Below are 57671 nucleotides of genomic sequence, written 5' to 3'. Positions count from 1 at the left end.
CACGCCCAGCACGGCAATGTGCCAGACGATGCCGTCGATCGCAATCTCGACCTCGTCGCCCACCCGCACGTCCTTCGCCGGCTTCACCGCCGCGCCGCCGATCTTCACGTGTCCCTTGTCGACCGCATCGGTCGCGAGCGAGCGCGTCTTGAAGAACCGGGCCGCCCACAGCCATTTGTCGATGCGCAGCTTCGCGCCCGGCTCCGTGGAAATTTTGTAGTTCATGTCGGCCTCCGCCGGGTCGCCCCAAGGAGGGCGTAGCAGGGAATTCGCCGGGCATCGGTCTGCGCCTGCGTAGCCGGCCGGCTTATCGCCCCGTCGGACGAACGTAGCGAGCGTGGGGATCGTTCCATCTCAGCCTACCGTTTCGGGCTGCGCGGCCTTGACCGGCCAGCCCTGCAGATTCTCCGCGACGATCTCGCCGAGCGCGCCGATCCACGCGGACGCGCCGTTCAGGCACGGAATCCGGTGGAAGGTCTTGCCGCCGCCGGCGAGGAATTCGTCGCGCACTTCCATGCCGATTTCCTCGATCGTCTCCAGGCAATCGGCCGTGAAGCCGGGACAGAACACGTCGGCCCGCCGCACGCCGGCCTCGCCGAACTCGCGCAGCGTCGGCGCGGTGTACGGCTGCAGCCATTCGGCCTTGCCGAAGCGCGACTGGAACGTGATGCGGCATTCGGTGCCCGACAGCCCGAGCGCGGCCATCAGCAACGCGCCCGTCTGCTGGCACTGCTCGTGATACGGGTCGCCGAGATCGAGCGTGCGCTTCGGCACGCCGTGGAAACTCAGCACGAGTTTGTCGCCGGCCGCGAAATCGGGCCGGCCGTGCTGCGCCCAGTACTGGCGCACCTGCTCGGCCAGCGCATGGATATAGGCCGGATGGTCGGCGTAGTGCCGCACCGTGCGCACTTCCGGCTGATTGCGCATGCGCGCGAGCGCGGCGAACGCGGCATCGAACGCGGTGGCCGTGGTCGACGCCGAGTATTGCGGATACATCGGCATCAGCAGCACGCGCTCGACGCCCGCGCGCTTGAACTGCGCGAGCGCGTGCGCAAGGTTCGGGCTGCCGTAGCGCATCGCGTAGTCGACCATCACGTGATAGCCGTTCGACACGAGCAGGTGCCGCACGCTGTCGGTCTGGCGCTCGGTGTACACGCGCAGCGGCGAACCCTCGGGCATCCAGACGGCCGCGTATTTCTTCGCGGACGCACGGCCGCGCAGTGGCAGGATCACCGTGCGCAGCAGCACCTGCCAGACGGCCTGCGGGATTTCGACGACCCGCGGATCGGACAGGAATTCGGCCAGGTAACGCCGCACCGCGCGCGGCGTGGGCGCGTCGGGCGTGCCGAGATTGATCAGCAGCACACCGACGCGATGGGCGGCCGCGATGCTCGAAGGCGGCTCAAGATCGAAACGCATGGGCAAGAACGTGCTCGGGGCACGGGACCGGACGGCCCTCAATTATAGCGGGCCGTCCCGCTCGGGTCGGCTGGCCGTTCGGCCGACTGGCGGCGCGCACGGTGCCTCGGCACGATGGCGGGACGGCGTCGGCCGCCGCGGTTACTGCTGGCTCAGCGTGAGCGACAGCAGCCGCGCGGTGATGTCGACGATCGGAATCACGCGGTTGTACGCCATCCGGGTCGGGCCGATCACGCCGAGCGTGCCGACGATCTGCCCGTTCACCTCGTACGGCGCGGTGACGACGCTCATTTCCTCGATCGGCACGAGCGTCGATTCGCCGCCGATGAAGATCTGCACGCCCTGGGCGTGGCTCGACACGTCGAGCAACTGCAGGAGGCCCGTCTTTTGGTCGAATACGTCGAACAGCTTGCGCAGCCGCGCCATGTCGGACGAAAGATCCGCCACTTCGAGCAGGTTGCGCTCGCCGGAAATCAGCACGGTGTCCTCGGTGTCGGGCACCTCGGTGCTGGCCGTCACGGCCGCGTGCATCAGCGTCGTCATGTCGCCGCGCAGCTGGTCGATCTCGTCGCGCAGGCGGCGGCGCACCTCGTCGAACGACAGGCCGGCGAAATGCGCATTGATGTAGTTGGACGCCTCGGTCAGCTGCGACGGCGAATAGTCGCGCGGCGTCGCGAGCATGCGGTTCTGCACGTCGCCCTCGGGCGTGACGATGATCAGCAGGATGCGCTTGTCGGACAGGCGCATGAACTCGATCTGCTTGAACACGTGGCTGCGGCGCGGCGTCAGCACGACGCCCGCGAACTGCGACAGGTTCGACAGCACGCTCGCGGCGGCGGCGACCACCCGCTGCTGCGGTTCGCCCGCCTGCAGCGTGTTCTGCACCTGGCGCGCGACGGCCTCGGCGTCGATCGGCGCCTCGACCGTCAGCATCGTATCGACGAACAGCCGGTAGCCGCGCGGCGTCGGCACCCGGCCGGCCGACGTGTGCGGGCTCGACACGAGGCCGAGCTCCTCCAGGTCGGACATCACGTTGCGGATCGTCGCCGGGCTCAGCTCGAGCCCGGAGTAACGGGACAACGTGCGCGATCCGACCGGCTGACCGTCGGCGATATACCGTTCGATCAGGGTTTTCAGGAGGGTTCGTGCGCGAGGATCTAGCATGGTGGAAAATTTTAGCGCAACCGCGCCACCGCGGCGAGTGGCGTCAACTACCGTTGCGCGGGCCAGCCCGATCCGGCCCCGTCGGCGTACAGCCGGTTCTTTTCGTCCACGAGCTATGGTGTAATGCCGGCATGAAAACCGGTAATCAGTTCAGTACTGTCGCGCTCGTCGGCCGGAGCAACACGCCCGGCATCGCCGAACCGCTCGCCACGCTGGCGGACAGCATCGCCAGGCTCGGCTTCGAGGTCGTCTTCGAAGGCGATACCGCGCGCGAAATCGGCATCGCCGGCTACCCGGCGCTCACCCCGGCCGAAATTGGGGCGCGAGCGGACGTGGCGATCGTGCTCGGCGGCGACGGCACGATGCTCGGCATCGGCCGCCAGCTCGCGCCATACCGGACTCCGCTGATCGGGATCAACCACGGCCGGCTCGGCTTCATCACCGACATCGCGGCATCCGACATGCACGCGCTCGTCCCCGTGCTGCTGGCCGGCAAGTTCGAGCGCGAGGAGCGCTCGCTGCTCGAGGCGCGGATCATGCGCGACGGCGAACCGATCTACCACGCGCTCGCGTTCAACGACGTCGTCGTGAACCGCAGCGGCTTCTCCGGGATGGTCGAGCTGCGCGCGTCGGTCGACGGCCGCTACATGTACAACCAGCGTTCGGACGGCCTGATCGTCGCGACGCCCACCGGCTCGACCGCGTATGCGCTGTCGTCGGCCGGCCCGATCCTCCATCCGCAGCTGGCGGGCATCGTGCTCGTGCCGATCGCGCCGCACGCGCTGTCGAACCGGCCGATCGTGCTGCCCGACGATTCGAAGATCGCGATCCAGATCGTCGGCGGCCGCGACGTCAACGTGAACTTCGACATGCAGTCGTTCACGTCGCTCGAGCTGAACGATACGATCGAGGTGCGCCGCTCGAAGCACACGGTGCCGTTCCTGCACCCGATCGGCTACAGCTACTTCACGACGCTGCGCAAGAAGCTGCACTGGAACGAACACGCATCGAACGAAGACGACAAGGCGTCCTGACGCCGCTGCCCCCGACACCATGCTCCGCCACCTCTCGATCCGCGACTTCGTCATCGTCGCCGCGCTCGATCTCGAATTCGACAGCGGCTTTTCCGTCTTTTCCGGCGAAACCGGCGCCGGCAAATCGATCCTGATCGACGCGCTCGCGCTCGCGCTCGGCGAACGTGCCGACGCGAGCGTCGTGCGCACCGGCTGCAGCCGCGCCGACATCACCGCCGAATTCACGCCGCACGACCGCGTCGCGCGCTGGCTGGACGAACACGCGTTCGACGCCGAGGACACCGTGATGCTGCGCCGCGTGATCGACGCGAACGGCCGCTCGCGGGCATTCATCAACGGCACCAGCGCGACGCTCGCGCAACTGCGCGAACTCGGCGAGATGCTCGTCGACATCCACGGCCAGCACGCGCACCAGTTGCTGATGCGGCCCGACGCGCAGCGCGAGCTGTTCGACACGCACGCGGGGCTCGTCGCCGATGCCGCGAACGTCGCGCGCGCGTGGCGCGTGTGGCGCGACGCGACGCAGGCGATCGACGCCGCGAAGGCGCACGAGCGCGAACTGCAGCTCGAACGCGAAAAGCTCGCGTGGCAGCTCGCCGAACTCGACAAGCTCGCGCCGCAAGCCGGCGAATGGGACGAAGTCAGCAACGAACACAAGCGCCTGTCGCATTCGGCGAACCTGATCGAAGGCGTGCGCGGCGCGCTCAACGCGCTGTCCGAATCCGACGACGCGATGCTCGCGCAGCTCGGCGCGATCGTGTCGAAACTGCGCAGCCTGGCCGACTACGACACCGCGCTCGGCGACGCGCTCGCGTCTCTGGAGCCGGCCGAGATCCAGTTGCAGGAAGCCGTCTATTCGCTGTCGCACTATGCGCAGCGCGTCGATCTCGATCCGGAGCGGCTCGCGCAGGTCGAAACGCGCCTCGACGCGCTGCACTCGACCGCCCGCAAGTTCCGGCTACCGCCCGACACGCTGCACGAAGAGCATGCGGCGCGCCGCGCGCAGCTCGCCGCGCTCGACGCGGCCGCCGATCTCGGCGCGCTCGAAGCCGCGCAGGCGAAGGCGCGGGAAGCCTATCTCGCCGACGCCAAACGCCTGTCGAAGGCGCGCGCGCAGGCTGCCAAGGCGCTCGGCACGGCCGTCACGGCCGGCATGCAGGAACTGTCGATGGCGGGCGGCAGCTTCGAAGTCGCGCTCGTGCCGCTCGCCGACGGCGGCCCGCACGGGCTCGAGCAGATCGAATTCCGCGTGGCCGGCCACCCGGGCGTGCCGCTGCGGCCGCTCGCGAAAGTCGCGTCGGGCGGCGAACTCGCACGGATCAGCCTCGCGCTCGCGGTGATCGCCAGCGCGGCGAGCCCGACGCCGACGCTGATCTTCGACGAAGTCGATACGGGGATCGGCGGCGGCGTCGCCGAAGTGGTCGGCCGCCTGCTGCACCAGCTCGGGCGCGACCGCCAGGTATTGTGCGTGACGCACCTGCCGCAGGTCGCCGCACGCGGCGACCATCATTTCCAGGTGGCGAAAGGCGCCGACGAGCGCGGCGGCACCGTGTCGTCGGTCATCCCGCTCGACAAGGCGAGCCGCGTCGAGGAAGTCGCGCGGATGCTCGGCGGGCTCGAAATCACGGCTACCACGCGCAAGCACGCGAGGGAAATGCTGGCGGCCTGACGCTGGCACCCAACGGCGGAATACAAAAAGACCGGCGCACGCGCCGGTCTTTTTTGCGAGAAGCGGCCGCCCGATCGCGCCCGCCCCCCGCCCGTCGATTCGAACACTCGCCTCAAACACCCCACTCAAACACCCGTTTCAACCGCCCCGAACACGCGCGCCCACAGCGCCGTCACGGCCGCCCGCTCGTCGGCCACCACGGCCGGATCGACGCGCGCCTTCTCCATCCCGTCGAGCCGCAGCTTGTGCTGCAGCTTCCGGTACGTGCGGTACGCCGCGCCGACGCGCTCGGCCTCGTCCTCGCCCATCAGCCCGAAGCGCGCGACCTCGCGCAGCAGCGCGATATTGCCGGTATTGCGGATCAGCTCGGCGTCGCTCGACGCATGCAGCAGCACCCAGTACTGGACGATGAACTCGATGTCGACCATTCCGCCGCGGTCGTGCTTCAGGTCAAACAGGTCGGTCTGGTTCGGATGGCCGGCGAACACCTTGCCGCGCATGTCGACGATCTCCTTCGCGAGTACGGCCCCGTCGCGCGGCGTCGTCAGCACCTGCTGGCGGATCGCCTCGAAATCCGCGCCGATCTGCGCGTCGCCCGCGCTGTAGCGGGCGCGCGTCAGCGCCTGGTGCTCCCACACCCACGCGGTGTTCGCCGCATCGCCCTCGCGCAGCTGATAGCGGCGGAACGCATCGAGATCGGTGACGAGCAGCCCAGCCTCGCCGTTCGGCCGCAGCCGCAGGTCGATGTCGAACAGCGCGCCCGCGCCGGTCGCGGTCGTGAGCCACGTGATCAGGCGCCGTGTAAACGTGGTGTAGACGTCCGCCGAACGCTCGTCCGGGTCGTCGTACAGGAAGATCAGGTCGAGATCCGACGCATAGCCGAGCTCCTTGCCGCCCAGCTTGCCGTATGCGATCACCGCGAACTTCGGCACGTCGCGATGGCGCTTCGCGAGTTGCGACCACACGACTTCGATCGTCACGTCGAGCACCGCGTCGGCCAGCTCGGACAACCGGTCGCTCACGTGCTCGACCGACAGTTGCCCGGCCAGGTCGATCAGCAGGATCCGGAACACCTCCGCGTGCTGCGCGTGGCGCAGCAGGTCCATCTGCTGCTCGGGGCCGTCGGCGGCCGCGAGCCGCGCGCGCAGCGCATCCTTGAACGCGGGCCAGTCGAACGGGCTCGCGATCGCCTCGTCGTCGAGCAATTCGTCGAGCAGTTGCGGGTGGCGGATCAGGTAGCCGCCGCCCCAGCGCGTCGCGCCGAGCACCGACAGCACGCGGTCGAGTGCGGCCGGATATTCGGTCAGCAGCGCGAGATAGACGCCGCGCCGGCTGACCGTCTCGAGCAGGTCGAACAGGCGCACGATCGTGTCGTCGCGGCGCGCGGCGTCGATCTTCGGCGCGGCGTCGAGCGCCCGCTGCGCGACGCTGTCGAAGCGCTGCCGGCTCTTTTCCGGCAACCCGGTGTAGCGTGACGATTGCCAGATCGCGCGCAGCCGCGCGAGCACCGCGGCCGGATCGGCGAAGCCCAGGCCGTCGAGGCGCGCGACCAGCGCGTCGTCCTCGCCGTCGTCGGCCAGCGCGCCGCTCCAGATCCACGCGGCTGCCGTGTCGTCGCCGGCCGCGCAGGGCCCGCCGTTCGCCTTGTCGGCGAAAATCTGGTCGAACTGCGCTTCGACGAACGTGCGGTGGCCGTCCAGCACCGTCATCAGCGCCGCGTAGTCGGCAAAACCGAGCGACGCGGCCAGCGCCGCGCGCTCGTCGGGCTCGACCGGCATCGCGTGCGTCTGCGCGTCGTTGCGGTACTGCAGCCGATGCTCGAGCGTGCGCAGGAAGTTATAAGCATCGGCCAGGCGCGCGCGCACGTCGTCGCCGATCAGCCCGCGCGCCTGCGCATGCCGCAGCACCGCGAGCGTCGGCCGCACGCGGAATCCCGCATCCTGGCCACCGCGGATCAACTGGAACACCTGTGCGCTGAACTCGATCTCGCGAATCCCGCCGCGCCCGAGCTTGATGTCGTCGGCCTTGTCGGGCCGCATCGACGCGCGCCGCGCGGCTTCGTGCCGGATCTGCTGATGCAGCGAACGGATCGCGCCGATCACGCCGAAATCGAGATAGCGACGGTAGACGAACGGCTTGACGATCGATTCGAGCTGCGCCGCGAGCCGCTGCGCCGCGTCGCTGTCGCCTTCCGACACGAGCCGCCCCTTGATCCACGCATAGCGCTCCCACTCGCGCCCCTGCACGTAGAAATATTCCTCGAGCATGCCGATGCTGCAGACGAGCGGCCCCGAATCGCCGTTCGGACGCAGCCGCATGTCGACGCGAAACACGTAGCCGTCGGCCGTGACCTCGGACAGCACGCCGATCAGGCGCCGGCCGAGCCGTGTGAAGTACTCCTGGGTGGACAGCGGCGAACGCGTGCCGCCGGTGGTCTCGCCGTCGTCCTCGTACACGAAGATCAGGTCGATGTCCGACGACACGTTCAGCTCGCGGCCGCCGAGCTTGCCCATCCCGACCACGCCGAGCACGACGCGCTGGCCGTCGGCGCCGCGCGGCTCGCCGTACAGCGCCTCCAGCTCGGCCGACAGCAGCGCGAGCGAGCGCTGCACGGCCACTTCGGCGAGATCGGTCATCGCGCCCGTGACCTCGGCGACATCCGCCAGCCCGCGCAGGTCGCGCTCCGCGACCGCGCCGAACGCCTCGGCGCGCAACTGCCGCAGCGCGCGCTTCAGTTGCTCGTCGCCCGGCGCGGCGGTGCCGGCCGGCGTCGCGAGCAGCGCGGTGAGGCGCGCGTCGAGCTGCGCGCGGCCGAGCGGCGCGGCCGCCCACGCGGCGATCTGCTCGGCCAGCGCGGGCCGCGCGGCCGCCGCGCGGGCAAGGTAGCGGGAATAGGACGTGCTGATCAGGGCGGAAGCGTCGGTCATCGAGAAGCGGGCCTGGCGAAAAGGCCGGCGGCAGCGGGCCGGCGCATGCGCGCCCCGCTGCCGCCGGCCCCATGGACTCGGCGCGGCGTCGCCGGACGCGCGTGCGCCCGTCGCGACACCGCGCGCCGGAAAGCCCGTGCCGTGCTGCCTCCAACGGCCGCCGGCACGAACCCGTGTGATACATTTCAACGTCAGTCTGCAAAACTACCATATCGCCGCCCGTCCGCCGCATGTCCGACCGTCAGGAATCCGCCGTAGCTGCGCCCGAAGCGGGACCTCCGAAGCACGATCATCCGGTCCTGCGTCGCGTGTTCAGGGTGACGCTGGCAGTCGGGATCGGCACCTACTTCGTCGCGGCCGGCGCCTTCCTCGGGCTGCGCTACGTGCTGCTGCCCCGCATCGACGAATTCCGCCCGCGCATCGAGCGCGCGGTGTCCGACAAGCTCCATGCGCAGCTTTCGATCGGCAAGCTTTCCCCGAACTGGTCCGGCATGCAGCCGGGCGTCGAACTCACGAACCTGACGATCCGCGGCCGCGACGGCAAGGTCGCGCTGTCGGTGCCCCATGCGACGGCCGCGCTGTCGTGGATGTCGCTGCTGCGGCTGTCGCCCGCGCTGTCGAGCCTGATCGTCGACCAGCCCGACCTCGTCGTCGCGCGGGCGGCCGACGGCTCGCTGAGCGTGGCAGGGGTCGGCGTCGCGACCACCCACGGCGGCAACGACACGTTCGGCACCTGGCTGCTGAAGCAGGAGGCGATCGTGCTGCGCGGCGGCACGCTGCGCTGGCGCGACGCGCAGCACGACGCGCCGGAGCTCGTGCTGGCGGGCATCCGGCTCGCGGTGCTCAACGACGGCCGCGTGCACAAGGCCGCGCTGCAGGCGCCCGCGAACGGCACGCTGCTGCTCGGCCCGCTCGATTTCCGCGCGCGCTTCAAGCACAAGCCGCTCGCGCCGATCGGCAAGCCGGCGAACTGGACCGGCGACGCGTACCTGTCGACCGGCCCCGTCGACCTGCAGACGCTCACGCGCTATCTCGACGTGCCGCTCACGATCCACGCGGGCCGGATCGACAACGCGATCTGGGCGACCTTCGGCGACGGCCATCTGCGCTCGGCGGGCGGCGACCTGCAAGGCGCCGACGTCGCGCTGCGCGTGCGCCCGACGCAGCCGCGGCTCGACGTGCCGACGGTCGGCTTCGGCTGGGACGTGGTGCTCGATGCGGGTCACGACTACACGCTGCACCTGACGCGCTTCAATGCGGAGCTCGGCCAGCCGCCGCTGCCGGACGGCACGCCGCTCGCCCGCTCGCTCGCGCTGTCGACGCTGACGGCGCGCTACCGCGTGCCGACCGCGAACCAGGGGCAACTGCTCAGCGTGGTCGGCGACCGCGTCGATCTCGGCATCCTCAGCGAATTCATCCGCGGGCTGCCGCTGCCGGCGCGCCTGCGCAACGAGCTGATCAAGATCGACCCGCGCGGGATGGTGTCGAACTATCACATCGAGGTCGAGCGCGCGAAACCCGCGCACGCCGATCTCGCCGACGAGGAGCGGCGCATGGGTGCCGCGCCGATCGTCCGCTACCGCTTCCTCGGCGATCTGCAAGGCATCAGCTTCGCCGCGCAGGAGCCGCCGCCCGGGCTCTCGCCGCGCGGCCACCCGCGCGCCGGCTGGCCGGGCGTCGAGAACCTGTGGGGCCGCGTCGATGCGAACGAGACGGGCGGCGCCGCGCATTTCGACACGGTCCACGCGGCCGTCACCGTGCCCGGCGAATTCGACGAGCCGCGCCTGACGTTCGACCGGCTGCGCGGCAACGCCAAATGGACGATCACGCCCGCGCCGGGCGACAAGCACGCGCGCGTCGACGTGTCGCTGCCCGACCTGTTCGTGTCGAACCCCGACGCCGAAATCGCGGTGTCGGGCTCGTACACGAACCCCGGCCACGGCCGCGGCTCGCTCGACCTGCGTGCCGATTTCGCGCGCGCATCGGTCGCGCGCATTCCGCGCTACCTGCCGACCGGGATGTCCGAGCACCTGCGCGACTATCTCGGCCACGCACTGCAGGACGGCAACGTGACCAAGGGCGCGTCGATCGTCGCGCGCGGCCCGCTCGAGAAATTCCCGTTCGAACACGAGCCGGACGCCGGCGTGTTCCACATCGTCGCGCCGTTCACCGGCGGCCGCTTCGAGCCGACGCCGTACCCGCCGCGCAAGCTCGCGAACGGCACGCCGAGCGTCTGGCCGGCGCTCGACGGGATCGACGGCGTGTTCGAGCTCGCGCAGAACAAGCTGCGCTTCGACATCGCGCGCGCGCGTTACAAGCGCGTCACGCTGACGAAGGTCGCGGGCCGCATCGACGATCTCGGCAATCCGTCGCACTCGCCGCTGATCATCGACGGCCATGCGCAAGGCCCGCTCGCCGACCTGATCGACTATGCGGACAACAGCTCGCTCGGCACGATGAGCAACCATATCGGCCAGCGGATCGACGCGCAGGGCCCCGCGTCGCTCGCGCTCAAGATCACGATTCCGCAGCACGTCCCCCATCCGCACACGCACGTCGAAGGTGCGCTCGCGTTCGGCGGCAACACGCTGTCGACCCGCGGCGTGCCGCCGCTGTCGGCCCTGCGCGGCAGCGTCCGCTTCACCGAGGCCGGCGCATCGCTGCACGACCTGTCGGGGCGCTTCCTCGGCGGCCCGGTGCACGCGAACGGCACCTTCCGGTCGCACGGCCCGTACGCGGTGGACGTCGACGGCCGGCTCGCGCTCGACGCCGCGCGCGGCCTGAACCTGCACGGCGCGGCCGCCGCGCTGCTCGAACACGTGGTCGGCGACGCGCCGTACAAGATCGCGGTGCGCGGCGCGCCGGGCCGCCTGCCCGACGTCAGCGCGCAATCCGACCTGACGGGCGTGGCGCTGAACTTCCCGGCGCCGTTCGCGAAACCGGCCGGCACGCCGATGCCGTTCCGCTTCACGCTGCAGCCGGCGCCGCAGGCGGACGGCAAACGCCTCGAACACGCCGACCTGACGCTCGGCCCCGTGACCGCGACCTACCTGCTCGACGCGACGCGCGGCCAGCCGCTGCGCGCGGTACGCGGCGCGATGGGCATCCACCGGATGCCCGACATGCCGCAGGACGGCGTGAGCGCGGCCGTCGACGTCAACGAGCTGGACGCCGACGCGTGGCTGGCCCTCGCCCACACGCTGAAGCCCGACACGCCGCGCGCGCCGGAACCGCCGGCGGCACCGCGCGTCGATTTCGCGAGCTTCGCGCCGAAGCGCTTCGCGTTCCATTTCGGCACGCTGAAACTGCTCAAGCGCAACTGGGAAAACGTGATCGTCGGCGCGTCGCACGTCGACGACCTGTGGCAGGCGAACATCGCGTCGAACCAGGTGTCGGGCTACCTGTCGTGGGCGCCGGGCGGCGGCCACAACGGCGCGGGCGTGCTCAACGCGCGACTCGCGAAGCTCGTCGTGCCGCAGAGTGCGCAGCACGACCTCGTCGGCCGCGCGATGAACCTGCCGACGCCGACCGACCGCCCGATACCGTCGATCGACCTGATCGTCGACCAGGTCGTCGCGCGCGATCACGACATCGGCCGGCTCGTCGTCAACGCGCGCAACATCGACGAGGACGGCACGCCCGTGTGGCAGCTCGACAAGCTGGAGCTGTCGAACCCGGCCGCGAAGCTGACGGCTACCGGCAACTGGCGCACGTCGCGCCGCGCGCTCGCCCGCGGCGCCGACGAAATCGATGCGCCGCGCCGCACCGTGTTCGACTTCAAGCTCGACATCGACAACGCGGGCGCGCTGCTCGACCGCGTCGGCCTGCCGCGCACGCTCGCGGACGGTCACGGCTCGGTCACCGGCAAGGTCGGCTGGCGCGGCGGCCCGACCGCGCTCGACTTTCCGTCGCTCGGCGGCCAGGTCGCGGTCGACCTCGAGCACGGGAAGATCCTGAAGGTCGACCCGGGCGCGGCCAAACTGCTCGGCGTGCTGAGCCTGCAGAGCCTCGCGCGCTTCCTGACGCTGAACTTCCGCGACGTGGTCGGCAAGGGGCTGCCGTTCGACAAGATCGCCGGTACCGGCCGGATTTCGAACGGGATCGCGCGCACCGACGACTTCTCGATGATGACGGGCCCCGCGAACGTCACCGTGCGCGGCGCGGTCGATCTCGGCGCCGAGACGCAGGATCTGCATGCGCACGTCGCGCCGAAGATCAGCGCGGGCGCGGCCGCGATCGGGGCCGCCGTCATCAATCCGCTGCTCGGCATCGGCGTGCTGGCCGCGAACTACGCGCTGTCCGAGACGCTGTCGCACGCGTTCGCGCTCGACTACGCGATCACCGGCTCGTGGGCGCACCCGCACATCGAGCGGGTGCGGAGCGATCAGGGTAAGATGAATCACGGTCCGGCCGATGCATCGAGCCATTGAGCGCGCATCGACCCGCAGGGGCCCGGGCCGCACCCCATTTATGACGCAACCGATTCCGCGATGACCGACCACGCCCGTTCCGCCACGCCCTTCCAGGTCGCCGCGCTGCAGATGGTGAGCGCGCCGGACGTCACGCGCAATCTCGCCGAAGCGCGCCGCCTGATCGCGGAAGCCGCCGGCGAAGGCGCGCAACTCGTGCTGCTGCCCGAATATTTCTGCTTCATGGGGCACCGCGACACCGACAAGCTCGCGCTCGCCGAACCGTACCGGGACGGCCCGATCCAGCAATTCCTCGCCGACGCCGCGCGCCGCCACGGCATCTGGGTGATCGGCGGCACGCTGCCGCTGAAGGCGCCGGAACCCGACCGCGTGCTGAACACGACGCTCGTGTTCGATCCGTCCGGCAACGAGGCCGCGCGCTACGACAAGATCCACCTGTTCAACTTCGAGAAAGGCGACGAATCGTTCGACGAGGCGCGCACGATCCGCGCGGGCGACACGGTCGTCGCGTTCGACGCCCCGTTCGGGCAGGTCGGCCTGTCGGTCTGTTACGATCTCCGCTTTCCGGAGCTGTATCGCCGCATGGGCAACTGCGCGCTGATGGTCGTGCCGTCGGCGTTTACGTATACGACGGGCCGCGCGCACTGGGAAACGCTGCTGCGCGCGCGGGCCGTCGAGAACCAGTGCTACGTGCTCGCGGCCGCGCAGGGCGGCAAGCACGAGAACGGCCGGCGCACGTGGGGCCACAGCATGCTGATCGACCCGTGGGGCGAGATCGTCGCGGTGCGCGACGAGGGCGCGAGCGTCGTGCTCGGCGCGATCGATCCGCAACGCATCGCCGACGTACGCCAGAGCCTGCCCGCGTGGCGGCACCGCGTGCTGAGCTGAATCCGCCGCACCGCTTGAAACGCCGCGCGGCCCACCCATCTGCCCGGCAGCACCCGACAACTTTTTGAGAACCCCGATATCCGCATGAACATCATCGAACCCGGCATCCGCAACCTCGCGCTGGCGAAGGACATCCTGCTCACGCCGTACGGCCTCGACGAAAGCCTGCTCACGCGCACGATCGCCGACATCTTCACGCATCGCGTCGACTACGCGGACCTGTACTTCCAGGCGACCCGCAGCGAAGCGTGGAGCCTCGAGGAAGGCATCGTCAAATCGGGCAGCTTCAGCATCGACCAAGGCGTCGGCGTGCGCGCGGTCGCGGGCGACCGCACCGCGTTCGCGTACTCGGACGACCTGTCGCCCGAAGCGATCGCGCAAGCCGCCGCTGCGACCAAGGCGATCGCGGCGGCCGGCGGCGGCCGCCAGAAAATCAAGGCCGCGTCGTCGCTGACGGGCATCTCGGGCCGCGACCTGTACCTGCCGTCCGATCCGCTCGCGTCGCTCGACGCGACGGCCAAGGTCAAGCTGCTCGAGCGTATCGAGCAGATGGCGCGCGGCCGCGACCCGCGCGTCACGCAGGTGATGGCGGGCCTCGCCGGCGAATACGACGTCGTGCTGGTCGCGCGCAGCGACGGCGCGCTCGCGGCCGACATTCGCCCGCTCGTGCGCGTATCGGTCACGGTGATCGCCGAACAGAACGGCCGCCGCGAGATCGGCTCCGGCGGCGGCGGCGGCCGCTTCGACTACGGCTACTTCACCGATGACATCCTGTCGCGCTACGTCGACGACGCCGTGCACGCGGCGCTCGTGAACCTCGACGCGCGCCCCGCGCCGGCCGGCGCGATGACGGTCGTGCTCGGGCCGGGCTGGCCCGGCGTGCTGCTGCACGAGGCGATCGGCCACGGGCTCGAGGGCGACTTCAACCGCAAGGGCTCGTCCGCGTTCGCGGGCCGGATCGGCGAGCAGGTCGCCGCGAAGGGCGTGACCGTCGTCGACGACGGCACGCTGCCGAACCGCCGCGGCTCGCTGAACATCGACGACGAAGGCAATCCGACGCAGTGCACGACGCTGATCGAGGACGGCATCCTGAAGGGCTACATCCAGGACACGCTGAACGCGCGCCTGATGAAGATGCCGGTCACCGGCAACGCGCGGCGCGAGTCGTACGCGGCGCTGCCGATGCCGCGCATGACGAACACGTACATGCTGAACGGCGACAAGGATCCGCAGGAAATCATCGCGTCGGTGAAGAACGGCCTGTACGCGGTGAACTTCGGCGGCGGCCAAGTCGACATCACGAACGGCAAGTTCGTGTTCTCGGCGTCCGAGGCGTACATGATCGAGAACGGCAAGGTCACCTACCCGGTGAAGGGCGCGACGCTGATCGGCAGCGGCCCGGAATCGCTGAAGTACGTGAGCATGATCGGCAACGACATGTCGCTCGACACGGGCGTCGGCGTATGCGGCAAGGAAGGCCAGAGCGTGCCGGTCGGCGTCGGCCAGCCGACCCTGCGGATCGACAAGATGACGGTCGGCGGTACGGCATAACCGCATCGCGGCGCAGACAATCCGCGCATTTTGACGAAAACGCGCGGATTGTCCGCATTTTTGAACGACCCCGGTTGCCAGCGGCGCAGGGACCGGGTATAAATTCCGAATCAATTTTTTTGACGAGCCGAATTTCCGTCATGTCCGCCAAGTTTTACTTTTACTTTTTTTGGTATCTCAGACCGCTGGCGGATCGAGAGGGTTGATGGCGCGTAAAGCGCAACCGAAATTCCCGAAAAAACCGCCGGCGAACCCGGCGGTTTTTTTTCGCCCTTCGCCAGCCGGTCGCCACCGCAGCGGTCCCGCGGCCCCGACCGAAACCACTGAATTGCCCGAATTGATGAATCTGCCGCACGCGCACTGACCGAACGGCGCCCCGGAAAATGAGGAGAAACAGCATGCCCCCGCACAACACCGACGACGTCCGTATTCGCGAACTCAAGGAACTGACGCCGCCCGCCCACCTGATCCGCGAATTCGCGTGCTCCGAAGCCGCGTCCGAGCTGATCTACCACTCGCGCCAGTCGATGCACCGCATCCTGCACGGGATGGACGACCGGCTGATCGTCGTGATCGGGCCGTGCTCGATCCACGACACGAAGGCGGCGATCGAATACGCGGGCCGGCTCGTGAAGGAACGCGAGCGCTTCAACGGCGAGCTGGAAATCGTGATGCGCGTGTACTTCGAGAAGCCGCGCACGACGGTCGGCTGGAAGGGGCTCATCAACGATCCGCACCTCGACAACAGCTTCAAGATCAACGAAGGGCTGCGCACCGCGCGCGAGCTGCTGCTGCAAATCAACGAAATGGGGTTGCCGGCCGCGACCGAATACCTGGACATGATCAGCCCACAGTACATCGCCGACCTGATCTCGTGGGGCGCGATCGGCGCGCGCACGACCGAGTCGCAGGTGCACCGCGAGCTGGCATCGGGGCTGTCGTGCCCGGTCGGCTTCAAGAACGGCACCGACGGCAACGTGAAGATCGCCGTCGACGCGATCAAGGCCGCGTCGCAGCCGCACCATTTCCTGTCGGTGACGAAGGGCGGCCATTCGGCGATCGTGTCGACGGCCGGCAACGAGGACTGCCACGTGATCCTGCGCGGCGGCAAGACGCCGAACTACGACGCGGACAGCGTGAACGCGGCCTGCGCGGACATCGGCAAGGCCGGCCTCGCCGCGCGCCTGATGATCGACGCGAGCCACGCGAACAGCTCGAAGAAGCACGAGAACCAGATCCCGGTGTGCGCGGACATCGGCCGCCAGATCGCAGCCGGCGACGAGCGCATCGTCGGCGTGATGATCGAGTCGCACCTCGTCGAGGGCCGCCAGGACCTGAAGGAAGGTTGCGCGCTGACCTACGGCCAGAGCATCACCGATGCGTGCATCGCGTGGGACGACAGCGTGAAGGTGCTCGAAGGCCTCGCGGAATCGGTGAAGGCGCGCCGCGTCGCGCGCGGCAGCGGCAACTGAAGGACGCCGACAGGCTGACCGTATGGCCCCGCCTGTCGGCGAATTGGCCGTGCGGCCAGCGTGCGGTCGGCGGGTTGCTCTGCTAGACTAGCTAACATCATCTAGCTAATGAGGGGATCGGCCATGTCGACCGTCAACATGCACGATGCCAAGTCGCGGCTTTCCAGCCTCGTGGAAGCGCTTGAATCGGGGCGCGAAGCCGAAGTCGTGATCGCCCGCAATGGTCATCCGGTCGCCCGGCTCGTTCCGTACACCGCGCCGAAGCGGATCGGCGCAGCCCGTCAGTTGCTTGCCGGATTGAACATTCCGACAAGCGTCGACGCATTCAATGCCGGCGATGAATCGATCGCCGCCGACTTCGATGCCAGCTCGGACCAGGGGCTTGCGCCGTGAAATTGCTGCTCGATACGCACATCGCGCTGTGGGCGGCTGAAGGCGCGCCGCACCTTTCGGCAAAAGCGGCCGCATTGATCGAACATCCCCAGAACACGCTGTACGTCAGTGCCGCGTCGATTTGGGAAATCGCGATCAAATACCGCAAAGGCAATCTGCCCGTCCATCCGAGAGACGCACGTTCGGCATTTCGGCTTGCGGGTTTTGCAGAGTTGCCGATCAGCAGCGATCACGCCGAGGCAGTCGCGGCGTTGCCGGATTTCCCGGACCATGCCGATCCGTTCGACCGCATGATGGTCGCGCAGGCGCTGCACGAAGGCATGCCGCTCGTCAGTGCCGATCCGAAGGTGTGGCGCTACCATGCAACGCTGATGTTGCGCGCCTGAAGTCGCCCGCACGGCGCCGCAAGTAAAAAGCCCGGCTCGCGCCGGGCTTTGTCATTTCGTCGTTGCCTCGGCCGCAACCGGCCGTCAGATCCTTACTCGAGCGCGCCCGACCCAAAGATCTCGGTGTTCACGCGTTCAGGCGCGACGCCGAGCGCGACGAGCGCATCGCGCTGCGCCTTCATGAACGCGATCGGCCCGCAGATGTAGTAGTCGGCGTCCGGCACCAGCGCGTACTGCTGCACGCGCTCCGGCGTGAGGCGCCCTTCGAGGTCGTGATCGATGCCGGCACGATCGTTCGGGCCGACCACCTCGTACAGCACCGTACGCTTCACGTTCGCGTGCTCGCGGGCCGTGTCGTTCAGCCAGTCGCGGAACGCGTGCACCGCGCCCGAACGGCATGCATGGACGAACCGCACGTCGCGCGGGCTGCCTTCGGCGATCAGCGTCGACGCCATCGACATCATCGGCGTGATGCCGACGCCGCCCGAGATCAGCACGACCGGCGTATCCACGCCGCCCTTCAGCGAGAAATCGCCCATCGGCGCGGTCACCTCGACGATCGCCCCCTCTTCCACGCCATCGTGCATCAGCGTCGACACCTTGCCGGCCGGGATCGCGTCGGCCTTGCCGGCCTCGCGCTTCACCGAGATGCGCAGCCATTTGCCGTGCGGCGCGTCGGACAGGCTGTACTGGCGCGGCTGGTCGACGCCGAGATCGCCGACGAAGCGCTTCACCGTGATGTACTGGCCGGGCTCGAAGGTCGGCGCGTCGCCGCCGTCGGCGGGCGTCAGGTAGAACGACGTGATTTCGTCGCTTTCGCGCACCTTGCGCGCGACCTTGAACGGGCGGAAGCCGCTCCATGCGGCGCCTGCGTAAAGATCGGCCTCGGCGCCGATCAGGATTTGCGCGAGCTGGCCGTACGCGACGCGCCACGCTTCGAGCGTATCCGCATCGACTGCATCGCCGAGCACCTCGACGATCGACGCGAGCAGGTTCTCGCCAACGATCGGGTAATGCTCGGGGCGAATGTTCAGGCTCGCGTGCTTGTGGGAGATGCGCGACACCGCGCCGCCCAGCGCGCCGAGGTTGTCGATGTTCGCCGCATACGCATAGACGGCCTTCGCGAGCGTCTCCGGCTGGCTGCCGGTCTTCTGGTGCGTCTGGTTGAACAGGTTCTTCAGTTCCGGATGACGCGCGAACATGCGCTGATAGAAATGCTTCGTGATCGTCGCGCCGTGCTCGGCGAGGACGGGGGCGGTGGCCTTCACACGGGCCATCTGGTCAGCGGTGATGTGGGTCATGTTCGTTCTCCGTTAAACATGCGCATACGATACATGTTTAAAAACACGCGCCCCTCGGGCAAATTGTCGCAGTGCGCAAAAAGCGGGATGGCGCGTTAGCGGACGCGCTCGCGCTCCCACAGCACGTCGGCGCCGCCGCTGGCGCGGTTCAGCACGCGTGCCAGCACGAACAGCAGGTCGGACAGCCGGTTCACGTAACGCCGCGGCGCATCATTCAGCGTATCGGTGCGGCCGAGCGCGACGATCGCGCGCTCCGCGCGGCGGCACACGGTCCGGCAGACGTGTGCGAGCGACGCCGCACGCGAGCCGGCCGGCAGGATGAATTCCTTCAGCGGCGGCAGCGTCGCGTTGTAATCGGCGAGCCACTGGTCGAGGCGCGCGAGATGCGTATCGTCGAGCACCGCGTGGCCGGGGATGCACAGCTCGCCGCCGAGATCGAACAGGTCGTGCTGGATCGTGACGAGCGCGGTGCGCACGTCGTCCGGCAGCGGCTCGGCCAGCAGCACGCCGAGATTCGAGTTCAGTTCGTCGACGTCGCCGATCGCGGCGATCCGCGCGTCGTCCTTGCCGATGCGTCGTCCGTCGCCGAGCCCGGTGGTGCCGTCGTCGCCCGTGCGCGTCGCGATCTTGCTCAAGCGGTTGCCCATGCGAATGTCCTCTCGTGCGCGGCCGCGACGCGGCCCGGTTGGCTGGAACGCGATTATCGCAGCCCGCGGCGGGAGGCGCAGCAGGCGTTACAGCGTAGAATGGGCCGACAGTATGACAAGCAGTCAGGAGACATTCGTGAACCACCCTGCCCCGCCGGCCGCCACGCGCCGCCCGCTGCCCCCCGCCATGCTCGATGCGCTGCTCGCCGCCTTCGGCGAGCGCGTGTCGACCGCCGACGCGGTCCGCGCCCATCACGGCCGCGACGAATCCCCGTTCGATCCGCAACTGCCCGACGCCGTCGTGTTCGCGCGCAGCACCGACGACGTGCGCGAAGTCGTGTCGCTGTGCTCGCTCTATAGCGTGCCGCTGATCCCGTACGGCGCCGGCTCGTCGCTCGAAGGCCACCTGCTCGCGGTGCGCGGCGGCGTGTCGCTCGACCTGTCGGAAATGAACCGCGTGCTGTCGATCAACGCCGAAGACCTGACCGTGACGGTCGAGCCGGGCATCACGCGCAAGGCGCTCAACGAAGCGCTGCGCGACACCGGCCTGTTCTTCCCGATCGACCCGGGCGCCGACGCCAGCATCGGCGGGATGACCGCGACCCGCGCATCCGGCACCAACGCGGTGCGCTACGGCACGATGCGCGAGAACGTGCTCGGCCTCACCGCGGTGCTCGCGGACGGCCGCGTGGTCAAAACCGGTTCGCGCGCACGCAAGTCGTCGGCCGGCTACGACCTCACGCGGCTGTTCGTTGGGTCCGAAGGCACGCTCGGCGTGATCACCGAGATCACGCTGCGCCTGCACCCGCTGCCCGAAGCCGTGTCGGCCGCGATCTGCACGTTCCCGACGATGGGCGACGCGGTCCGCACGGTGATCGAGACGATCCAGATCGGCGTGCCGATCGCGCGCGTCGAATTCGTCGACGCGCTGGCCGTGCGCTCGATCAACCGTCACTCGAACCTGACGCTGGCCGAAGCGCCGACGCTGTTCTTCGAATTCCACGGCACCGACGCCGGCGTGAAGGAACAGGCCGAACTCGTGCAGGCGCTCGCCGGCCAGAACGCCGGCCAGGGCTTCGAATGGGCGACGCGCCCCGAGGATCGCACGCGGCTCTGGTCCGCGCGCCACAATGCGTACTTCGCAATGCTGCAGTTGAAACCCGGCTGCCGCGCGGTGACGACCGACGTATGCGTGCCGATCTCGCAGCTCGCCGCGTGCGTGGAGGAAACCGAGATCGACCTGCGCGCGTCGTCGCTGCCCTGCCCGATCGTCGGCCACGTCGGCGACGGCAATTTCCACGTCGCGATCCTGATCGATCCCGACAAGCCCGAGGAGCTCGCCGAAGCCGAACGCATCAATGACCGGATCGTCGAGCGCGCGCTGCGGCTGGGCGGCACCTGCACGGGCGAGCACGGCGTCGGGCTGCACAAGATGCGCTTCCTGCCGAAGGAGCACGGCGACAACGCGATCGACACGATGCGCGCGATCAAGCTCGCGCTCGATCCGCGCAACCTGATGAATCCGGGCAAGATTTTCACGTGCTGACCCGGCGGCGCGACATCGCGCCCCAGTTGGAGACCTCATGAACGCTCCCGTCGAACTGTCGAGCGCCGCACGCGCGCAGCGCCAGCGCGAAGTCGTGCAGGCGCTGATGGCCGTGCTGCCGACGCACTGCCTGCTGTACCGCGACGAGGACACGGCGCCGTACGAATGCGACGGCCTGTCCGCCTACCGCCGGCTGCCGCTCGCGGTCGCGTTGCCCGAGACGGAATCGCAGGTGCAGCGGATCGTGCAGATCTGCCGCCGCATGGAAGTGCCGATCGTGCCGCGCGGCGCCGGTACGAGCCTGTCGGGCGGCGCGCTGCCGATCGCGCTCGGCGTCGTGCTGTCGCTCGCGCGCTTCACGCGCATCGTCGAAGTCGACCCGTACGCCCGCACCGCGACCGTGCAGCCCGGCGTGCGCAACCTCGCGATCTCGGAAGCGGCCGCGCCGTACGGCCTGTATTACGCGCCCGATCCGTCGTCGCAGATCGCGTGCACGATCGGCGGCAACGTCGCGGAAAATTCCGGCGGCGTCCACTGCCTGAAATACGGGCTGACCGTGCACAACGTGATGCGCGTGCGCGCGGTGACGATCGACGGCGAGGTCGTCGAATTCGGCTCGCTCGCGCTCGACATGCCGGGCCTCGACCTGCTCGCCGTGATGATCGGCAGCGAAGGGATGTTCGCGATCGTCACCGAGGTCACGGTGCGGCTGATCCCGAAGCCGCAGACCGCGCAGCTCGTGATGGCGAGCTTCGACGACGTCGTCAAGGGCGGCGAGGCGGTAGCGGCGATCATCGCGTCGGGCATCATCCCGGCCGGGCTCGAGATGATGGACAAGCCGGCCACGCAAGCCGTCGAGGCGTTCACGCACGCGGGCTACGACCTCGACGCGAAGGCGATCCTGCTGTGCGAATCGGACGGCACGCCGGAAGAAGTCGCCGAGGAGATCGTGCGGATGACCGCCGTGCTGCGCGAACACGGCGCGACGCACATCCAGGTGTCGCGCAACGAACACGAGCGGCTGCGCTACTGGTCGGGCCGCAAGAACGCGTTCCCGGCCGCCGGCCGCATTTCCGCCGACTATTACTGCATGGACGGCACCGTGCCGCGCCGCGCGATCGGCCCGCTGCTCGCGCGCATCGAGCAACTCGAAACGCGCTACGGGCTGCGCTGCATCAACGTGTTCCATGCGGGCGACGGCAACATGCATCCGCTGATCCTGTACAACGCGAACGATCCGGACGAGCTGCACCGCGCCGAGCAGTTCGGCGCGGAAATCCTCGAATGCTGCGTGGAATTCGGCGGCAGCGTGACGGGCGAGCACGGCGTCGGCATCGAAAAACTCAATTCGATGTGCGTGCAGTTCTCGCCGCAGGAGCGCGATGCGTTCTTCGCGGTCAAGCGCGCATTCGATCCGGCCGGGCTGCTGAACCCGGACAAGGGCATCCCGACCCGCGCGCGCTGCGCCGAATACGGTCGCCAGCACGTGCGCGGCGGGCTGCTGCCGCACCCCGACCTGCCGCGTTTCTGAACGGCGCACGGGTCGCGGCTCCGCACCGGCGGCCGCGGTGCGGGGCTCTGCCGCGCCCGCGCGGCGCGGTCGCGCGCCGGCGCCGGCATGCCGCACGCGAGACGGGGCTTAGGGATAGTCGCGATGTGGAATCGCGCCACCCCGGTACAATCGACCGAACAACAAGTCGAGGCAGCAACAGAACATGGAAGAGGACGACATCGTCGCCGGATGGGCCGAGCGCGTTCGCGCGGCCAGTGCCGACGGCCGGCCGCTGCGGATTCGCGGCGGCGGCACCAAGGACTGGTACGGCCAGGCGCTCGACGGCGAAATACTCGACACGCGCGCGTTTCACGGCATCGTGTCGTACGACCCGGCCGAGCTCGTCGTCACGGTCCGCGCGGGCACGCCGCTCGCGCAGCTGGAAACCGTCCTCGCCGAGTGCGGCCAGATGCTGCCGTTCGAGCCGCCGCATTTCGGCCGCGCGGCCACCGTCGGCGGCTGCGTCGCGGCCGGCCTCGCGGGCCCGCGCCGCGCCACTTGCGGCGCACCGCGCGATTTCGTGCTCGGCGTCACGCTGATGAACGGCCGCGGCGACATGCTGCGCTTCGGCGGGCAGGTCGTGAAGAACGTCGCCGGCTACGACGTGTCGCGACTGATGGCCGGCGCGCTCGGCACGCTCGGGCTGATGCTCGACCTGTCGATCAAGGTGCTGCCGATGCCCGTCGCCGAAGTCACGCTCAAATTCGAGATGACCGCGACCGACGCGGTGCGCAAGCTCAACGAGTGGGGCGGCCATCCGCTGCCGGTCAGCGCGAGCGCGTGGCGCAACGGCACGCTCGTGCTGCGCCTGTCGGGCGCGGAAGCCGCCGTCAAATCCGCGAAAACGCTGCTCGGCGGCGAAGTCGTCGACGCGGTCGAGGCCGAGCGCTTCTGGGCCGGCCTGCGCGAGCACACCGACCCGTTCTTCAACGGCATCCCGCCCGGCTACGCGCTGTGGCGCCTGTCGCTGCCGTCGATCACCGAACCGATGCACCTGCCCGGCACCCAGTTGATGGAATGGGGCGGCGCGCAGCGCTGGTGGATCACCGACGCCGACGCGCAGACCGTGCGCATGAGCGCGAAGCAGGCCGGCGGCCATGCGACGCTGTTCCGCGCGGGCGATACCTACGACCGCAGCGCGGGCGTGTTCACGCCGCTACCCGCGCCGATGATGAAGATCCACCGCGGGCTGAAAAGCGCGTTCGATCCCGCGCGCATCTTCAATCGCGGCCGGCTGTACCCTGATCTCTGAGGGATCGATGCAAACGAATCTCGCCGATTTCATCCGCAACACGCCCGACGGCGACGAGGCCGACGCGATCCTGCGCAAGTGCGTGCACTGCGGGTTCTGCACCGCGACCTGCCCGACCTATCAACTGCTCGGCGACGAACTCGACGGCCCGCGCGGCCGCATCTACCTGATCAAGCAGATGGTCGAAGGCGCGGCCGTCACGCGCAGCACGCAACAGCACCTCGACCGCTGCCTCACGTGCCGCAGCTGCGAGACGACCTGCCCGTCCGGCGTCCAGTACGGCCGGCTCGTCGAGATCGGCCGCAAGCACGTCGAGGCGCAGGTGGAGCGCCCCGCGCAGCAGCGGCTGATGCGCCGCGTACTCGCGAGCGTCGTGCCGAACGCCGCGCTGTTCTCGCCGGTGATGCGGCTCGGCCAGCACGTGCGGCCGCTGCTGCCGAAGCGGCTGCGCGACAAGGTGCCGCCGCGCACGCGGCTGCTCGAATGGCCGCATCGCACGCATACGCGCAAGATGCTGATGCTCGGCGGCTGCGTGCAGCCGTCGATGCTGCCGAACATCAACATCGCGACCGCGCGCGTGCTCGACGCGCTCGGCATCGAGACGGTCGTCGCGCCCGACGCGGGCTGCTGCGGCGCGATCCGTCTGCACCTGAACTATCACGACGAAGCGCTCGACGACGCACGCCGCAACATCGACGCGTGGTGGCCGCACGTCGAACAGGGCGTCGAGACGATCGTGATGAACGCGTCGGGCTGCGGCGCGACGGTGCTCGAATACGCGCACCTGCTGCGCGACGATCCGGCCTACGCGGAGAAGGCGCAGCGCATCGTGTCGCTGACGCGCGACATCTCGGACGTGCTGCTCGCGTTCGAGGCCGAACTCGCGACGATCGCGCGGCGCCGCGCGATCCATACGGTCGCGTACCACCCGCCGTGCACGCTGCAGCACGGCCAGCAGTCGCGCGGCAAGGTCGAGCGCCTGCTGGAGACGCTCGGCATCGACGTTCGGCTGCCGGCCGACAGCCACCTGTGCTGCGGCTCGGCCGGCACCTACTCGCTGACGCAGCCGTCGCTGTCGTACCGGTTGCGCAAGCAGAAGCTGCTGAAGCTGCAGGCGCTCGAACCGCAGATGATCGTGTCCGGCAACATCGGCTGCATCGCGCACCTGCAAAGCGGCACGCAGGTGCCGGTCGCCCACTGGATCCAGCTCGTCGAGCATTTGCTGTATGGCTAGGGCGTGTTCACGCGTGACGGGTGCACACGCGGCGTCCGTATAATGAGCGGATCGATGCGCCGCGTGTCGCGGCGCATCGGCTTCATGTCCGCTTCCGTGCCGCCTCCGTGCCTGCTTTCGTGCCCGCCATGTCCGATCTCGCCGCCCGCCTCGACTCCGTTCACCGCCGCATCGCCGACGCCGCCCGCGCGGCCGGCCGCGATCCCGCCACCGTCTCGCTGCTCGCCGTGTCGAAGACGTTTCCGGCCGACGACGTGCGCGCCGCGCATGCGGCCGGGCAGCGTGCGTTCGGCGAAAACTACGTGCAGGAGTCGATCGACAAGATCGACGCGCTCGCCGACTTGCGCGCGAGCCTCGAATGGCATTTCATCGGGCCGCTGCAATCGAACAAGACGCGCGCCGTCGCCGAGCGCTTCGACTGGGTCCATTCGGTCGACCGGCTGAAGATCGCGCAGCGCCTGTCGGAACAGCGCCCCGCGCATCTGCCGCCGCTGAACGTGTGCGTGCAGGTGAACATCAGCGGCGAGGCGTCGAAGAGCGGCGTCGCGCCGGCCGACGTGGCCGAGGTCGCGCGTGCGGTCGCCACGCTGCCGTCGCTGCGGCTGCGCGGCCTGATGGCGATTCCCGAACCGGCCGGCGACACCGACGCGCAACGCGCGCCGCATCGCGCGCTGCGCGCGTTGTTCGACGCGTTGCGCGCCGACGGCCTGCCGCTCGACACGCTGTCGATGGGCATGTCCGCCGATCTCGACGCCGCGGTGCTCGAAGGCGCGACGATCGTGCGCGTCGGCACCGCGATCTTCGGCGCGCGCGATTACGCGCACTGAGCGCCGCGCTCTTTTCCGCCTTTCCGTCCACTCACTCGCTCATTCCCGACATCATGAAAATCGCATTCATCGGCGGCGGCAACATGGCCGCGGCCCTGATCGGCGGCCTGATCAAGCGCGGCGTCGCCGCGGACGGCCTGTACGCCATCGACGTCAACGAGGACGTCCGCGCGCACGCCGCGCAGCAGTTCGGCATCCGTACCGGCGCGGCCGTCGACGCGACGCTCGCCGACTACGACGCGATCGTGCTCGCGGTGAAGCCGCAGGTGCTGCACGACGTCGCGCAGGCGCTCGCGCCGCACCTGAAGTCGCAGCTCGTGATCAGCATCGCGGCCGGCATCCGCGGCGCGGATCTCGCCCGCTGGCTCGGTGGCTACGCGCGCGTCGTGCGCACGATGCCGAACACGCCCGCGCTGGTCGGCATGGGCGTGACGGGCCTGGCCGCGCTGCCGGGTGTCGACGCGGCCGGCCGCGAACTCGCGTCGAACGTGCTCGGCGCGGTCGGCGAGATCGTGTGGTTCGACGACGAAGCGCGGCTCGACGCGGTCACCGCGATTTCGGGCAGCGGCCCTGCGTACGTGTTCTATTTCATCGAAGCGCTGCAGGAAGCCGCGCGCCGTCTCGGCATGAACGACGAGCAGGGCCGCGCGCTCGCGGTCGCGACGTTCACGGGCGCCGCGCAACTCGCCGCGCAATCGGGCGAACCGGCGAGCGTGCTGCGCGAACGCGTGACGTCGAAGGGCGGCACGACCGCCGCCGCGCTCGCGGCGTTCGACGCGCAGGGCGTGAAGGAAGCGATCGTGCGCGGCGCACTCGCGGCCGAAGCGCGGACGAAGGAAATGGGCGACGAGCTCGGCCGCGCGTAAGCGCGACAGCGGCGCCGGTTTGGCCGGCGCCGGACGTAAAAAAAGCGACCGTCGGGTCGCTTTTTCGTTGGCGCCGCGCGAAAAGACGCGCGCAGTGTCGGTCAGTTGCCGGCCAGCAGGTAATGCACGGCGATGCCGGCGAACAGCACGCCCCCGAGCCAGTTGTTGTGGCGGAACGCCGCGAAGCACGGCATCCGTTCGCGATCCTTGATCAGCGTGTAGTGATACAGCGCGCAACCGACCGCCGCCGCCCAGCCCGCCCAGTACGCGAGGCCGAAGCCGAGTGTCACGCCGATCCACACGTAGATGCCGAGCGTCGCCGCGTAGCACGCCATCACGGCCGCGACGTCGAAACGGCCGAACGTCAGCGCGGACGTGCGGATGCCGATCTTGATGTCGTCGTCGCGATCGACCATCGCATATTCGGTGTCGTACGCGACCGACCAGAAGATGTTCGCGACCAGCATCACCCACGCCAGCACCGGCACCGTGTCCTGCACGGCCGCGAACGCCATCGGGATGCCGAAGCCGAACGCGATGCCGAGATATGCCTGAGGAATCGCGAAGAAGCGCTTCATGAACGGATAGGAGCCGGCGACGAACAGCGCGACGACCGACAATTCCTTCGTCAGCGTATTGAGCGGCAGGATCAGCAGGAACGCGATGAACGACAGCCCGACCGCGATCGCGACGGCTTCCCATGCGCGGATCTTGCCCGACGTCAGCGGCCGGTCGGCCGTGCGCTTCACGTGGCGATCGAAATCGCGGTCGGCGTAGTCGTTCATCGCGCAGCCGGCCGAGCGCATCAGCAGCGTGCCGAGCGTGAAGATCACGAGCAGCGGCCAGCGCGGGTGGCCGTCCGACGCGATCCACAGTGCGTTGAGCGTCGGCCACAGCAGCAGCAGGCTGCCGATCGGCTTGTCCATCCGGACGAGCCGCAGATACAGGGGAAAGCGGGCAAGCATGGCGAAGCACCGGGAAGAGAATCCCGGCATTTTAGAGCCGACCGGTGCTCCGCGTCATGTCGGCGCGACCCGCGGCCGGCGGTCGCGGCGGGCCGGCTGGCCGCCGCGGCCCGCTGCGCGCGGCCGTGCCGCTGTGCGCATCATTCAGGGGCCAGATTCCAGGCCGCCCCGGATCGGGCCAGCCTGCCGCCCCGGCCGCGCGCGGCTTACGCGAGCAGCGACCGCAGCATCCATGCGGTCTTTTCATGCGTCTGCAGGCGCTGGGTCAGCAGATCGGCGGTCGGCTCGTCGCTCGCCGCGTCGGCGATCGGGAAGATGTCGCGCGCGGTGCGCACGACCGCCTCGTGCCCTTCGACGAGCTGGCGAATCATGTCCTCGGCGGCCGGCACGCCCTTGGCTTCCGGCACCGACGACAGTTTCGCGAATTCGCCGAACGTGCCGGGCGCGACGACGCCCAGCGTGCGAATGCGCTCGGCGACGGAATCGACCGCGAGCCACAGTTCGTTGTACTGCTCCTCGAACATCAGGTGCAGCGTGTTGAACATCGGTCCGGTCACGTTCCAGTGGAAATTGTGGGTCTTCAGGTACAGCGAAAACGTATCGGCGAGCAGGCGCGACAGGCCGTCCGCGATGTTCTTGCGGTCCTTGTCGCTGATACCGATGTTGATCTGCGTGGCGTTGCCTTTCTTGGCCATCTTCGGGACTCCTCATTCGAAATGTTGAACCGGCGAAAATGCGTCGAGCAATCCGCATGCCGTGTCGCGCGGCATGCGTTCGCGACTCGCCATTCTAGCGTCGCGAATCGGGCGTCGCACTACGCGAGCGCACGCAGCGCCTGCGCGGCCAGCTCCGCCGCCCCGCCGACGACGATCGCGAAGCCGACGACGTAGCGCGCCAGCTCCGCCGGCGAGCGCAGAATGGGCGACGCGGCCGCGCGCACGTTGAGCATCATTTGCGTCATGGTCGTCACTCCTTCGACAAGACATCGTTCAGAGAAGAAACGGCCGGTCGCTGGACCGGCCGTTTCACGTTACTGCATCACTGCGTGACTGCGTGACTGCATCAGCACGCGGCCGGGTTCATGCGAGGTCGAAGCGGTCGAGGTTCATCACCTTGTTCCAGGCCGCCACGAAATCCCGCGCGAACTTCTCCTTCGCATCCGCGCTGCCGTACACCTCGGCCAGCGCGCGCAACTGCGAGTGCGAACCGAAGATCAGGTCGACGCGCGTGCCCGTCCACTTGACCGCGCCCGTCGCACGGTCGCGCCCTTCGAACACGTCGTTCGCGGCCGACACCGGCTTCCATTCCGTGCCCATGTCGAGCAGGTTCACGAAGAAGTCGTTCGTCAGCGTTTCCGGACGATCGGTGAACACGCCATGCTTCGCATCGCCGGCATTCGCGCCGAGCACGCGCAGGCCGCCGACGAGCACCGTCATCTCCGGCGCGCTCAGCGTCAGCAACTGGGCCTTGTCGACCAGCAGCGCCTCGGCCGGCGTCTTGTACGCGTGCTTCAGGTAGTTGCGGAACCCGTCCGCCACCGGCTCGAGCACGGCCATCGCTTCGACGTCGGTCTCTTCCTGCGACGCATCCGTGCGGCCCGGCGCGAACGGCACCGTGATCGCGATACCCGCGTGCTTCGCCGCCTGCTCGACGCCGGCCGCACCGGCCAGCACGATCAGGTCGGCCAGCGACACCTTCTTGCCGCCCGTCTGCGCGTCGTTGAACGCCTTCTGCACGCCTTCGAGCGTTTCGAGCACCGCCGCGAGCGCCGCCGGCTGGTTCACTTCCCAGTCCTTCTGCGGCGCGAGGCGGATGCGCGCACCGTTCGCGCCGCCGCGCTTGTCCGAGCCGCGGAACGTCGCCGCCGACGCCCATGCGGTCGACACGAGCTGCGACACCGACAGGCCCGTGGCCAGCACCTTCGCCTTCAGCGCGGCGACGTCGGCGGCGTCGATCAGCGGGTGATCGACGGCCGGGACCGGGTCCTGCCACAGCAGGTGTTCCGCCGGCACGTCCGGGCCGAGGTAACGGGAACGCGGGCCCATGTCGCGGTGCGTGAGCTTGAACCACGCGCGAGCGAACGCGTCGGCGAATTCGGCCGGGTTCTCGTAAAAGCGGCGCGAGATCTTTTCGTAGGCCGGGTCGAAACGCAGCGACAGGTCGGTCGTCAGCATCGTCGGACGATGCTTCTTCGACGCGTCGTACGCATCGGGAATCACTTCGCCGGCATCCTTCGCGACCCACTGGTGCGCGCCGGCCGGGCTCTTCGTGAGCTCCCACTCGTAGCTGAACAGGTGCTTGAAGAAGTCGTTGCTCCACTGCGTCGGCGTCGACGTCCACGTGACTTCGAGGCCGCTCGTGATCGTGTCCTTGCCCTTGCCCGTGCCGAACGTGCTCTTCCAGCCGAGGCCCTGCTGCTCGATGCCCGCGGCTTCCGGCTCGGGGCCGACGTTCGACGCCGGGCCGGCGCCGTGCGTCTTGCCGAACGTGTGGCCGCCCGCGATCAGCGCGACCGTTTCCTCGTCGTTCATCGCCATCCGCGCGAACGTCTCGCGGATGTCGTGCGCGGCGGCGACCGGGTCCGGGTTGCCGTCCGGGCCTTCCGGGTTCACGTAGATCAGGCCCATCTGCACCGCGGCGAGCGGGCTTTCGAGCTCGCGCTTGCCCGTGTAGCGGCTGTTCGGGCCGCCGCTCAGTTCCAGCCAGATCTTTTCCGAACCCCAGTAGACGTCGTCCGGTTCCCACGTGTCGGCGCGGCCGCCCGCATAGCCGAACGTCTTGAAGCCCATCGATTCGAGCGCGACGTTGCCGGTCAGGATCAGCAGGTCGGCCCACGAGATGTTGCGGCCGTACTTCTGCTTGATCGGCCACAACAGGCGGCGCGCCTTGTCGAGGCTCACATTGTCCGGCCAGCTGTTGAGCGGCGCGAAACGCTGCTGCCCGCCGCCCGCGCCGCCGCGGCCGTCGGCCGTGCGGTACGTGCCGGCGCTATGCCATGCCATGCGCACGAACAGGCCGCCGTAGTGGCCGAAGTCGGCCGGCCACCAATCCTGCGACGTCGTCATCAGCGCGTGCAGGTCCTGCTTCACCGCGGCGAGATCGAGCTTCTTGAATGCTTCCGCGTAGTCGAAATCCGGGTCCATCGGATCGGATAGCGCCGAATGCCGATGCAGGACGTTGAGGTTCAGCTGATTCGGCCACCAGTCCTTGTTCGTCGTGCCGCTGCCTGCGGTGTGGTTGAACGGGCACTTCGTTTCGTTCGACATGCTTTTTCTCCTTGTCTTGCTCGTAGGCCCCCACGTGCCGGGCGCGGTTCGTGGAGCATTGCGGGGGGATGAAACGGAACAGGCGGTTCCTCCTGTCGTACTACGGGATGTCGCGCGCGGCCTGCGACACGCGTTCCCGTTGCCACACACCGCAGGCGGAGCGCTCGGGCAAGCGGCTGCCGGCACGCGTCGTGCCGGCGACGCGGCCGGCTTGTCGGGTATCGGACATGCGATGCTCCGTCATCGGCTCGACGGCGGGTGAATCGGGGGAACACAGGACCGCGTGCGGCGGCACTCATCCGCCATACACACGGTCCGCCAGGTATGCGAACGCAATCGGGCGCAGGCTGCGAACCGCCGCCCTGGCGCGATGTACGACCGTGTCGCGCGACGGGGTGTTCCGCTGCGCGTGCTGCAATACCGACCGCATCATGACATCCTCCTTTGACGCTTGCATTCAACCTGCATCCCGCACGTCGGTGCGACGCCGATCCATGTAGAGGATTCTATCTATATCTATCAATTATTTGAATTTGATAAATTTCATCTATGCGATAGGGAAAAATAAACGGGGTCGCACGACCCCGTTCATCACGCTGCCACACACGCCTGCGCCAGCGCGTCAGTTCATCGTGGCCGGCATGTCGAGCTTGGCGACACCCGGCAACTCGCACGCGGCGATCGCGTCGCTGATCGCGTCGATCGCGGGCATCCGCGTGAAGCTCTTGCGCCACACGAGCACCACGCGGCGGTCGGGCACCGGTTCGTTGAACGGCACGTACGACAACAGCTCGGCGTCGGGCCCGTTCGCGCGCGGGCCGACCTCGGCGACCGACATCCGCGGCAGCACGGTGATGCCGACGCCGCTCGCGACCATGTGGCGAATGGTTTCGAGCGACGAGCCCTCGAAGGTCTTCTGGATGCCGTCGGCCGTCTGCGAGAAGCGCATCAGTTCCGGGCACACGCCGAGCACGTGATCGCGGAAGCAGTGGCCGTTGCCGAGCAGCAGCATGGTTTCCTGCTTCAGGTCCTCGGCGTCGATTTCGTCGCGCTTCTCCCACGGATGGCCGGCCGGCAGCGCGACGACGAACGGCTCGTCGTACAGCGGCCGCACCATCAGGCCGGTTTCGGGGAACGGCAGCGCCATGATCGCGGCGTCGATCTCGCCCTGCTTCAGCAGTTCGAGCAGCTTCAGCGTGTAGTTCTCCTGCAGCATCAGCGGCATCTGCGGAACACGCTGGATCATCTGCTTGACGAGCGTCGGCAGCAGGTACGGCCCGATCGTGTAGATCACGCCGAGGCGGAACGGGCCGACGAGCGGGTCCTTGCCCTGCTTCGCGATCTCCTTGATCGCGAAGGTCTGCTCGAGCACGCGCTGCGCCTGGGTGACGATCTGGTCGCCGATCGGCGTCACGCTCACTTCGCTCGCGCCGCGCTCGAAAATCTGCACGTTGAGCTCGTCTTCGAGCTTCTTGATCGCCACCGACAGCGTCGGCTGGCTCACGAAGCACGCTTCGGCCGCGCGGCCGAAATGCCGCTCGCGCGCGACCGCGACGATGTACTTCAATTCAGTCAGGGTCATTGTGGGTCAATCAGGGATATACAAGCGATAGGTTTAATTTATACACCCGTTGGCCCCGGTTCGCCAAGTTTCTCTGCATCGCGATGCGTCGAGTGGCGGCTTTCGTGGCGGCCTTCGATCCGGCCCCCAGGCCGGTCGATCAGGCTTTCAGGTACTGCTCGCGCGCGCCGAGCCAGCGCGCGAGATGCTGGGTGACGACCTCCGGATACGCGGCAATCAGCCGCGCGGCGGCCTCGCGGGCCGGATCGATCAGCCAGCCGTCGGTCTCGAGGTTCGCGAAGCGCAGCATCGCCGCGCCCGACTGGCGCGCGCCGAGGAATTCGCCGGGGCCGCGGATTTCGAGGTCGCGCCGCGCGATCTCGAAGCCATCGGTCGTCTCGCGCATCGTCTTCAACCGCTCGCGGCCCGCGATCGACAGCGGCCCGGTGTACAGCAGCACGCACACCGACGCCGCGGTGCCGCGCCCGACGCGGCCGCGCAACTGATGCAGCTGCGCGAGGCCGAAACGCTCCGCGTGCTCGATGACCATCAGCGACGCGTTCGGCACGTCGACGCCGACCTCGATCACGGTCGTCGCGACCAGCAGCTGCACTTCGTTGCGCGTGAACGCGTCCATCACGGCCGCCTTGTCGGCCGGCGACAGCCGGCCATGCACGAGGCCGACCTTCAACTCGGGCAGCGCCGCGGCCAGCGTCTCGTAGGTTTCGACGGCCGTCTGCAGCTGCAGCGTCTCGCTCTCCTCGATCAGCGGGCACACCCAGTACACCTGGCGCCCGGTCAGCGCGGCCTCGCGCACGCGGGCGATCACCTCGTCGCGCCGCGCGTCGCCCACCAGCCGCGTCAGCACCGGCGTGCGGCCCGGTGGCAGCTCGTCGATCGTCGACACCTCGAGATCCGCGTAGTACGTCATCGCGAGCGTGCGCGGAATCGGCGTGGCCGACATCATCAGCTGGTGCGGCTGGAAGTCGCGCGCGCCGTTGGCCGCATTCGCGGCCTTCGCGCGCAGCGCGAGACGCTGCTCGACGCCGAAGCGGTGCTGCTCGTCGACGATCACGAGGCCGAGCCGCGCGAATTCGACCGTGTCCTGGATGATCGCGTGCGTGCCGATCACGAGCTGCGCGGTGCCGAGCGCGGCCGCCTCGATCGCCGCGCGTTTCTCCTTCGCCTTCAGGCTGCCCGCGAGCCACGCCACCGTGACGCCGAGCGGCTCGAGCCATGCGCGCAGCTTGCGCGCGTGCTGTTCCGCGAGGATTTCGGTCGGGGCCATCAGCGCGGCCTGGTAGCCGGCGTCGATCGCCTGCGTGGCGGCCAGCGCCGCGACGACCGTCTTGCCGCTGCCGACGTCGCCCTGCAGCAGCCGCTGCATCGGGTGCGCGAGCGTGAGGTCGTGCGCGATCTCGTCGACGACACGCGCCTGCGCGCCCGTCAGCGTGAACGGCAGCGCCGCGTAAAAGCGCGTGGTCAGTGCGTCGGTATCGGTCGCGGTGCGGCGCGGCATCGCGGGCGCGGCGCGCGTGCGGCGCTCCTCGTGCGCCCGCTTCAGCGACAGCTGCTGCGCGAGCAGCTCCTCGAACTTGATGCGCGTCCACGCAGGATGCGAGCCGTCCATCAGCGCGGCTTCGTCGGAATCGACGCGCGGGTGGTGCAGGATGCGCACGGCCTGCTCGAGCGACGGCACGTCGAGCGGCTTCAGGTAATCGCGCTGGATCTCGGGCGGCAGCAGTTCGGGCAGCGGCGTGCGTTCGACCGCGTTCTCGATCGCCTTGCGCAGATACGCCTGCGACACGCCGGCCGTGCTCGGATAGACGGGCGTGAGCACCTGCGGCAGCGGTGCGTCGGCTTCGACGACGCGCACGGCCGGATGCACCATCTCCATCCCGAAGAAGCCGCCGCGCACGTCGCCGCGCACGCGCAGCCGCTGGCCGACGGCCATTTGCTTGACCTGCGACCCGTAGAAATTCAGGAAACGCAGCACGAGCTGCTCGCCGTCGTCGTCCTGGATCTTCACGACGAGCTGGCGACGTGGACGGAATGTGACCTCGTTGTCGAACACGACGCCCTCGGTCTGCGCGATGCCGCCCGGCAGCAGTTCGCCGATCGGCGTGAGCGTGGTTTCGTCCTCATAGCGCATCGGCAGATGCAGCACGAGATCGATCGAGCGCGTGAGACCGAGCTTCGCGAGCTTGTCGGCGGTTTTCACAGGTTTCTCGGCGGCCGGCTTCTTCTTGCGCTTCGTGCCGGATGCGACGGGCGCGCCTGCTTCGTCGCCGCCCGCGCCCGGTTCGACGTCGGGCGCGGCGGCCGCGGGCTGCGCGAGCCGGCCGTCGGCGCCGCGCTTCGGGCCGGCGCGGCGCGCGCCGGCGCCCGATGCGGGCGGCGCGGGCGTGGCGGCATCGTCCGCGTCGAACGGATCGGCGGAATCGGCAACGGCAGCGGGGGAACGGCGTGGTGACACAGGCATCGGATCGTCTGGGTGCTTCGCAAGGCAAGTACAATAGCGGCTTTCACGTCGTCCGAACGAACGACGCCGGCCAGGCCGCGCATCCCGTCATCATAGCGGCTCGCGCGCCCCAATTACGCGTTTCCGCCCTGCCGGCGACGCCCGCCGGCCGCTTCGAACCAGCCCGCATGTTCACGCTTTCCGATTTCGATTTCAATCTGCCGCCCGAGCTGATTGCACAAACCGCGCTGCCCGATCGCACCGCGAGCCGCCTGCTCGAGGTGGATCGCACCGTCGAGCCCGCCCGCCTCGTCGACCGCCATTTTGCCGAGCTGCCGGCGTGCATCGCGCCCGGCGACCTGCTCGTGTTCAACGATACCAAGGTGCTGAAGGCGCGTTTCTTCGGCCAGAAGGCCAGCGGCGGCAAGATCGAGGTGCTGATCGAGCGCGTGACCGGCACGCATACGGCGCTCGCGCAGATCCGCGCGAGCAAGTCGCCGGGCGCCGGCACGACGCTGCGTCTGGCCGATGCGTTCGACGTGACGGTCGGCGAACGCGTCGAACCGTTCTTCACGCTGCATTTCCCCGCGCCGTGCCTCGAGCTGATCGAACAGTACGGCCGCCTGCCGCTGCCGCCGTATATCGAGCACGATCCCGACGCGACCGACGAAACGCGCTACCAGACCGTCTACGCGAGCAATCCGGGCGCGGTCGCAGCGCCTACGGCCGGGCTGCATTTCGACCAACCGCTGCTGGAGAAGCTCGACGCGATGGGCGTCGAGCGCGCGACGCTCACGCTGCACGTCGGCGCCGGCACGTTCCAGCCGGTGCGCGTCGACAACATCGCCGAGCACAAGATGCACAGCGAGTGGTACGACCTGCCGCAGTCGCTCGTCGACAGGATCGCCGCGACCCGCGCACGCGGCGGCAACGTGATCGCGGTCGGCACGACGTCGATGCGCGCGCTCGAAGCCGCGGCGCGCAGTGCCGACGAAGCGGGCCGCGCGCTCGCGGCGACGCAGGCCGAGACCGACATCTTCATCACGCCCGGCTACCGTTTCCGCGTGGTCGACCGGCTCGTCACGAATTTCCACCTGCCGAAATCGACGCTGCTGATGCTGGTGTCCGCGTTCGCGGGCGTCGAGACGATCCGCGCCGCGTACCGGCACGCGATCGCCGAACGCTACCGGTTCTTCAGCTACGGCGATGCGATGCTGCTCACGCGGCGCGACACGCCGGAGGCGTCGGGCGCGTAAGCGCGGCGGGCGCGAACACGCACCGGCCTGCGATTGTGCAGCAGCCGTTGCGCGCCGCGCGGTCGCGCCCAGCGCCGTTGCCCCGTTTTCCCGCCGTACGCGCTACGATGCGCGCACCCGCTTTTCCCCGCCGCCGGTTGCCCGGCGGCGTTTCCAACATGCGCCGAACTGTTCTTCGGTGGCAAGGAGAATGACGCGATGACCGAAGGTTCATCCCACGATACGCACGCCCCCGTGCAGGACCGCCCCGCCAACGGGCTCGAATTCGAACTGCTGACGACCGACGGCCACGCGCGCCGCGGCCGCGTGAAGCTCAACCACGGCACGGTCGAGACGCCCATCTTCATGCCGGTCGGCACGTACGGCACCGTGAAGGCGATCCAGCCGCGCGAGCTGCACGAGATCAAGGCCCAGATCATCCTCGGCAACACGTTCCACCTGTGGCTGCGCCCGGGCCTCGACACGATCGACGCGCACGGCGGCCTGCACGGCTTCATGGGCTGGAACAAGCCGATCCTGACCGACTCGGGCGGCTTCCAGGTGTTCTCGCTCGGCGACCTGCGCAAGATCACCGAGGACGGCGTCACGTTCGCGTCGCCGATCAACGGCGACAAGCTGTTCCTGTCGCCGGAAGTGTCGATGCAGATCCAGAAAGTGCTGAACTCGGACATCGTGATGCAGTTCGACGAATGCACGCCGTACGCGACCAACGGCGTGCCGACCACGCACCAGGAAGCGGCCGACTCGATGCGCATGTCGCTGCGCTGGGCAAAGCGCTCGCTCGACGAATTCGACCGGCTCGGCAACCCGAACGCGCTGTTCGGGATCGTCCAGGGCGGGATGTTCGAGGACCTGCGCGACGAATCGCTCGCGGGCCTCGCCGAACTCGGCTTCCACGGCCTCGCGATCGGCGGGCTGTCGGTGGGCGAGCCGAAGGAAGACATGATGCGCGTGCTGCGCCACGTCGGCCCGAAGCTGCCGGCCAACAAGCCGCACTACCTGATGGGCGTCGGCACGCCGGAGGACCTGGTCGAGGGGGTCGCGAACGGCATCGACATGTTCGACTGCGTGATGCCGACCCGCAACGCGCGCAACGGCTGGCTCTTCACGCGCTTCGGCGACGTGAAGATCCGCAACGCAACGCACAAGAATTCGCTGAAGCCGCTCGATTCGACCTGCTCGTGCTACACCTGCCAGAATTTCTCGCGCGGCTACCTGCATCACCTGCACCGGGTCGGCGAGATCCTCGGCGCACAGCTGAACACGATCCACAACCTGCACTACTACCTGCAGCTGATGAGCGAGATCCGCGACGCGATCGAAACGCATACGTTCGACGCATTCCGGCAGCGCTTCGCGGAGGATCGGGCCAGAGGGGTCGACTGACGGGCCGGCGGCCGGGCCGCCCCATAGGACACGACCTAAAAGAAAGCCATATCCAATGGGACACGCACCAAAAAACCCGATCCAACCGCCGGACGGGACCGCCAAACATTACAATTGCCTTTCCAAACAAGTCGCAACGGTATCGGATCATGCTTTAACAGCTTGATCCGCAAGCGCATTTGCTGCGCCGTTTGCGCATGGGGCCGGTGGTAGAATAACCGGCTTATTTTTCGATCTTCCCCTACGGAGAGACCAACGTGCCGTTCATTTCCAATGCCTTCGCGCAAGGTGCCGGTGGCGCCGAATCGAGCCTGATGAGCTTCCTGCCGCTCATCCTGATGTTCGCGGTGCTGTACTTCATCATGATTCGTCCGCAGATGAAGCGCCAGAAGGAACACCGCAACATGCTCGCGGCCATGGCGAAGGGCGACGAAGTCGTCACGAGCGGCGGCCTCGTCGGCAAGGTGACGAAGGTCACCGAAGGCTACATCGGCGTCGAAATCGCCGAAGGCACCGAAATCACCGTGCAGAAGGCTGCCGTCACGACCATTCTGCCGAAGGGCACGATCAAGTCGCTGTAAGGCTTACACCGAGCGTCCGGCTCCCCGCGCCGTGCCCGCCTGAGAGAGCGGGCCGCCGCGGCGCCGGACGCGACGCTTTCACGCCAACCACCCGTTCGGCCCCCTCATGAATCGTTACCCACTCTGGAAATATGTCGTGATGGTCGTGGCGCTCGCCATCGGCCTTCTGTACACATTGCCCAACTTCTTCGGCGAAGCGCCGGCGGTGCAGGTGTCGAGCGGCAAGGCCACGGTCAAGCTCGACTCGACCACGCTGACCCAGGTCGAATCGGCGCTCGCGTCCGCGCAGATCAAGCCGGACGACATCACCTTCGAGAACACGGCGACCGGCGCGAACATCCGCGTGCGCCTGAAGGACACCGATACGCAGCTGCGCGTCAAGGACCTGCTGCAGAAATCGCTGAACACCGACCCGAACGATCCGCAGTACGTCGTCGCACTGAACCTGCAGAGCGCGTCGCCGCGCTGGCTGACCGCGCTGCACGCGCTGCCGATGTATCTCGGCCTCGACCTGCGCGGCGGTGTGCACTTCCTGCTCCAGGTCGACATGACGGGCGCGCTCACGAAGAAGCTCGACTCCGACGCGTCCGACGCGCGCACGCTGCTGCGCGACAAGAACATCCGCGACGGCGGCGTGAGCCGCGTCGAGCAGTCCGTGGTCGTCAACTTCAGCGACGCGCAGACGGCGGAAGACGCCCGCAAGGTGCTCGCCGCGTCGATCACCGAGCTGCAATGGGCGACCCAGCCCGGCGGCGGCGGCACGCAAGTCGTCGGCACGTTCACGCCGGCCGTGCAGAAGGCCGTCGAGGACGCCGCGCTCAAGCAGAACCTGACGACGCTCCACAACCGCGTGAACGAGCTCGGCGTGTCCGAGCCGATCCTGCAGCAGCAAGGCAGCGACCGCATCGTCGTCGAACTGCCGGGCGTGCAGGACACCGCGAAGGCGAAGGACATCATCGGCCGCACCGCGACGCTCGAGGCGCGCCTCGCCGACCCGATCAACACGCACCCGAACCCGAACGACCCCGTGCCGCCGGGCGAGGAGCTGTTCACGCAAGGCAACCAGGCGCCCGTGCTGCTGAAGAAGGACGTGATCTTCACCGGCGACCGCATCATCGACGCATCGGCCGGCTTCGACGAACACCAGCGTCCGTCGGTCAACATCCGCCTCGATTCCGCGGGGGGCCGCGCGGTGCGCACGGTGTCGCGCGAGAACATCGGCAAGCCGATGGCGATGGTGCTGTTCGAGAAGGGCAAGGGCGAAGTGCTGACGGTCGCGACGATCCAGTCCGAACTCGGCGACCGCTTCCAGATCACGGGCCAGCCGACGCCGCAGGCCGCGGCCGACCTCGCGCTGCTGCTGCGCGCCGGTTCGCTCGCCGCGCCGATGGACATCATCGAGGAACGCACGATCGGCCCGAGCCTCGGCGCGGACAACATCAAGATGGGCATCCACTCGGTGATCTGGGGCTTCTGCGCGATCGCCGTGTTCATGATCGCGTACTACATGCTGTTCGGCGTGGTGTCGGTGATCGGCCTGTCGGTGAACCTGCTGCTGCTCGTCGCCGTGCTGTCGCTGATGCAGGCGACGCTGACGCTGCCCGGTATCGCGGCCATCGCGCTCGCGCTCGGTATGGCGATCGACTCGAACGTGCTGATCAACGAGCGCGTGCGTGAGGAACTGCGCGCCGGCCAGCCGCCGCAGCTCGCGATCCAGGCCGGCTACGCGCATGCATGGGCGACGATTCTCGACTCGAACGTCACGACGCTGATCGCCGGCCTCGCGCTGCTCGCGTTCGGCTCGGGCCCGGTTCGCGCATTCGCGATCGTGCACTGCCTCGGCATCCTGACGTCGATGTTCTCCGCAGTGTTCTTCTCGCGCGGGATCGTCAACCTCTGGTACGGCGGCCGCAAGAAGCTGAAGTCGCTCGCGATCGGCCAGGTGTGGAAGCCGGAAGGCGCGGCGGCTGCCGCGTCGTTCACCGACGCGGACGAATCGACCGACACCGCGCGCGCCGCGAAGCTCGCCGCCCCGGCGAAGGGCAATGCGCCGCGCGCCGGCAAGCCGCAGTTGCGCAACCGCGCGCAGCAACGCGTGTCGCCGAAGAAACCGGGCTCGACCCAATAAGGCCCCGGAGACGAAGCCATGGAATTTTTCCGCATCCGTAAAGACATTCCGTTCATGCGGCACGCGCTGGTGTTCAACGTGATCTCGCTGGTCACGTTCCTCGCCGCCGTGTTCTTCCTGTTCCACCGCGGGCTGCACCTGTCCGTCGAATTCACCGGCGGGACGGTGATCGAGGTGCAGTACCAGCAGGCCGCGGAGCTCGAGCCCGTGCGCGCGACGCTCGGCAAGCTCGGCTACGCCGACGCGCAGGTGCAGAACTTCGGCACGTCGCGCAACGTGCTGATCCGCCTGCAGCTGAAGGAAGGCCTCACGTCCGCGCAGCAGAGCGACCAGGTGATGGGCGCGCTGAAGGCGCAGAGCCCGGACGTCACGCTGCAGCGCGTCGAGTTCGTCGGCCCGCAGGTCGGCCGCGAGCTTGCCACCGACGGTCTGCTCGCGCTCGCGTGCGTCGTGATCGGCATCGTGATCTACCTGTCGTTCCGCTTCGAATGGAAGTACGCGGTGGCGGGCATCATCGCCAACCTGCACGACGTCGTGATCATTCTCGGCTTCTTCGCGTTCTTCCAGTGGGAGTTCTCGCTGGCGGTGCTCGCGGCGATCCTCGCGGTGCTCGGCTACTCGGTCAACGAGTCGGTCGTCATCTTCGACCGGATCCGGGAAACGTTCCGCCGCGAACGCAAGATGAGCGTGCAGGAAGTGATCAACCACGCGATCACGACCACGATGTCGCGCACGATCATCACGCACACGTCGACGGAAATGATGGTGCTGTCGATGTTCTTCTTCGGCGGCCCGACGCTGCACTACTTCGCGCTCGCGCTGACGGTCGGCATCATGTTCGGCATCTACTCGTCGGTGTTCGTCGCGGGCTCGCTCGCGATGTGGCTCGGCATCAAGCGCGAAGACCTGATCAAGGACAAGAAGACCGCGCACGATCCGGACGATCCGAACGCGGGCGCGCAGGTTTAAGCGCCACGCCGTTTCGGCATCGAAGCAAAACCGGCCCGTTTGGGCCGGTTTTTTTATGGGCGGGCCGCCGCCGTGCGGCACGCAAACGGCTCGATCGGCGCCATCGCGGGCGTCGGCTACAATCGTCACCGCCCTGCCCCGCCGCATGCCGGCCGCGCGCGTGAACGGGGCAAGCCCCCTCGTCACCCGTCCGAACGTGCGGTTCCGATGATGCTTCCCATGCCTGTCGTTCGTCGCCTCGTCGTCTGCGCAGCCGCCGCGGCGACGTTCCCGTATGCGCCGCTCGTCGGTGCGCAACCGGCATCCGCGCCGCCCGCCGCTTCGCTGCCTGCCGCTTCACCCGCCGCCGCTTCGGTGCCCGCCACCCAACCGCCATCGCCCTGCCCGCCCGACTGGGAGCGGCAACTCTGCGAACTGAAGGCGGCCGTCGAAGTGCTGAAGCGGCAACACCTGACCGACGTCGACATCGGCGCGCTACTCGACGCCGCGACCCACGAAGGCATCAAGACGCTGCCGTACGCGCGCTTCTTCAACGCGAAGGAAGAGCAGGAACGGCGCGATGACGAGCGGCGCGCGCGCGACGGCACGCCGGGCATCGGGATCGTGTTCGAGACGCGGCCCGACGGGCTGCACATCATCGACGTGATTCCCGATGCGCCGGCCGAAAAGGCCGGCGTGCGGCCCGACGATCTCGTCGTCGCGATGAACGACAAGAGCGTCGTCGGCCTCGACGGCAGCGCGCTGACGAAGCTCGCGAAGGGCGACGCGGGCGTGCCGCTGAAGCTCACGGTGCAGCGCGGCCCGACGCATGCGGTGCTGAGCTTCGCGCCCGTGCGCGCGATCGTCAAACCGCATCCGGCGACCGCGAAGCGGCTCGATGGCGACGTCCTGTACACGCGGCTGTCGAGCTTCCCGGAGCCGGCGGTCGGCGACTATATCGACGCGGTGCAGGCCGCGCGCCGCGCGGGGCCGCCGGTGAAGCAGCTGATCCTCGACCTGCGCATCAACGGCGGCGGCGCGCTCAATGCGGCGATCGGCATCACCGCGCTGTTCGCGGGACGCGACCGCACCGCGATGGTGACGGTCGAGCGCGACGGCACGCACCGCCGCCGCTACACGACCAACTGGCCCGACTACGAACTGCCCGTCATGCGCGGGCAGGATCCGCTCGCGCCGCTGCAGGCCGACGACTGGTGGCGCACCGTGCCGCTCGTCGTGCTCGTCGACGGGCAGAGCGCGTCGGCCGCCGAAGCAACCGCGGCGGCGCTGAAGGATCTCGGCCGCGCGCAACTGCTCGGCATGCCGACCTACGGGAAAGGGCTCGCGCAGACGGGCGTCGACCTGATCGACGGCACGCGCCTGAATTTCACGTTCGCGCGCAACCTGCGGCCGAACGGCTGCCCGATGGATGGTTACGGCGTCGTGCCGGACTGGCTCGTGCCGCCGCGCCAGGATGCGGACGTCGACGGCGTGTTGCTGTGGTATCGCGAAGTCGATCTCTCGCGCGCGCCGTACGCGGACCGGCAAGCGCCCGATCCGTTCGCTCAGGTGCGCAAGGCGCGGCAGAGGCTGCGCGACGAGCGCGTGCGCGCGAAGGTCGATACGGCAAGGAGCGCGGCGCTGCCGCAGCGCGCCTTCGGCACGGCCGCGGACTGGCAGCTCCGGCAGGCGCTCAATGCGCTCGCCGGCCGCCCGGTGCGGACCATCGCCGCGCCCGCGCAATTGATGCCGGCGCAGCCGGTATGCGAGCGCGGCGACAACTGACGCGCCGCCCGCCCCGTTTCACCGAAACCCGAACCGCCGCCGCAGCACGACCAGCGCCGCGAGGCTCAGCACGGCCGCGAACATCAGGTAGAAGCTCGGCGCGGTCTTCATCCCCGTCTCGCGGATCAGCCACGCGATGATGAACGGCCCGAAGCCGCCGAAGATCGTCACCGCGACGTTGTACGCGAGCGACATCCCGGTCGTGCGCGTCTGCACCGGGAACACTTCGGACAACAGCCCCGGCAGCGCCGCAAAGTAGCCGGTCATCAGGAACGCGAGCAGCACCTGCAGCGCGATCAGCGTGCCGAAGCCCGGATGCGCGACGAGATACGCGAACGCCGGGTAGATCAGCACGAGAATGCCGACGGCCGGCGCGATCATCACGCGCACGCGGCCGTAACGATCCGACCAGTGGCCGACGAGCGGCGCGAACGCCATCTGGATCACGCCGACGACGAGAATCGCCGCAAATGCGGCGGACGGCGCGAGGCCGAGCTGCTTCACGCCGTAGGTCGGCATGAACAGCACGAGATAAGTCGCGACGGTGCCGAGCACGACCACGCCCATCGCGGCCACGAGACGCGCCTTGTGCGTCGCGAACGTATCGCGCAGCGGGTTCGCGGTGCCTTCGGCCGCGAGGAATTCGGGCGTCTCGTCGACCTTGGTGCGGATGTAGTACGCGACCGGCCCGAGCAGCAGCCCGAAGAAGAACGGCACGCGCCAGCCCCACGACGCCATCTGGTCGGCCGTGAGTTGCGCGTTCAGCACGGTGCCGAAGCCCGCGGCGAGCAGCGTCGTGAGCCCCTGGCTCGCGACCTGCCAGCTCGCGAAGAAGCCGCGCCGGCCCGGCACGTGCTCGGCGAGGAACGCGGTCGCGCTGCCGAACTCGCCGCCGGCCGAGAAGCCCTGCATCAGCCGCGCGGCGACGAGGATCACCGGCGCGGCGACGCCGATCGTCCCGTAGGTCGGCAGCACCGCGATGATCAGCGTGCCGGCCATCATCAGCAGGATCGACAGCGTGAGCGCGGCCTTGCGGCCCGCGCGGTCGGCATACGCGCCGAGCACGATCGCGCCGAGCGGGCGCATGAAGAACGACACGCCGAACGTGCCGAGCGTGAGGAGCAGCGACACGGTGTCGCTGCCGGCCGGGAAGAACAGCTTCGAGATCGTCACCGCGAAAAAGCCGTAGACGACGAGATCGAACCACTCGAGCGCGTTGCCGATCGATGCGGCGACCACCGCGCGCCACACGCGCGGCGACGAGGCAATGGAGCTGGACTGCGTGACGGCATGCATCGGCGATCTCCTTGTCGTTGTACGTTCTGTTCGGGGCGGCCGCTGTCGCGCTGTCGGCCTGCCCGGCGCTGCACGATCCGCTTGGCCACATGCGGCGCTCGGGCGATTATAGGCGCGCAAAAAAAACCGCCGCGCCCCGGTAACGGGAGCGCGGCGGTTGGCTCGCGGCGGCCGGCGCGACGGCCGGCCTCGCCGGCGAGTCTTACTGCTGCTTGACCGCTTCGGCCGTGATCAGCAGCTTGGTCTTCATCTTGAAGCCGTACTGCTTGCCGTAGTCGAGGCCGAAATCGTCGCGGCTGAATTCGCCGACCGCGTCGACGCCGCACACTTCACGCTTGAGCATCGGGTGCGGCATGCACTTGAACGAATCGATCTTCAGCGTCAGCGGCTTCGTGACGCCATGCAGCGTCAGGTTGCCGACCACCGACACCGGCTTGTCGCCGTCGAACTTGATCGTGCCCTTGTAGTTCGCCTGCGGGAACTTCGCCGCATCGAAGAATTCGGCCGTCTGCAGGTGCTCGTCGAGCTTCGCGCTGCCCGTGTGGATCGACGCGATGTCGGTCGTCACGTCGACCGTGCCGGTCTTCGCCGCGCGATCGAGCGTCACGGTGCCGCTCGACTTGTCGAACTTGCCGCGCCAGACCGACAGGCCGCCGAAGTGGTCGGCCTCGAAGCTCGGGTACGTGTGGCTCGGGTCGAACTGGTAGGTCGCGCTTTCGGCGAAGGCCGAGAACGAGAGCGAAGCGGCCAGCGCGCCGGCGGCGATGATCAGATGCTTTTTCAAACTTTTTCTCCTGGGAACGGCGCCGCGCCCTCGCGCGGCATTCAGTTGACGCGGCAACCCGCCGCTTACTTCGTGGCAACGAGATGGAACTTGATCTGCACTTCGTCCGCGACGATCGACGTGTCCTTCCACTCGCCGGTGCCGACGTTGAAGGCCGAACGCTTGATCGGCAGTACGCCGTCGAACGTCTGCGTCGCGCCGTTCTGCGCGACCGTGACGGGCACCGTGACGGTCTCGGCCTTGCCCTTGATCGTCAGCTTGCCGGTCACGTTGTACTTGTTGCCGCCGGCCGGCGCGATCGCCGACGACACGAAGGTCGCCTGCGGATAGGTCTTCGCGTCGAACCAGTCCTTGCCGGCGACCTGGTCGTTGTACATCTTGTCGCCGAGGTCGAAGCTCGCGACGTCGATCGTCATTTGCGCGCTGCCCTGCGCCGCTTTCGCCGGGTCGAACTTCACCTGCGCGGAAAACTTCTTGAACGCGCCTTCGGTCGGCACGTTCATCTGCTTCGACACGGCGGACACCTTGCTCTTCGCGAGATCGACGTCGGCATGCGCCGCGCCCGACGCGACAAGCGCCGCCGCGGCGAACGCGGTCAGCATGGAGCGGGAGAAAGACACTTTCATGGGATCCTTCATTTGGCAAAGGGAAGCATGCGCGACAACAGGCCGTCGCGGTCCAACAGCTGGTGCTTGAGCGCCGCGAGCACGTGCATCGCGACGAGCGCAAGCAGAATGTAATTCAAAGAGACGTGCAGCGTCTTGAAGGTTTCCTTGAGCGCCGGATCGGGGTCGATCAGGCGCGGCAGCGGCACGACGCCGAGATAGACGACCGGGATGTTCGACGCCGAGCTGTACAGGTAGCCCGTCACCGGGATCGCGATCATCAGCACGTACAGCAGCATGTGCACGCCGTGCGACGCCGCGCGCTGCCACGCCGGCGTGTTGCCCGGCAGCGGCGGCGGCACGTGGGTCGCCCGCCACAGCACGCGCACGACGGCCAGCGCGAACACCGTCACGCCGATCCACTTGTGCCACGAGAAATACTTCAGCTTGGTCGGCGTGAAGCCGGGGATGTCCGTCATCACCCAGCCGAGCGCGAAGCCGCAGACGATCAGCAGCGCGATCAGCCAGTGCAGTGCGATCGCGGTGTGCGCGTAGCGTGCCGGCACGGCCGGCGGCGATTTCGATGCCATTGTGGGTTCCTCAGTTCAGCGAACGGCTGCGCCGGTAAATTCGTCCGACGCACGTCAAGGGCGCCATGCTACCGCAACCTTTTGACGCGCGCGGACTCTGAGGACAGGCGCGCCAGCCGGCTGACGGCTTCCCGCCATGTTACCGACCGGTCACGCAACTCACGATCCTTGACCCACCGAAAAAGCCCTTTTGGTAAGATTGGCGCGGGTTCCGGCCCCGTCGACGCGTTCCCCCGGCCGTCGCGACACCGCCTTTTCCATGCAACGATACGACCTGATTGCCTGCCACGAATGCGACGCACTGTTGCATAAACCGCGCCTCGCCGGCCGCGAGATCGCGCGCTGTCCGCGCTGCGACGCGCTGCTCTATCGCAACAGCACCACGCAGATCGAGCGCATCACCGCGCTCGCGGTCGCGGCGCTCGTCACGTTCATCATCGCGCAGACGTTCCCGATCCTCGAAATGGACCTGAACGGCACGCGCGTGCAGACGACGCTGATCGGCGCGATCGACACGCTGTGGCATCAGGACATGGCGGTCGTCGGCGTGATGGTGTTCTGCTCGACCGTGCTGTTCCCGCTCGTCGAGATGGCCGCGCTGCTTTACGTGCTGCTGCCGCTCCGCCGCGGCGTCGTGCCGCCCGGCCTCAACCTCGTGCTGCGCACGATCCAGCTCGTGCGGCCGTGGGGGATGATCGAGGTGTTCATGCTCGGCATCGTGGTCACGATCGTGAAGATGGTGAGCCTCGCGCGCGTCGTGCCCGACGCGGCGCTGTTCGCGTTCGGCGCGCTCACGCTGATGACCGCCGTCGTGCTGATGTTCGACCCGCGCACGGTGTGGGACATCGCCGACGACCTGCGCGCCGGCCGCACGCCCGGGCGGCCCGACCCCGCCGCGCCGCTGCCGGACGCGCCCCGCCGATGACGCGCCCCACGCCGACCGCCGCCCGCGAGGGCTATGCCAGCTGCCACGCGTGCGGGCTCGTGCAGACGATCGACCGGCCGCACGCGCATTGCGCGCGCTGCGGCAGCGCGCTGCACGTGCGCACGCCGAACAGCATCATGCGCACGTGGGCGCTGCTGCTCGCGGCCGCGATCCTCTACATTCCGGCGAACCTGCTGCCGATCATGCGCACGTCGTCGATCGTCGGGTCGCAGCAGGACACGATCATGAGCGGCGTCATCTATTTCTGGACGTCCGGGGACTGGCCGCTCGCCGTCGTCGTGTTCGTCGCCAGCATCCTCGTGCCGATGCTCAAGCTCGGTGTGCTGACGATCCTCGTCACCAGCGCGCAGCGCCGCGCCGCGTGGCGGCCGCTGCAGCGCACGCGCCTCTACCGGATCGTCGAGCGCATCGGCCGCTGGTCGATGCTCGACATCTTCGTCGTGACGCTGACCGTCGCGCTCGTCCATTTCCGTTCGCTCGCCGTCATCACGGCCGGCCCCGGCGCGCTCGCGTTCGGCTCGGTCGTGATCCTGACGATGCTCGCGTCGATGCAGTTCGATCCCCGCCTGATCTGGGATCCAGTCGAAACCTCAGGGAATCACCATGAATAGTCCACAAGGCCCGCAGCACGACGCGCCCCGGCCGCCCGATCCGACGATCTCGACGAAAAGCGGCTGGCTGCCGTCGCTCGTCTGGCTCGTGCCGCTGATCGCCGCGCTGATCGGCATCGGCCTCGTGATCAAGTCCGTGCGCGAACGCGGCCCGGAAATCACGATCAGCTTCCATAGCGCCGAAGGGCTCGAGCCGGGCAAGACCCAGGTCAAGTACAAGGACGTCGAGATCGGCACGGTCAAGACGATCAAGCTGTCGAAAGACCTGTCGCGCGTGCTGGTCCAGGTGCAGCTCAAGAAGGAGGCCGAGGATTTCGCGGTCAAGGGCTCGCGCTTCTGGATCGTGCGGCCGCGCGTCGGCGCGACCGGCGTGTCGGGGCTCGGCACGCTGCTGTCCGGCGCGTACATCGGCGTCGACGCGGGTCACGGCCAGGACACGCTGACCGACTTCACCGGCCTCGAGACGCCGCCCGCCGTCACGGGGGACCAGAAAGGCACGCAGTACGTGCTGCGCGGCGATTCGCTCGGCTCGGTCGACATCGGCTCGCCGGTCTACTACCGCCGCGTGCAGGTCGGCCAGGTGGTCGGCTTCTCGCTCGACAAGGACGGCACCGGCGTGACGTTCAACGTGTTCGTCAATGCGCCGTACGACCAGTACGTCGGGCTGAACACGCGCTGGTGGCAGGCGAGCGGCGTCGATCTGCGGCTCGATTCGAGCGGCCTGAAGCTGAACACGCAGTCGCTCGCGACCGTGATCCTCGGCGGCATCGCGTTCCAGACGCCGCCGAACCAGGGCACCGGCACGACCGCGCCGAACAACACGACGTTCCGTCTCGGCTCCGACGAGGGCGACGCGATGCGCGACCCGGACGGCCAGCCGCTGCAGGTCGTGATGAACTTCAACCAGTCGCTGCGCGGGCTCGCCGTCGGCGCGCCGGTCGATTTCCGCGGCATCGTGCTCGGCGAAGTGACGAACATCGGCATCGACTTCGATCCGAAGACGAAGAACTTCCTGATGCCGGTGACGATCAACGTGTATCCGGAACGCCTCGGCCGCCGCTTCCGCGAGACGATCGAGAGCAAGGGCGAACCGGCGCGGCGCGAGATCGTCGAGCGGCTCGTCCAGCACGGGCTGCGCGGCCAGCTGCGCACCGGCAACCTGCTGACGAGCCAGCTGTACGTCGCACTCGACTTCTTCCCGAAGGCGCCGGCCGTGAAGATCGACACGGCCCGCCAGCCGCTCGAGCTGCCGACCGTGCCGAACACGCTCGACGAGCTGCAGCTGCAGGTCGCCGACATCGCGAAGAAGCTCGACAAGGTGCCGTTCGACCAGATCGGCGCGAACCTGAACAGCGCGCTGTCGAACGCCGACAAGCTGTTCAAGCAGCTCGACACGCAGGTCGCGCCGGAAGCGCGCGACACGCTGTCGGCCGCGAAGCAGACCTTCTCGACCGCCGAAGCGACGCTGCAGCAGGATTCGCCGCTGCAGTCCGACGTGCGCGGCGCGCTGAAGGAGCTCACGCGCACGCTGCAATCGCTGAACGCGCTCGCCGATTATCTGGAGCGCCACCCCGAATCGCTGCTCAAGGGCAAGCCAGGAGATAAACCATGACGACACGCGTGAACGGTTTCGCGAGCGGCGCGGCGGCAGTCTTCGCCGCACTCGCGCTCGCCGCGTGCAGCTCGCCGCCCGCGCGGTTCTACACGCTCAGCCCGGCCGACGCCGCGGCGCCGCTGCGCACCGCGCCGGCCAACCCGGCGTTCCTGATCGAGGTGCCGTCGGTCGGCGTGCCCGAGCAGGTCGCGAAGAGCCAGCTGGTCGTGCAGAAGAACGCGGCGCAGGTCGACGTGCTCGAGCAGGAACGCTGGGCGTCGCCGCCCGCCGACGAGATCCGCCGCGCGCTGTCGGACGATCTGGCCGCGCAGCTCGGCACGATCGACGTCGCGAATTCCGCGTATCCGGCCGGCGTGCCCGTGTACCGCATCAGCGTGAACGTGCAGCGCTTCGAGTCGTGGCCGGGCAAGCGCGCGGCGATCGACGCCGTCTGGAGCGTGCGCTCGCTCGCCCCGCAGGCCGTGATGACCTGCCGCACGAGCGTCGCGGAACCGGTCGCGGACGGCTACGACGCGCTCGTCGCCGGCCACCGGCGCGCGCTCGACGTGATTGCCGCGCAGGCCGCGGACGCCGTGCGTGCGATGGCCGCCCGCCGCGGCGCGGCGGCCGCGCCCGGCGGCAAGACGGCCGCCGCGCCGGTCGTGCCGTGCCCGGCCAACCCGACGGCCGGCGGCGACGCCGGCGCGACGGGCAAGTCCGGCGCATAAGCGAACGCGACGGCGCGCAGGCGGACGTTCGACACGGCGTTCGCCTGCGCGGTGTCCGGTGTCGGACGGCGCGGCGCGTCCCGTCGCACACGCCGACAGCCGAACGGAGCAGCACGCCGCCGTCGGCCGGACGGCCATGACATTCTTTGTCAAAAGCCGCCGGAACCCGCGCCATGCAATGCGGTCGGCTTGCGTTTTCCGGCCCGATTGACGATCCTACGCACTTTCAGGCTCGCGCCGTTCGTCGTGCGCGCCAGTCAGCGGCGCCGGGCCGCGTTCGGCCCGACCGCCGTGCCCCCCGGCGCCCGCACGCGAACCGCGTGCACCGCGGCGGGGCAGCCGCATCGCGGGTCGCCGCGCATCGTCCGGCCGCCGGCCCCGTCTCACCCGTTCTCACCGGCGCCGCGCCGTTTCCCCGGCCGGCATCCCGAACCCGCCCGTCCCGGGCTTTCGCTATTCCGTTTATGTTTCGTTCCCTGACGACCCTGATCAAGAAGTGGCGCGCATCGCGCAATGCCGGTCACCAGCTCGATGCGCTGCTCGCCAACGCCGATGCCGACGCGTCGTACGCCGAGCGCAGCGAATGGCTGATCGAGCTCGCGCACTGGCTGCGCCGCAACGGCACCGTGCAGGACGCGCCGGCCGAGCGCGACGCCGACACCCGCGCGTATCCGGCCCATGCGCGGCTGCGCTACCTGTTCCACGTGCTCGATCGCAACCCCGCGTGGAAAGCGCACGCGGCGCGCATCCTGCGCGGCATCCTGCGCGAGTGCGACGGCATCTCGCTGCTGTGCGACGCCGGCATGCCCGTGCATTCGGGCTTCTTCGGCGCGCTGTTCGAGCGGATCGACTCGTCGCTGATCCCGCCCGCGCCGAACCGCCGCGAGCTGTCGGCGCTGTTCACGCTGATGTTCCCGACGCCCGAGGACGCGAAATGGATCGACGCGCTGCCCGACGACCTGCTCGCGCGCGTCGCCGAGCTGATCTCGTTCGACGTCACCGACGAAGAGCGCCACGAGCCCGGCTCGTTCTCGCGCGACCTGCTGGCCGCGCTGCACAACCTGACCTGCCAGATCAGCTCGACCGGCCTGTCGCAGACGGTGCGCAGCCGGCTGTCCGACGACGACGCGCGCAAGCCGCTGGAACGCCAGCCGCTCGAATCGCAGCCGTTCTACCGCCTCACGCGCGCGATGCTCGCGGTCGAGACCGCGCATGCGGCCGTCGAGGACGGCGGCGACCCGAGCAAGCTGCTGCACGAGGTGAACTACCTGCGCGTGCTGCTCGACGAATGCCGGATCGCCGTCGACGACGTGTTCGCGCACCTGTACCGCAACGGCGTGTCGGTCGACATCGTGTTCCAGGTCGAGCGGATGCGCATGCGCATCCTGCGCGCGGAAATGCTGCTGAACGCGTGGATGGCGCGCGACGACCTGCGCGGGATGGCGCACCTGACCGCCGAACTCGTCGACGCGAACCAGAGCAGCCAGAGCGTCGCGCATCTGGTGCGCAGCAACTTCTCGCTGTTCGCGCGCAAGCTCGTCGAGACCAACGCGGACACCGGCGAGCACTACATCTCGCGCGGCCGCGCCGAGTACCTGAAGATGCTGCGGATGGCCGCGGGCGGCGGCCTCGTCACCGTCGCGACCGTGTGCGTGAAGTTCGCGATCACGGGCGCGCACCTGCAGTCGATGCTCGAAGGGCTGCTCGCGGGCATCAACTACGCGGCCAGCTTCATGCTGATGCACTTCCTGCACTTCACGCTCGCGACCAAGCAGCCCGCGATGACCGCGCCGACGCTCGCGCGCGAACTCGACGACACCGGCCACGACGAAGGCGTGAAGGCGTTCGTCGGGTCGGTGATCGCGCTGATCCGCACGCAGGCGGCCGCGATTTCCGGCAACGTGCTCGTCGTGCTGCCGGTGTGCCTGCTCGTGCAGCTGTTCGCAAGCAACGTGCTGCACGCGAACCTGATCTCGCCGGAGAAAGCGCACGCGACGCTGCACTCGTTCTCGCTGCTGGGCCCGACGCCGTTCTATGCGGCGCTCACCGGCGTGCTGCTGTGGGCGTCGAGCCTGCTCGCGGGCTGGGCCGACAACTGGTTCGTGCTGCACCGGGTCGGCGACGCGCTTACGTACAACCGCCGGCTGCGCCTGACGCTCGGCGCGGCCGGCGCCGCGAAGCTCGCGCATTTCTGCCGGTCGAACGTCGCGGGCGTGGTCGCGAACGTCGGCCTCGGCCTGATGCTCGGCCTCGTCCCGGCGATCGTCACCGTGTTCATGTTCCCGTTCGAGGTGCGGCACGTGACGCTGTCGGCCGGCTCGATCGGGGTCGCGCTCGGCGTGCTGGGCAAGGGTGCGCTCGGCACGCCCGAGCTGTGGTGGGCCGGCGCGGGCGTGCTGAGCATGGCGATCCTCAACGTGCTCGTGAGCTTCGCGCTCGCGTTTACGATGGCCGTGCGCTCGCGCAGCCTGCGCCCGACCAAGGTGCGCGCGCTCGTCGCCGCGATCGTCCGCACGGTGCTGTCGAATCCGCTCGCGCTGTTCTGGCCGGCGGCCAACCCCGCCGCGCGCGCCGGCCAGCCGGGCGCGCACTGAGCTGCGGCGGCGCGGCGGCGCGTGCCCGGCCGCCCCTCGCCGCCTTCCCGGCCCGCCCGGCACGCGCGAGCGGCGGCCGCGCCGGTGCCGCCGCGCCGAAACGCCGGCCCCGGTCGCCCGCGCCGCGTACAATAGTGGACTTTTGCACGTCCTCACCCGCCTTATGTCCTCGCCCACCCTGTTCGAATTCTTCGCCCCCTGCCCGCGCGGCCTCGAAGCGGCGCTTGCCGCCGAGCTGGCCGAAATCGCCGGCCGCCACCTGAACGGCGCGCCGTTCACCGCGGGCGCGCAGGTGCCGGGCGGCGTCCATTTCAGCGGCGGCTGGGCCGCCGGCATGGCCGCGAACCTCCATTCGCGGATCGCGAGCCGGATCCTGCTGAAGATCGCGCACGGCCCGTACCGCAACGAGCAGGACGTCTACGCGCTCGCGCTCGAGCAGCCGTGGGAGCGCTGGTTCGCGTCGACGCAGACGCTGCGCATCGACATCACCGCGATCAAGTCGCCGCTGAAGAGCCTCGAATTCACGACGCTGCGCGTGAAGGATGCGATCTGCGACCGGATGCGCGAGAAAACCGGCTCGCGCCCGAGCATCGACACCGGTGCGCCGGACGTGCGCGTGTTCGCGTTCCTGACCGTCAACGAGTGCACGCTGTACCTCGACACGTCGGGCGAGCCGCTGTTCAAGCGCGGCTGGCGTCTCGACAAGGGTGCGGCGCCGCTGCGCGAGAACCTCGCGGCCGGCATCCTGCGCCTGACTGGCTGGACGCCCGGCACCGCGCTGTACGACCCGATGTGCGGCAGCGGCACGTTCCTCGCGGAAGCCGCGCAGATCGCGCTCGGCGTGGCGCCCGGCGTCGAACGCCGGTTCGGCTTCGAAAAGCTCAAGCAGTACGACATCACCGCGTGGCAGGGGCTGAAGGTTCCGGCGCTCGACGCGAAGCGCGCGGCACGGGCCAAGCGCGGCGACGCGCTCGGCGTGTACGGCAGCGACATCTCCGGCGACATGCTCGAGAAGGCGCGCGCGAACCTCGAGCGCGCGGGCGTGCCGTCGGTGTGGCTCAAGCAGGTCGACGCGCGCGGGATGACGCCGCCGTGCGACGGGCCGGGCATCCTCCTCGCGAACCCGCCGTACGGCGAGCGGATCGAAGTGCGCGGCCGCAGCGCGCGCGGCGAGGTGCGCGAAACCGGTCGCAACCGCGGCAACGACGACGCATTCCGCCGCACGCACACCGACGCGCCGGACAGCGAGTTCTTCAACGCGCTCGGCGATGCGCTGAAGCAGCGCTTCACCGGCTGGCAGGCGTTCCTGCTGACGTCCGACCGTTCGCTGCCGGGCCAGTTGCGGCTGCGCGAATCGGCGAAGACGCCGCTGTTCAACGGCGCGCTCGAATGCCGGCTGTTCCGCTTCGACCTGATCGCCGGCAGCGTGAAGGCACGCCCGGCCGCGCCGGAAGGCGACGCCTGACACGCGAACCGGCCGCTGCGGCCGCCTGCTGACACCCAGACGACGCCCGGCACCCGCCGGGCGTTTTTCTTTACGCCGCCGTCCTGCACGCCCCTGCCGCTTCCCATCCACGCGGGCGATCCCGCACGACCGGACGCCACCCCGCCTTTTGTCAGCACCGCCATGACTACTGACAGCACGCTGTCAGCAGCCCCCCGCCACACTGCAATCCCGGCGCAATGCAAGGCTGGTTTCCATCAAGAACCCGAACAACAAGGAACTCGTCATGACGTCTGCAACTGCCACTGCCACCCCGGAACGCGCGATCGCGTGGTTCGACATTCCGTCCCTCGATTTCGATCGCGCGATCCGCTTCTACGAAACCGTGCTGCAAACCACGTTGCAGCGCGCGGTCATCGGCGGCGTGCCGATGGCGACGTTCGATCGCGACGCGTCGAGCACCGGCGGCAGCATCGTGTTCGATCCGCAGCAGATCAAGCCGAGCGCGAACGGCGTGCTCGTCTACCTGAACGCCGGCGAATCGGTCGTCGCGGCGCTCGAACGCGCGAAGCGCGCGGGCGGCGTCGTGCAGGGCTCGGTCGTCGAGCTGCCGAACAACTACGGCTACGTCGGCTACCTGATCGACACGGAAGGCAACCGCGTCGGCCTGCACGCGCCGAAATGCCACTGAGCGCAGCAGTCAGCGGGCCGGCGCGGCGCTATCATCGCGAAGTCCCCGTCGCCCGAGGAATCGAGGTGCTGTCATGACCCGCCGTGCCGACCGCCTGTTCCAGATCGCCGAGCTGTTGCGCGGGCGTCGTCTCACGACCGCGCAGCAACTGGCCGACTGGCTGTCGGTGTCGCCGCGCACGGTCTATCGCGACGTGCGTGACCTGCAACTGTCAGGGGTGCCGATCGAAGGCGAAGCCGGCATTGGCTACCGGCTGAACCGCAACGCGAGCCTGCCGCCGCTCACGTTCACGGCCGAGGAGCTGGCGGCGCTCGCCACCGGCGCGCGCATGCTCGAGACCTGGGGCGGTGCGCGCTTCGCGAGCGGCGCGCGCTCGGCGCTCGCGAAGATCGCGTCGGCGATGCCGGCCGACAAGCGCACGGCGCTCGACCGCCTGCCCGTGTTCGCGCCGTCGTTCCACATCGACGAGACGTTTTGCGCGAAGGTCGACGCGATCCACCAGGCGATCGACACGCGCCACATCGTCAGCTTCGACTATCGCGACCGGCTCGGTGCGCATTCGCAGCGCCGCGTGTGGCCGCTCGGGCTCGTCTACTGGGGCGGGCGCTGGACGATCGGCGCGTGGTGCGAGCTGCGCGACGATTTCCGCACCTTCGACATCGCGCGGATGGGCGACATCACCGTGCACGAGCAGTTTCCGGACATGGAAGGCCGGCGCATCGCCGACTACATGCGGATCGCGGAAGCGCCGATGCGCTGACGCGGCAAGGCGGCGAGCACACGCCGCCGCCGTTCATGTTCCGGGCGCCATGTGGCGCCCGGCCCCGCTTGCGCTACCCGCCGAACAGCACCGGCCGCTTCGGCCGCTCGTCGACGTGCAGCGAAAACACGTCCGCACGCGCGTAGTGGCCGACGACGTCGAAGTCGTAGCGCGCCTTCACGAGCTCGTCGGTGTCGATACGCGCGGTCACGAGCCCGGCCTCGCCGATCAGCGGCTCGGTCAGCAGGTCGCCGAGCGGCCCGACGATCACGCTGCCGCCGCGGATCAGCGGCCGCTCCGGGTCCCAGCCCGGCACGTCGATGCCGAGCGCGCGCGGCGACGGCTGCACCTGGCACGCGCTCACGACGAAGCAGCGCCCCTCGTGCGCGATGTGCCGCATCGAGCTCTGCCACACGTCGCGCTCGTCGACGGTCGGCGCGCACCAGATCTGCACGCCTTTCGCGTACATCGCGCAGCGCAGCAGCGGCATGTGGTTCTCCCAGCAGATCGCGGCGCCCGCGCGGCCGGCGGCCGTGTCGACGACCGGCAGCGTCGAGCCGTCGCCCTGCCCCCAGATCAGCCGCTCGGTGCCGGTCGGCATCAGCTTGCGGTGCTTCGCGACGAGCCCGTCGCGCGGATCGAAGAACAGCGCCGTGCAGTACAGCGTGCTGCCGCCGCGCTCGATCACGCCGACCACGAGGCTCGCGCCCGTGCGCTGCGACAGCGCGGCCAGCTCGTCGGTTTCCGGCCCCGGCACGTCGATCGCCTGCGCGGCGTAGCGCGCATACGCGTCGCGCCCTTCGGGCAGCCGGTAGCCGAGCCGCGTGCCGAAGATCTCGCCTTTCGGATAGCCGCCGAGCACGGCCTCGGGCAGCACGACCAGCGACGCGCCGCTGTCGCGGATCGCGATTTCGTAGCCGAGGATCGTGTCGAGCGTGGCGCGCGTGCCGGCGGGCGATGCGCCGATCTGCAGCGCGGCGATGACTGAGGTGGACATATAGGCGTCTCCGGTGAGTGGGATGGCGCCATCTTTATCGATAAGATGTCATCGATCAAATCGATAGAACGATATGTGTCATGAATACGGATGATATCGCCGGCCTCGACCTGAACCTGCTGAAGGTGTTCGAGGCGCTGTACGAGGAAGGCGGCGCGAGCCGCGCGGCGCTGCGGCTCGATCTCACGCAGTCGGCGGTCAGCGCGGCGCTCGGCCGGCTGCGCGCGATCTATGCCGATCCGCTGTTCGTGCGGACCGGCCGCGGGCTCGCGCCGACGCCGCGCGCGGACGAACTGAAGCCGATCCTATCCGATGCGCTCGACCGCTGCCGCGAAAGCCTCGCGATCGCGGCCGACGGCGGCGACCGCGTCGGCCGCACGATATCGATCGGGCTGTCCGACGATTTCGAAATCGCGCTCGGCCGCGCGCTGATCGATGCGGTCGCGCGCGATGCGGCCGGCATCCGGCTGATCTTCCGGCAGACGCACAGCGGCATCGCCGGCGACGCGTTGCTGCGGCACGGCGTCGACGTCGCGATCGCGTCGGGCGGATTCTCGGCGAACGGGCTCAGCCGGCGCGCGGTCGCCACCGGCGGCTATGCGTGCCTGATCGATCCGACCGGCCGCGCGCGGGCGCCGCGTATGCTGACGCTCGCCGAATTCCTGCGGCGCAACCACCTGCTCGTGTCGTCGGGCGGCGTGATCGGGATCGTCGACGAGGCGCTGGCCGCGCTCGGCCACAAGCGGCGCGTCGCGGCGTCGACCACGCATTTCGCCGCGCTGCCGTACCTGCTCGCCGGCTCCGACGCGGTCGCGACGATCCCCGCGCATGCGGCGCATGCGATCGCGCAAGCGACGTCGCTGCGTGCGCTCGCGTGCCCGGTCGACCTGCCGCGCTATCCGGTCGAGATCGGCTGGCGCACGAGCACGCAGCGCGACCCGGCGATCGTGCGCGTACGCGACACGATCGCCGCCTGCGTCGCACGTCTGGTCGCAATCGAGTAGGGTGAGGGGTTACCCCCTCAGCCCTCTCACACCACCGTACGTGCGGGTCCGCATACGGCGGTTCAGTTAATGCTCTGGAGGCGATCCACCGTGCGGCGGATCGAGATCAGTCCCCGTGCATCGAAGTAGGCA

At 68.9% G+C, this 57671-nt stretch carries 47 protein-coding genes (1 of these 47 running past the window's edge); 29 read left to right on the top strand and 18 right to left on the bottom strand.

Annotated elements, in window-relative coordinates; all coding sequences use genetic code 11:
* From HWX55_RS30940 to hrcA, 3 genes are all read right to left on the bottom strand, one after another.
* Positions 1-225 carry the 5' portion of an RNA-binding S4 domain-containing protein gene (locus tag HWX55_RS30940; protein ID WP_043189537.1) on the bottom strand. The gene continues 183 nt to the left of window position 1, outside the view, so only the first 225 of its 408 coding nucleotides appear in the window; it begins with the start codon at positions 223-225; its stop codon lies beyond the left edge, outside the window.
* 129 nt (positions 226-354) lie between these two features.
* Positions 355-1419 carry a ferrochelatase gene (hemH, locus tag HWX55_RS30935; protein ID WP_175978465.1) on the bottom strand — a complete coding sequence of 355 codons (1065 nt, stop codon included), beginning with the start codon at positions 1417-1419 and terminating at the stop codon, positions 355-357.
* Between the two features lie 141 nt (positions 1420-1560).
* Positions 1561-2583, bottom strand: a complete 1023-nt coding sequence (gene hrcA, locus HWX55_RS30930) for a heat-inducible transcriptional repressor HrcA (RefSeq protein WP_011544637.1) — start codon at positions 2581-2583, stop codon at positions 1561-1563.
* Positions 2584-2714: 131 nt separating this feature from the next.
* Here hrcA and HWX55_RS30925 point away from each other — a divergent pair, with 131 nt between their 5' ends.
* Both HWX55_RS30925 and recN read left to right on the top strand, forming a co-directional pair.
* Positions 2715-3617 (top strand): NAD kinase, encoded by a 903-nt coding sequence (locus tag HWX55_RS30925; RefSeq protein WP_050011770.1) that lies wholly within the window; start codon positions 2715-2717, stop codon positions 3615-3617.
* Positions 3618-3636: 19 nt separating this feature from the next.
* Positions 3637-5286 carry a DNA repair protein RecN gene (gene recN, locus HWX55_RS30920; RefSeq protein ID WP_175978464.1) on the top strand — a complete coding sequence of 550 codons (1650 nt, stop codon included), beginning with the start codon at positions 3637-3639 and terminating at the stop codon, positions 5284-5286.
* A gap of 125 nt (positions 5287-5411) precedes the next feature.
* Here the strand turns inward: recN and glnE are convergent, their stop codons facing one another.
* Positions 5412-8213, bottom strand: a complete 2802-nt coding sequence (gene glnE / locus HWX55_RS30915; RefSeq protein WP_175978463.1) for a bifunctional [glutamate--ammonia ligase]-adenylyl-L-tyrosine phosphorylase/[glutamate--ammonia-ligase] adenylyltransferase — start codon at positions 8211-8213, stop codon at positions 5412-5414.
* A gap of 230 nt (positions 8214-8443) precedes the next feature.
* Here glnE and HWX55_RS30910 point away from each other — a divergent pair, with 230 nt between their 5' ends.
* The 6 genes from HWX55_RS30910 to HWX55_RS30885 all read left to right on the top strand — a co-directional run bounded on the left by HWX55_RS30910 (position 8444) and on the right by HWX55_RS30885 (position 17333).
* Positions 8444-12643, top strand: a complete 4200-nt coding sequence (locus HWX55_RS30910) for an AsmA-like C-terminal region-containing protein (RefSeq protein WP_175978462.1) — start codon at positions 8444-8446, stop codon at positions 12641-12643.
* Between the two features lie 60 nt (positions 12644-12703).
* Positions 12704-13531: a carbon-nitrogen hydrolase family protein gene (locus tag HWX55_RS30905; RefSeq protein WP_175978461.1), complete on the top strand. Its 828-nt coding sequence runs from the start codon at positions 12704-12706 to the stop codon at positions 13529-13531.
* An 84-nt stretch (positions 13532-13615) separates the two neighbouring features.
* Positions 13616-15082, top strand: a complete 1467-nt coding sequence (tldD, locus tag HWX55_RS30900; RefSeq protein ID WP_175882188.1) for a metalloprotease TldD — start codon at positions 13616-13618, stop codon at positions 15080-15082.
* Positions 15083-15480: 398 nt separating this feature from the next.
* Positions 15481-16554, top strand: coding sequence for a 3-deoxy-7-phosphoheptulonate synthase AroG (gene aroG / locus HWX55_RS30895; RefSeq protein ID WP_050011777.1), 1074 nt, complete (start codon positions 15481-15483; stop codon positions 16552-16554).
* Between the two features lie 123 nt (positions 16555-16677).
* Complete coding sequence (locus HWX55_RS30890; RefSeq protein WP_175978460.1) at positions 16678-16947, top strand: type II toxin-antitoxin system Phd/YefM family antitoxin; 270 nt, start codon at positions 16678-16680, stop codon at positions 16945-16947.
* Positions 16944-17333: a type II toxin-antitoxin system VapC family toxin gene (locus HWX55_RS30885; RefSeq protein WP_069616701.1), complete on the top strand. Its 390-nt coding sequence runs from the start codon at positions 16944-16946 to the stop codon at positions 17331-17333. Before HWX55_RS30890 ends, HWX55_RS30885 begins: the two co-directional genes overlap by 4 nt.
* Positions 17334-17425: 92 nt before the next feature.
* Here HWX55_RS30885 and hmpA read toward each other — a convergent pair whose 3' ends face one another.
* Entirely contained in the window at positions 17426-18634 is a 1209-nt protein-coding gene (hmpA, locus tag HWX55_RS30880; RefSeq protein WP_175978459.1) for an NO-inducible flavohemoprotein, read from the bottom strand.
* 95 nt (positions 18635-18729) lie between these two features.
* Positions 18730-19281: a cob(I)yrinic acid a,c-diamide adenosyltransferase gene (locus HWX55_RS30875; RefSeq protein ID WP_175978458.1), complete on the bottom strand. Its 552-nt coding sequence runs from the start codon at positions 19279-19281 to the stop codon at positions 18730-18732.
* 136 nt (positions 19282-19417) lie between these two features.
* Between HWX55_RS30875 and HWX55_RS30870 the strand changes: the two genes are divergently transcribed.
* The 6 genes from HWX55_RS30870 (at position 19418) to proC (ending at position 26558) form a co-directional block, all read left to right on the top strand.
* The gene (locus tag HWX55_RS30870; RefSeq protein WP_175978457.1) at positions 19418-20827 is read left to right on the top strand and encodes an FAD-linked oxidase C-terminal domain-containing protein; all 1410 of its coding nucleotides are present in this window, start codon (positions 19418-19420) and stop codon (positions 20825-20827) included.
* A gap of 37 nt (positions 20828-20864) precedes the next feature.
* Positions 20865-22358, top strand: coding sequence for an FAD-linked oxidase C-terminal domain-containing protein (locus tag HWX55_RS30865; protein ID WP_175978456.1), 1494 nt, complete (start codon positions 20865-20867; stop codon positions 22356-22358).
* A gap of 184 nt (positions 22359-22542) precedes the next feature.
* Entirely contained in the window at positions 22543-23631 is a 1089-nt protein-coding gene (gene glcE, locus HWX55_RS30860; protein WP_175978455.1) for a glycolate oxidase subunit GlcE, read from the top strand.
* A gap of 7 nt (positions 23632-23638) precedes the next feature.
* Positions 23639-24865 carry a glycolate oxidase subunit GlcF gene (gene glcF, locus HWX55_RS30855; protein WP_175978454.1) on the top strand — a complete coding sequence of 409 codons (1227 nt, stop codon included), beginning with the start codon at positions 23639-23641 and terminating at the stop codon, positions 24863-24865.
* A gap of 128 nt (positions 24866-24993) precedes the next feature.
* A complete protein-coding gene (locus HWX55_RS30850; RefSeq protein WP_175978453.1) occupies positions 24994-25692 on the top strand; it encodes a YggS family pyridoxal phosphate-dependent enzyme in 699 nt (232 codons plus the stop codon).
* A 53-nt stretch (positions 25693-25745) separates the two neighbouring features.
* Complete coding sequence (gene proC / locus HWX55_RS30845; RefSeq protein WP_175978452.1) at positions 25746-26558, top strand: pyrroline-5-carboxylate reductase; 813 nt, start codon at positions 25746-25748, stop codon at positions 26556-26558.
* Between the two features lie 101 nt (positions 26559-26659).
* On the opposite strand, the gene ubiA is transcribed toward proC, so the two are convergent.
* From ubiA to recG, 7 genes are all read right to left on the bottom strand, one after another.
* Positions 26660-27523, bottom strand: coding sequence for a 4-hydroxybenzoate octaprenyltransferase (gene ubiA / locus HWX55_RS30840; RefSeq protein WP_124555648.1), 864 nt, complete (start codon positions 27521-27523; stop codon positions 26660-26662).
* A gap of 206 nt (positions 27524-27729) precedes the next feature.
* A complete protein-coding gene (gene dpsA / locus HWX55_RS30835) occupies positions 27730-28218 on the bottom strand; it encodes a non-specific DNA-binding protein DpsA (RefSeq protein ID WP_050011787.1) in 489 nt (162 codons plus the stop codon).
* 119 nt (positions 28219-28337) lie between these two features.
* On the bottom strand, positions 28338-28484 hold the full coding sequence (locus tag HWX55_RS30830) for a hypothetical protein (protein WP_175978451.1): 147 nt from the start codon (positions 28482-28484) through the stop codon (positions 28338-28340).
* A 118-nt stretch (positions 28485-28602) separates the two neighbouring features.
* A complete protein-coding gene (gene katG, locus HWX55_RS30825; RefSeq protein ID WP_175978450.1) occupies positions 28603-30789 on the bottom strand; it encodes a catalase/peroxidase HPI in 2187 nt (728 codons plus the stop codon).
* Between the two features lie 100 nt (positions 30790-30889).
* Positions 30890-31018 carry a hypothetical protein gene (locus HWX55_RS36385; protein ID WP_279612707.1) on the bottom strand — a complete coding sequence of 43 codons (129 nt, stop codon included), beginning with the start codon at positions 31016-31018 and terminating at the stop codon, positions 30890-30892.
* A gap of 393 nt (positions 31019-31411) precedes the next feature.
* A complete protein-coding gene (locus HWX55_RS30820; protein WP_006476864.1) occupies positions 31412-32371 on the bottom strand; it encodes a LysR substrate-binding domain-containing protein in 960 nt (319 codons plus the stop codon).
* 139 nt (positions 32372-32510) lie between these two features.
* Positions 32511-34832 (bottom strand): ATP-dependent DNA helicase RecG, encoded by a 2322-nt coding sequence (gene recG, locus HWX55_RS30815; protein WP_175978449.1) that lies wholly within the window; start codon positions 34830-34832, stop codon positions 32511-32513.
* A 167-nt stretch (positions 34833-34999) separates the two neighbouring features.
* Between recG and queA the strand changes: the two genes are divergently transcribed.
* The 6 genes from queA (at position 35000) to HWX55_RS30785 (ending at position 42895) form a co-directional block, all read left to right on the top strand.
* Complete coding sequence (queA, locus tag HWX55_RS30810; protein ID WP_175978448.1) at positions 35000-36067, top strand: tRNA preQ1(34) S-adenosylmethionine ribosyltransferase-isomerase QueA; 1068 nt, start codon at positions 35000-35002, stop codon at positions 36065-36067.
* 198 nt (positions 36068-36265) lie between these two features.
* Entirely contained in the window at positions 36266-37453 is a 1188-nt protein-coding gene (gene tgt / locus HWX55_RS30805) for a tRNA guanosine(34) transglycosylase Tgt (RefSeq protein WP_175978447.1), read from the top strand.
* A 257-nt stretch (positions 37454-37710) separates the two neighbouring features.
* A complete protein-coding gene (gene yajC / locus HWX55_RS30800) occupies positions 37711-38034 on the top strand; it encodes a preprotein translocase subunit YajC (protein WP_006476868.1) in 324 nt (107 codons plus the stop codon).
* Between the two features lie 106 nt (positions 38035-38140).
* Entirely contained in the window at positions 38141-40162 is a 2022-nt protein-coding gene (secD, locus tag HWX55_RS30795) for a protein translocase subunit SecD (protein WP_175978446.1), read from the top strand.
* A gap of 18 nt (positions 40163-40180) precedes the next feature.
* Complete coding sequence (gene secF, locus HWX55_RS30790) at positions 40181-41131, top strand: protein translocase subunit SecF (RefSeq protein ID WP_050011793.1); 951 nt, start codon at positions 40181-40183, stop codon at positions 41129-41131.
* 219 nt (positions 41132-41350) lie between these two features.
* Complete coding sequence (locus HWX55_RS30785; protein ID WP_244140681.1) at positions 41351-42895, top strand: S41 family peptidase; 1545 nt, start codon at positions 41351-41353, stop codon at positions 42893-42895.
* An 18-nt stretch (positions 42896-42913) separates the two neighbouring features.
* Here the strand turns inward: HWX55_RS30785 and HWX55_RS30780 are convergent, their stop codons facing one another.
* The 4 genes from HWX55_RS30780 to HWX55_RS30765 form a co-directional block, all read right to left on the bottom strand.
* Positions 42914-44191 carry an MFS transporter gene (locus HWX55_RS30780; RefSeq protein WP_175978445.1) on the bottom strand — a complete coding sequence of 426 codons (1278 nt, stop codon included), beginning with the start codon at positions 44189-44191 and terminating at the stop codon, positions 42914-42916.
* A 202-nt stretch (positions 44192-44393) separates the two neighbouring features.
* Positions 44394-44975, bottom strand: a complete 582-nt coding sequence (locus tag HWX55_RS30775; RefSeq protein ID WP_006476873.1) for a YceI family protein — start codon at positions 44973-44975, stop codon at positions 44394-44396.
* A gap of 65 nt (positions 44976-45040) precedes the next feature.
* Positions 45041-45601, bottom strand: coding sequence for a YceI family protein (locus HWX55_RS30770; RefSeq protein ID WP_006482463.1), 561 nt, complete (start codon positions 45599-45601; stop codon positions 45041-45043).
* Between the two features lie 8 nt (positions 45602-45609).
* The gene (locus HWX55_RS30765; RefSeq protein ID WP_175978444.1) at positions 45610-46170 is read right to left on the bottom strand and encodes a cytochrome b; all 561 of its coding nucleotides are present in this window, start codon (positions 46168-46170) and stop codon (positions 45610-45612) included.
* Between the two features lie 259 nt (positions 46171-46429).
* Here HWX55_RS30765 and HWX55_RS30760 point away from each other — a divergent pair, with 259 nt between their 5' ends.
* The 8 genes from HWX55_RS30760 to HWX55_RS30725 all read left to right on the top strand — a co-directional run bounded on the left by HWX55_RS30760 (position 46430) and on the right by HWX55_RS30725 (position 55538).
* Positions 46430-47095, top strand: coding sequence for a paraquat-inducible protein A (locus HWX55_RS30760; RefSeq protein WP_175978443.1), 666 nt, complete (start codon positions 46430-46432; stop codon positions 47093-47095).
* Positions 47092-47727 (top strand): paraquat-inducible protein A, encoded by a 636-nt coding sequence (locus tag HWX55_RS30755; RefSeq protein ID WP_175978442.1) that lies wholly within the window; start codon positions 47092-47094, stop codon positions 47725-47727. The genes HWX55_RS30760 and HWX55_RS30755 overlap by 4 nt, the downstream gene beginning before the upstream one ends.
* Positions 47720-49339: an MlaD family protein gene (locus HWX55_RS30750; RefSeq protein ID WP_175978441.1), complete on the top strand. Its 1620-nt coding sequence runs from the start codon at positions 47720-47722 to the stop codon at positions 49337-49339. The genes HWX55_RS30755 and HWX55_RS30750 overlap by 8 nt, the downstream gene beginning before the upstream one ends.
* A complete protein-coding gene (locus HWX55_RS30745; protein ID WP_175978440.1) occupies positions 49336-50049 on the top strand; it encodes a PqiC family protein in 714 nt (237 codons plus the stop codon). Before HWX55_RS30750 ends, HWX55_RS30745 begins: the two co-directional genes overlap by 4 nt.
* A 464-nt stretch (positions 50050-50513) precedes the next feature.
* Positions 50514-52643: a site-specific recombinase gene (locus tag HWX55_RS30740; protein WP_175978439.1), complete on the top strand. Its 2130-nt coding sequence runs from the start codon at positions 50514-50516 to the stop codon at positions 52641-52643.
* 163 nt (positions 52644-52806) lie between these two features.
* Entirely contained in the window at positions 52807-54108 is a 1302-nt protein-coding gene (locus HWX55_RS30735) for a class I SAM-dependent RNA methyltransferase (RefSeq protein ID WP_050013791.1), read from the top strand.
* Positions 54109-54373: 265 nt separating this feature from the next.
* Positions 54374-54778: a hypothetical protein gene (locus HWX55_RS30730; RefSeq protein ID WP_006476880.1), complete on the top strand. Its 405-nt coding sequence runs from the start codon at positions 54374-54376 to the stop codon at positions 54776-54778.
* Between the two features lie 73 nt (positions 54779-54851).
* Positions 54852-55538: a YafY family protein gene (locus HWX55_RS30725; protein ID WP_006497518.1), complete on the top strand. Its 687-nt coding sequence runs from the start codon at positions 54852-54854 to the stop codon at positions 55536-55538.
* A gap of 73 nt (positions 55539-55611) precedes the next feature.
* On the opposite strand, the gene HWX55_RS30720 is transcribed toward HWX55_RS30725, so the two are convergent.
* Positions 55612-56535, bottom strand: a complete 924-nt coding sequence (locus HWX55_RS30720; RefSeq protein ID WP_175978438.1) for a carbon-nitrogen hydrolase family protein — start codon at positions 56533-56535, stop codon at positions 55612-55614.
* Positions 56536-56615: 80 nt separating this feature from the next.
* On the opposite strand from HWX55_RS30720, the gene HWX55_RS30715 reads away from it, so the two are divergent.
* Positions 56616-57539: a LysR family transcriptional regulator gene (locus HWX55_RS30715; RefSeq protein WP_175978437.1), complete on the top strand. Its 924-nt coding sequence runs from the start codon at positions 56616-56618 to the stop codon at positions 57537-57539.
* Positions 57540-57671 lie beyond the last annotated feature (132 nt).

The organism is Burkholderia sp. BCC1047, assembly GCF_902833155.1.
GTDB lineage: Bacteria > Pseudomonadota > Gammaproteobacteria > Burkholderiales > Burkholderiaceae > Burkholderia > Burkholderia sola.
This window is presented reverse-complemented; position numbering and strand designations above follow the sequence as displayed.

What these genes read in the sequence shown, in the direction of transcription:
- dpsA (WP_050011787.1), bottom strand. Translation starts at nt 28,218, where the DNA reads ATGGCCAAGAAAGGCAACGCCACGCAGATCAACATCGGTATCAGCGAC.
- proC (WP_175978452.1), top strand. Translation starts at nt 25,746, where the DNA reads ATGAAAATCGCATTCATCGGCGGCGGCAACATGGCCGCGGCCCTGATC.
- recG (WP_175978449.1), bottom strand. Translation starts at nt 34,832, where the DNA reads ATGCCTGTGTCACCACGCCGTTCCCCCGCTGCCGTTGCCGATTCCGCC.
- HWX55_RS30830 (WP_175978451.1), bottom strand. Translation starts at nt 28,484, where the DNA reads ATGACGCAAATGATGCTCAACGTGCGCGCGGCCGCGTCGCCCATTCTG.
- aroG (WP_050011777.1), top strand. Translation starts at nt 15,481, where the DNA reads ATGCCCCCGCACAACACCGACGACGTCCGTATTCGCGAACTCAAGGAA.
- hrcA (WP_011544637.1), bottom strand. Translation starts at nt 2,583, where the DNA reads ATGCTAGATCCTCGCGCACGAACCCTCCTGAAAACCCTGATCGAACGG.
- glcE (WP_175978455.1), top strand. Translation starts at nt 22,543, where the DNA reads ATGGAAGAGGACGACATCGTCGCCGGATGGGCCGAGCGCGTTCGCGCG.
- tgt (WP_175978447.1), top strand. Translation starts at nt 36,266, where the DNA reads ATGACCGAAGGTTCATCCCACGATACGCACGCCCCCGTGCAGGACCGC.
- HWX55_RS30910 (WP_175978462.1), top strand. Translation starts at nt 8,444, where the DNA reads ATGTCCGACCGTCAGGAATCCGCCGTAGCTGCGCCCGAAGCGGGACCT.
- HWX55_RS30925 (WP_050011770.1), top strand. Translation starts at nt 2,715, where the DNA reads ATGAAAACCGGTAATCAGTTCAGTACTGTCGCGCTCGTCGGCCGGAGC.
- HWX55_RS30765 (WP_175978444.1), bottom strand. Translation starts at nt 46,170, where the DNA reads ATGGCATCGAAATCGCCGCCGGCCGTGCCGGCACGCTACGCGCACACC.
- recN (WP_175978464.1), top strand. Translation starts at nt 3,637, where the DNA reads ATGCTCCGCCACCTCTCGATCCGCGACTTCGTCATCGTCGCCGCGCTC.
- HWX55_RS30720 (WP_175978438.1), bottom strand. Translation starts at nt 56,535, where the DNA reads ATGTCCACCTCAGTCATCGCCGCGCTGCAGATCGGCGCATCGCCCGCC.
- HWX55_RS30740 (WP_175978439.1), top strand. Translation starts at nt 50,514, where the DNA reads ATGTTTCGTTCCCTGACGACCCTGATCAAGAAGTGGCGCGCATCGCGC.
- HWX55_RS30760 (WP_175978443.1), top strand. Translation starts at nt 46,430, where the DNA reads ATGCAACGATACGACCTGATTGCCTGCCACGAATGCGACGCACTGTTG.
- HWX55_RS30785 (WP_244140681.1), top strand. Translation starts at nt 41,351, where the DNA reads ATGCCTGTCGTTCGTCGCCTCGTCGTCTGCGCAGCCGCCGCGGCGACG.
- ubiA (WP_124555648.1), bottom strand. Translation starts at nt 27,523, where the DNA reads ATGCTTGCCCGCTTTCCCCTGTATCTGCGGCTCGTCCGGATGGACAAG.
- tldD (WP_175882188.1), top strand. Translation starts at nt 13,616, where the DNA reads ATGAACATCATCGAACCCGGCATCCGCAACCTCGCGCTGGCGAAGGAC.
- HWX55_RS30770 (WP_006482463.1), bottom strand. Translation starts at nt 45,601, where the DNA reads ATGAAAGTGTCTTTCTCCCGCTCCATGCTGACCGCGTTCGCCGCGGCG.
- HWX55_RS30820 (WP_006476864.1), bottom strand. Translation starts at nt 32,371, where the DNA reads ATGACCCTGACTGAATTGAAGTACATCGTCGCGGTCGCGCGCGAGCGG.
- HWX55_RS30730 (WP_006476880.1), top strand. Translation starts at nt 54,374, where the DNA reads ATGACGTCTGCAACTGCCACTGCCACCCCGGAACGCGCGATCGCGTGG.
- HWX55_RS36385 (WP_279612707.1), bottom strand. Translation starts at nt 31,018, where the DNA reads ATGTCCGATACCCGACAAGCCGGCCGCGTCGCCGGCACGACGCGTGCC.
- HWX55_RS30745 (WP_175978440.1), top strand. Translation starts at nt 49,336, where the DNA reads ATGACGACACGCGTGAACGGTTTCGCGAGCGGCGCGGCGGCAGTCTTC.
- HWX55_RS30905 (WP_175978461.1), top strand. Translation starts at nt 12,704, where the DNA reads ATGACCGACCACGCCCGTTCCGCCACGCCCTTCCAGGTCGCCGCGCTG.
- HWX55_RS30735 (WP_050013791.1), top strand. Translation starts at nt 52,807, where the DNA reads ATGTCCTCGCCCACCCTGTTCGAATTCTTCGCCCCCTGCCCGCGCGGC.
- HWX55_RS30715 (WP_175978437.1), top strand. Translation starts at nt 56,616, where the DNA reads ATGAATACGGATGATATCGCCGGCCTCGACCTGAACCTGCTGAAGGTG.
- HWX55_RS30750 (WP_175978441.1), top strand. Translation starts at nt 47,720, where the DNA reads ATGAATAGTCCACAAGGCCCGCAGCACGACGCGCCCCGGCCGCCCGAT.
- HWX55_RS30755 (WP_175978442.1), top strand. Translation starts at nt 47,092, where the DNA reads ATGACGCGCCCCACGCCGACCGCCGCCCGCGAGGGCTATGCCAGCTGC.
- HWX55_RS30875 (WP_175978458.1), bottom strand. Translation starts at nt 19,281, where the DNA reads ATGGGCAACCGCTTGAGCAAGATCGCGACGCGCACGGGCGACGACGGC.
- hmpA (WP_175978459.1), bottom strand. Translation starts at nt 18,634, where the DNA reads ATGACCCACATCACCGCTGACCAGATGGCCCGTGTGAAGGCCACCGCC.
- HWX55_RS30865 (WP_175978456.1), top strand. Translation starts at nt 20,865, where the DNA reads ATGAACGCTCCCGTCGAACTGTCGAGCGCCGCACGCGCGCAGCGCCAG.
- hemH (WP_175978465.1), bottom strand. Translation starts at nt 1,419, where the DNA reads ATGCGTTTCGATCTTGAGCCGCCTTCGAGCATCGCGGCCGCCCATCGC.
- glcF (WP_175978454.1), top strand. Translation starts at nt 23,639, where the DNA reads ATGCAAACGAATCTCGCCGATTTCATCCGCAACACGCCCGACGGCGAC.
- HWX55_RS30780 (WP_175978445.1), bottom strand. Translation starts at nt 44,191, where the DNA reads ATGCATGCCGTCACGCAGTCCAGCTCCATTGCCTCGTCGCCGCGCGTG.
- HWX55_RS30850 (WP_175978453.1), top strand. Translation starts at nt 24,994, where the DNA reads ATGTCCGATCTCGCCGCCCGCCTCGACTCCGTTCACCGCCGCATCGCC.
- queA (WP_175978448.1), top strand. Translation starts at nt 35,000, where the DNA reads ATGTTCACGCTTTCCGATTTCGATTTCAATCTGCCGCCCGAGCTGATT.
- secD (WP_175978446.1), top strand. Translation starts at nt 38,141, where the DNA reads ATGAATCGTTACCCACTCTGGAAATATGTCGTGATGGTCGTGGCGCTC.
- HWX55_RS30890 (WP_175978460.1), top strand. Translation starts at nt 16,678, where the DNA reads ATGTCGACCGTCAACATGCACGATGCCAAGTCGCGGCTTTCCAGCCTC.
- glnE (WP_175978463.1), bottom strand. Translation starts at nt 8,213, where the DNA reads ATGACCGACGCTTCCGCCCTGATCAGCACGTCCTATTCCCGCTACCTT.
- katG (WP_175978450.1), bottom strand. Translation starts at nt 30,789, where the DNA reads ATGTCGAACGAAACGAAGTGCCCGTTCAACCACACCGCAGGCAGCGGC.
- HWX55_RS30725 (WP_006497518.1), top strand. Translation starts at nt 54,852, where the DNA reads ATGACCCGCCGTGCCGACCGCCTGTTCCAGATCGCCGAGCTGTTGCGC.
- secF (WP_050011793.1), top strand. Translation starts at nt 40,181, where the DNA reads ATGGAATTTTTCCGCATCCGTAAAGACATTCCGTTCATGCGGCACGCG.